Annotated in this window: 63 protein-coding genes and 1 pseudogene (2 of these 64 running past the window's edge); 35 read left to right on the top strand and 29 right to left on the bottom strand. The window is 69.0% G+C overall.

Features of this window, described 5'->3' with window-relative positions; genetic code table 11:
• Both bamC and FN976_RS02920 read left to right on the top strand, forming a co-directional pair.
• Positions 1-824, top strand: the 3' portion of a protein-coding gene (gene bamC / locus FN976_RS02925) for an NlpB/DapX family lipoprotein (RefSeq protein ID WP_145890767.1). It extends 256 nt beyond the left edge of the window; 824 of the gene's 1,080 nt are visible here — the last part of the coding sequence; the start codon falls outside the window, past its left edge; its stop codon occupies positions 822-824.
• A gap of 43 nt (positions 825-867) precedes the next feature.
• Positions 868-1,644, top strand: a complete 777-nt coding sequence (locus FN976_RS02920) for an MBL fold metallo-hydrolase (protein ID WP_145890766.1) — start codon at positions 868-870, stop codon at positions 1,642-1,644.
• Between the two features lie 66 nt (positions 1,645-1,710).
• Here FN976_RS02920 and FN976_RS02915 read toward each other — a convergent pair whose 3' ends face one another.
• From FN976_RS02915 to FN976_RS02905, 3 genes are all read right to left on the bottom strand, one after another.
• Complete coding sequence (locus FN976_RS02915; RefSeq protein WP_145890764.1) at positions 1,711-2,001, bottom strand: hypothetical protein; 291 nt, start codon at positions 1,999-2,001, stop codon at positions 1,711-1,713.
• A 123-nt stretch (positions 2,002-2,124) separates the two neighbouring features.
• Positions 2,125-2,634 (bottom strand): hypothetical protein, encoded by a 510-nt coding sequence (locus tag FN976_RS02910; RefSeq protein WP_145890903.1) that lies wholly within the window; start codon positions 2,632-2,634, stop codon positions 2,125-2,127.
• Between the two features lie 5 nt (positions 2,635-2,639).
• The gene (locus tag FN976_RS02905) at positions 2,640-3,764 is read right to left on the bottom strand and encodes a JmjC domain-containing protein (protein WP_145890762.1); all 1,125 of its coding nucleotides are present in this window, start codon (positions 3,762-3,764) and stop codon (positions 2,640-2,642) included.
• A 22-nt stretch (positions 3,765-3,786) separates the two neighbouring features.
• On the opposite strand from FN976_RS02905, the gene FN976_RS02900 reads away from it, so the two are divergent.
• Positions 3,787-4,287, top strand: a complete 501-nt coding sequence (locus FN976_RS02900) for an FKBP-type peptidyl-prolyl cis-trans isomerase (protein WP_145890760.1) — start codon at positions 3,787-3,789, stop codon at positions 4,285-4,287.
• Between the two features lie 56 nt (positions 4,288-4,343).
• Here FN976_RS02900 and FN976_RS02895 read toward each other — a convergent pair whose 3' ends face one another.
• The 4 genes from FN976_RS02895 to FN976_RS02880 form a co-directional block, all read right to left on the bottom strand.
• Positions 4,344-4,832 carry an outer membrane lipoprotein gene (locus FN976_RS02895; protein WP_145890759.1) on the bottom strand — a complete coding sequence of 163 codons (489 nt, stop codon included), beginning with the start codon at positions 4,830-4,832 and terminating at the stop codon, positions 4,344-4,346.
• Positions 4,833-4,984: 152 nt separating this feature from the next.
• Positions 4,985-5,431: a dUTP diphosphatase gene (gene dut / locus FN976_RS02890; protein WP_145890757.1), complete on the bottom strand. Its 447-nt coding sequence runs from the start codon at positions 5,429-5,431 to the stop codon at positions 4,985-4,987.
• Complete coding sequence (gene coaBC, locus FN976_RS02885) at positions 5,428-6,639, bottom strand: bifunctional phosphopantothenoylcysteine decarboxylase/phosphopantothenate--cysteine ligase CoaBC (RefSeq protein WP_145890755.1); 1,212 nt, start codon at positions 6,637-6,639, stop codon at positions 5,428-5,430. Before coaBC ends, dut begins: the two co-directional genes overlap by 4 nt.
• Positions 6,636-7,709 (bottom strand): acyltransferase family protein, encoded by a 1,074-nt coding sequence (locus FN976_RS02880; RefSeq protein ID WP_145890753.1) that lies wholly within the window; start codon positions 7,707-7,709, stop codon positions 6,636-6,638. The genes coaBC and FN976_RS02880 overlap by 4 nt, the downstream gene beginning before the upstream one ends.
• A 112-nt stretch (positions 7,710-7,821) precedes the next feature.
• Here FN976_RS02880 and pyrG point away from each other — a divergent pair, with 112 nt between their 5' ends.
• Genes pyrG through FN976_RS02845 form a run of 7 tightly spaced genes read left to right on the top strand, consistent with a single transcriptional unit; the run spans position 7,822 to position 13,570 of the window.
• Complete coding sequence (pyrG, locus tag FN976_RS02875) at positions 7,822-9,507, top strand: CTP synthase (protein ID WP_145890751.1); 1,686 nt, start codon at positions 7,822-7,824, stop codon at positions 9,505-9,507.
• On the top strand, positions 9,507-10,361 hold the full coding sequence (gene kdsA, locus FN976_RS02870) for a 3-deoxy-8-phosphooctulonate synthase (protein WP_145890749.1): 855 nt from the start codon (positions 9,507-9,509) through the stop codon (positions 10,359-10,361). Before pyrG ends, kdsA begins: the two co-directional genes overlap by 1 nt.
• On the top strand, positions 10,354-10,644 hold the full coding sequence (locus FN976_RS02865) for a DUF1330 domain-containing protein (protein ID WP_145890748.1): 291 nt from the start codon (positions 10,354-10,356) through the stop codon (positions 10,642-10,644). The genes kdsA and FN976_RS02865 overlap by 8 nt, the downstream gene beginning before the upstream one ends.
• A gap of 33 nt (positions 10,645-10,677) precedes the next feature.
• Complete coding sequence (gene eno, locus FN976_RS02860; protein WP_145890746.1) at positions 10,678-11,961, top strand: phosphopyruvate hydratase; 1,284 nt, start codon at positions 10,678-10,680, stop codon at positions 11,959-11,961.
• A 16-nt stretch (positions 11,962-11,977) separates the two neighbouring features.
• Complete coding sequence (locus FN976_RS02855; protein WP_145890744.1) at positions 11,978-12,253, top strand: septum formation initiator family protein; 276 nt, start codon at positions 11,978-11,980, stop codon at positions 12,251-12,253.
• A 55-nt stretch (positions 12,254-12,308) separates the two neighbouring features.
• Positions 12,309-12,914 carry a nicotinamide riboside transporter PnuC gene (gene pnuC, locus FN976_RS02850; RefSeq protein WP_145890742.1) on the top strand — a complete coding sequence of 202 codons (606 nt, stop codon included), beginning with the start codon at positions 12,309-12,311 and terminating at the stop codon, positions 12,912-12,914.
• Positions 12,911-13,570, top strand: coding sequence for an AAA family ATPase (locus FN976_RS02845; protein ID WP_145890740.1), 660 nt, complete (start codon positions 12,911-12,913; stop codon positions 13,568-13,570). Before pnuC ends, FN976_RS02845 begins: the two co-directional genes overlap by 4 nt.
• Here FN976_RS02845 and hslO read toward each other — a convergent pair.
• A complete protein-coding gene (gene hslO / locus FN976_RS02840) occupies positions 13,551-14,501 on the bottom strand; it encodes an Hsp33 family molecular chaperone HslO (RefSeq protein ID WP_145890738.1) in 951 nt (316 codons plus the stop codon). The genes FN976_RS02845 and hslO overlap by 20 nt on opposite strands.
• Complete coding sequence (locus FN976_RS02835; RefSeq protein ID WP_145890736.1) at positions 14,501-15,025, bottom strand: gamma carbonic anhydrase family protein; 525 nt, start codon at positions 15,023-15,025, stop codon at positions 14,501-14,503. The genes hslO and FN976_RS02835 overlap by 1 nt, the downstream gene beginning before the upstream one ends.
• A gap of 49 nt (positions 15,026-15,074) precedes the next feature.
• Here FN976_RS02835 and FN976_RS02830 point away from each other — a divergent pair, with 49 nt between their 5' ends.
• Complete coding sequence (locus FN976_RS02830; RefSeq protein WP_145890734.1) at positions 15,075-15,851, top strand: ferritin-like domain-containing protein; 777 nt, start codon at positions 15,075-15,077, stop codon at positions 15,849-15,851.
• Here the strand turns inward: FN976_RS02830 and FN976_RS02825 are convergent, their stop codons facing one another.
• Complete coding sequence (locus FN976_RS02825; RefSeq protein WP_145890732.1) at positions 15,852-16,823, bottom strand: Bug family tripartite tricarboxylate transporter substrate binding protein; 972 nt, start codon at positions 16,821-16,823, stop codon at positions 15,852-15,854.
• A 149-nt stretch (positions 16,824-16,972) separates the two neighbouring features.
• On the opposite strand from FN976_RS02825, the gene FN976_RS02820 reads away from it, so the two are divergent.
• The 5 genes and pseudogenes from FN976_RS02820 (at position 16,973) to FN976_RS02805 (ending at position 20,165) form a co-directional block, all read left to right on the top strand.
• Entirely contained in the window at positions 16,973-17,365 is a 393-nt protein-coding gene (locus FN976_RS02820; RefSeq protein WP_145890730.1) for a carboxypeptidase regulatory-like domain-containing protein, read from the top strand.
• Between the two features lie 44 nt (positions 17,366-17,409).
• A pseudogene (locus FN976_RS02815) lies at positions 17,410-18,510 on the top strand (saccharopine dehydrogenase NADP-binding domain-containing protein); the annotation flags it as partial.
• Positions 18,511-18,522: 12 nt separating this feature from the next.
• Positions 18,523-19,059, top strand: a complete 537-nt coding sequence (locus tag FN976_RS29115; protein ID WP_222432767.1) for a DUF4166 domain-containing protein — start codon at positions 18,523-18,525, stop codon at positions 19,057-19,059.
• The gene (locus tag FN976_RS02810; RefSeq protein ID WP_145890727.1) at positions 19,056-19,445 is read left to right on the top strand and encodes a thiol-disulfide oxidoreductase DCC family protein; all 390 of its coding nucleotides are present in this window, start codon (positions 19,056-19,058) and stop codon (positions 19,443-19,445) included. The genes FN976_RS29115 and FN976_RS02810 overlap by 4 nt, the downstream gene beginning before the upstream one ends.
• Positions 19,446-19,496: 51 nt before the next feature.
• Complete coding sequence (locus FN976_RS02805; RefSeq protein ID WP_145890725.1) at positions 19,497-20,165, top strand: GntR family transcriptional regulator; 669 nt, start codon at positions 19,497-19,499, stop codon at positions 20,163-20,165.
• On the opposite strand, the gene FN976_RS02800 is transcribed toward FN976_RS02805, so the two are convergent.
• The 5 genes from FN976_RS02800 to FN976_RS02785 all read right to left on the bottom strand — a co-directional run bounded on the left by FN976_RS02800 (position 20,162) and on the right by FN976_RS02785 (position 24,697).
• A complete protein-coding gene (locus FN976_RS02800) occupies positions 20,162-20,887 on the bottom strand; it encodes a trypsin-like serine peptidase (protein ID WP_255440066.1) in 726 nt (241 codons plus the stop codon). The genes FN976_RS02805 and FN976_RS02800 overlap by 4 nt on opposite strands.
• A 92-nt stretch (positions 20,888-20,979) precedes the next feature.
• Entirely contained in the window at positions 20,980-21,348 is a 369-nt protein-coding gene (locus FN976_RS02795) for a hypothetical protein (RefSeq protein ID WP_145890723.1), read from the bottom strand.
• Between the two features lie 107 nt (positions 21,349-21,455).
• The gene (locus tag FN976_RS02790) at positions 21,456-23,126 is read right to left on the bottom strand and encodes an NAD(P)/FAD-dependent oxidoreductase (RefSeq protein ID WP_145890721.1); all 1,671 of its coding nucleotides are present in this window, start codon (positions 23,124-23,126) and stop codon (positions 21,456-21,458) included.
• A 71-nt stretch (positions 23,127-23,197) separates the two neighbouring features.
• Positions 23,198-23,365 carry a hypothetical protein gene (locus FN976_RS28770; RefSeq protein ID WP_186510733.1) on the bottom strand — a complete coding sequence of 56 codons (168 nt, stop codon included), beginning with the start codon at positions 23,363-23,365 and terminating at the stop codon, positions 23,198-23,200.
• A 48-nt stretch (positions 23,366-23,413) separates the two neighbouring features.
• A complete protein-coding gene (locus tag FN976_RS02785; protein ID WP_145890719.1) occupies positions 23,414-24,697 on the bottom strand; it encodes a TIGR03862 family flavoprotein in 1,284 nt (427 codons plus the stop codon).
• Between the two features lie 97 nt (positions 24,698-24,794).
• Here FN976_RS02785 and FN976_RS02780 point away from each other — a divergent pair, with 97 nt between their 5' ends.
• From FN976_RS02780 to FN976_RS02765, 5 genes are all read left to right on the top strand, one after another.
• Positions 24,795-24,983 (top strand): hypothetical protein, encoded by a 189-nt coding sequence (locus FN976_RS02780; RefSeq protein ID WP_186510732.1) that lies wholly within the window; start codon positions 24,795-24,797, stop codon positions 24,981-24,983.
• Positions 24,984-25,183: 200 nt separating this feature from the next.
• Complete coding sequence (cspE, locus tag FN976_RS02775) at positions 25,184-25,405, top strand: transcription antiterminator/RNA stability regulator CspE (RefSeq protein WP_145890716.1); 222 nt, start codon at positions 25,184-25,186, stop codon at positions 25,403-25,405.
• A gap of 59 nt (positions 25,406-25,464) precedes the next feature.
• Positions 25,465-25,617, top strand: a complete 153-nt coding sequence (locus FN976_RS28765) for a hypothetical protein (protein WP_186510731.1) — start codon at positions 25,465-25,467, stop codon at positions 25,615-25,617.
• A gap of 54 nt (positions 25,618-25,671) precedes the next feature.
• Positions 25,672-25,914, top strand: a complete 243-nt coding sequence (locus FN976_RS02770; RefSeq protein WP_145890714.1) for a hypothetical protein — start codon at positions 25,672-25,674, stop codon at positions 25,912-25,914.
• 120 nt (positions 25,915-26,034) lie between these two features.
• Positions 26,035-26,436, top strand: coding sequence for a response regulator (locus FN976_RS02765; RefSeq protein WP_145890712.1), 402 nt, complete (start codon positions 26,035-26,037; stop codon positions 26,434-26,436).
• 15 nt (positions 26,437-26,451) lie between these two features.
• Here FN976_RS02765 and FN976_RS02760 read toward each other — a convergent pair whose 3' ends face one another.
• From FN976_RS02760 to FN976_RS02745, 4 genes are read right to left on the bottom strand one after another with little or no spacing between them, the layout of a single operon-like run.
• On the bottom strand, positions 26,452-27,423 hold the full coding sequence (locus tag FN976_RS02760) for a Bug family tripartite tricarboxylate transporter substrate binding protein (RefSeq protein ID WP_145890710.1): 972 nt from the start codon (positions 27,421-27,423) through the stop codon (positions 26,452-26,454).
• Between the two features lie 13 nt (positions 27,424-27,436).
• The gene (locus FN976_RS02755) at positions 27,437-28,396 is read right to left on the bottom strand and encodes a Bug family tripartite tricarboxylate transporter substrate binding protein (protein ID WP_255440062.1); all 960 of its coding nucleotides are present in this window, start codon (positions 28,394-28,396) and stop codon (positions 27,437-27,439) included.
• A gap of 30 nt (positions 28,397-28,426) precedes the next feature.
• Positions 28,427-29,311: a site-specific tyrosine recombinase XerD gene (xerD, locus tag FN976_RS02750; protein WP_145890708.1), complete on the bottom strand. Its 885-nt coding sequence runs from the start codon at positions 29,309-29,311 to the stop codon at positions 28,427-28,429.
• Between the two features lie 2 nt (positions 29,312-29,313).
• Positions 29,314-30,285: a tripartite tricarboxylate transporter substrate binding protein BugE gene (locus FN976_RS02745; RefSeq protein WP_145890706.1), complete on the bottom strand. Its 972-nt coding sequence runs from the start codon at positions 30,283-30,285 to the stop codon at positions 29,314-29,316.
• Positions 30,286-30,414: 129 nt separating this feature from the next.
• Here FN976_RS02745 and FN976_RS02740 point away from each other — a divergent pair, with 129 nt between their 5' ends.
• Positions 30,415-31,320: an AEC family transporter gene (locus FN976_RS02740; RefSeq protein WP_255440060.1), complete on the top strand. Its 906-nt coding sequence runs from the start codon at positions 30,415-30,417 to the stop codon at positions 31,318-31,320.
• Here FN976_RS02740 and queG read toward each other — a convergent pair.
• The gene (gene queG / locus FN976_RS02735; RefSeq protein ID WP_255440085.1) at positions 31,273-32,388 is read right to left on the bottom strand and encodes a tRNA epoxyqueuosine(34) reductase QueG; all 1,116 of its coding nucleotides are present in this window, start codon (positions 32,386-32,388) and stop codon (positions 31,273-31,275) included. The two genes, FN976_RS02740 and queG, sit on opposite strands and share 48 nt — an antisense overlap.
• Here queG and tsaE point away from each other — a divergent pair.
• From tsaE to FN976_RS02720, 3 genes are all read left to right on the top strand, one after another.
• Positions 32,371-32,862 (top strand): tRNA (adenosine(37)-N6)-threonylcarbamoyltransferase complex ATPase subunit type 1 TsaE, encoded by a 492-nt coding sequence (tsaE, locus tag FN976_RS02730; protein WP_432417843.1) that lies wholly within the window; start codon positions 32,371-32,373, stop codon positions 32,860-32,862. The genes queG and tsaE overlap by 18 nt on opposite strands.
• A complete protein-coding gene (locus tag FN976_RS02725; RefSeq protein ID WP_145890698.1) occupies positions 32,859-34,199 on the top strand; it encodes an N-acetylmuramoyl-L-alanine amidase in 1,341 nt (446 codons plus the stop codon). Before tsaE ends, FN976_RS02725 begins: the two co-directional genes overlap by 4 nt.
• 176 nt (positions 34,200-34,375) lie before the next feature.
• A complete protein-coding gene (locus FN976_RS02720; RefSeq protein WP_145890696.1) occupies positions 34,376-34,585 on the top strand; it encodes a glycine zipper 2TM domain-containing protein in 210 nt (69 codons plus the stop codon).
• Between the two features lie 50 nt (positions 34,586-34,635).
• Here the strand turns inward: FN976_RS02720 and FN976_RS02715 are convergent, their stop codons facing one another.
• A complete protein-coding gene (locus FN976_RS02715) occupies positions 34,636-35,112 on the bottom strand; it encodes an aromatic-ring-hydroxylating dioxygenase subunit beta (RefSeq protein WP_145890694.1) in 477 nt (158 codons plus the stop codon).
• A complete protein-coding gene (locus tag FN976_RS02710) occupies positions 35,109-36,419 on the bottom strand; it encodes an aromatic ring-hydroxylating dioxygenase subunit alpha (RefSeq protein WP_145890692.1) in 1,311 nt (436 codons plus the stop codon). Before FN976_RS02710 ends, FN976_RS02715 begins: the two co-directional genes overlap by 4 nt.
• Before the next feature lie 112 nt (positions 36,420-36,531).
• On the opposite strand from FN976_RS02710, the gene FN976_RS02705 reads away from it, so the two are divergent.
• Together FN976_RS02705 and FN976_RS02700 are read left to right on the top strand one after the other, a co-directional pair.
• A complete protein-coding gene (locus FN976_RS02705; RefSeq protein WP_145890690.1) occupies positions 36,532-37,896 on the top strand; it encodes an alpha/beta hydrolase in 1,365 nt (454 codons plus the stop codon).
• Positions 37,896-38,267, top strand: a complete 372-nt coding sequence (locus FN976_RS02700; RefSeq protein ID WP_145890688.1) for a DUF5329 family protein — start codon at positions 37,896-37,898, stop codon at positions 38,265-38,267. The genes FN976_RS02705 and FN976_RS02700 overlap by 1 nt, the downstream gene beginning before the upstream one ends.
• A gap of 3 nt (positions 38,268-38,270) precedes the next feature.
• Here FN976_RS02700 and FN976_RS02695 read toward each other — a convergent pair whose 3' ends face one another.
• Positions 38,271-38,921 carry a VTT domain-containing protein gene (locus FN976_RS02695; protein ID WP_145890686.1) on the bottom strand — a complete coding sequence of 217 codons (651 nt, stop codon included), beginning with the start codon at positions 38,919-38,921 and terminating at the stop codon, positions 38,271-38,273.
• A gap of 48 nt (positions 38,922-38,969) precedes the next feature.
• Here FN976_RS02695 and mutL point away from each other — a divergent pair, with 48 nt between their 5' ends.
• Complete coding sequence (gene mutL, locus FN976_RS02690) at positions 38,970-40,751, top strand: DNA mismatch repair endonuclease MutL (protein WP_145890684.1); 1,782 nt, start codon at positions 38,970-38,972, stop codon at positions 40,749-40,751.
• A 78-nt stretch (positions 40,752-40,829) separates the two neighbouring features.
• A complete protein-coding gene (locus FN976_RS02685) occupies positions 40,830-41,672 on the top strand; it encodes an alpha/beta hydrolase (RefSeq protein WP_145890682.1) in 843 nt (280 codons plus the stop codon).
• On the opposite strand, the gene aroD is transcribed toward FN976_RS02685, so the two are convergent.
• The 3 genes from aroD to FN976_RS02670 form a co-directional block, all read right to left on the bottom strand.
• Complete coding sequence (gene aroD, locus FN976_RS02680; RefSeq protein ID WP_145890680.1) at positions 41,669-42,445, bottom strand: type I 3-dehydroquinate dehydratase; 777 nt, start codon at positions 42,443-42,445, stop codon at positions 41,669-41,671. The two genes, FN976_RS02685 and aroD, sit on opposite strands and share 4 nt — an antisense overlap.
• 65 nt (positions 42,446-42,510) lie before the next feature.
• Positions 42,511-42,666: a hypothetical protein gene (locus tag FN976_RS02675; RefSeq protein WP_186510730.1), complete on the bottom strand. Its 156-nt coding sequence runs from the start codon at positions 42,664-42,666 to the stop codon at positions 42,511-42,513.
• Positions 42,667-42,807: 141 nt separating this feature from the next.
• On the bottom strand, positions 42,808-43,191 hold the full coding sequence (locus FN976_RS02670; protein ID WP_145890676.1) for a response regulator: 384 nt from the start codon (positions 43,189-43,191) through the stop codon (positions 42,808-42,810).
• Positions 43,192-43,318: 127 nt separating this feature from the next.
• On the opposite strand from FN976_RS02670, the gene miaA reads away from it, so the two are divergent.
• The gene (gene miaA / locus FN976_RS02665; RefSeq protein WP_145890674.1) at positions 43,319-44,257 is read left to right on the top strand and encodes a tRNA (adenosine(37)-N6)-dimethylallyltransferase MiaA; all 939 of its coding nucleotides are present in this window, start codon (positions 43,319-43,321) and stop codon (positions 44,255-44,257) included.
• Entirely contained in the window at positions 44,254-44,898 is a 645-nt protein-coding gene (locus FN976_RS02660; protein ID WP_432417839.1) for an ABC transporter ATP-binding protein, read from the top strand. The genes miaA and FN976_RS02660 overlap by 4 nt, the downstream gene beginning before the upstream one ends.
• A gap of 5 nt (positions 44,899-44,903) precedes the next feature.
• Here the strand turns inward: FN976_RS02660 and FN976_RS02655 are convergent, their stop codons facing one another.
• Complete coding sequence (locus FN976_RS02655) at positions 44,904-45,155, bottom strand: hypothetical protein (RefSeq protein WP_145890672.1); 252 nt, start codon at positions 45,153-45,155, stop codon at positions 44,904-44,906.
• A 198-nt stretch (positions 45,156-45,353) separates the two neighbouring features.
• On the opposite strand from FN976_RS02655, the gene FN976_RS02650 reads away from it, so the two are divergent.
• On the top strand, positions 45,354-45,830 hold the full coding sequence (locus tag FN976_RS02650; protein WP_145890670.1) for a hemerythrin domain-containing protein: 477 nt from the start codon (positions 45,354-45,356) through the stop codon (positions 45,828-45,830).
• Here the strand turns inward: FN976_RS02650 and FN976_RS02645 are convergent.
• The gene (locus tag FN976_RS02645) at positions 45,827-46,573 is read right to left on the bottom strand and encodes a GNAT family N-acetyltransferase (RefSeq protein WP_255440055.1); all 747 of its coding nucleotides are present in this window, start codon (positions 46,571-46,573) and stop codon (positions 45,827-45,829) included. The two genes, FN976_RS02650 and FN976_RS02645, sit on opposite strands and share 4 nt — an antisense overlap.
• Before the next feature lie 35 nt (positions 46,574-46,608).
• On the opposite strand from FN976_RS02645, the gene FN976_RS02640 reads away from it, so the two are divergent.
• Genes FN976_RS02640 through FN976_RS02630 form a run of 3 tightly spaced genes read left to right on the top strand, consistent with a single transcriptional unit; the run spans position 46,609 to position 52,004 of the window.
• Positions 46,609-49,125 (top strand): ABC transporter permease, encoded by a 2,517-nt coding sequence (locus FN976_RS02640; RefSeq protein ID WP_145890668.1) that lies wholly within the window; start codon positions 46,609-46,611, stop codon positions 49,123-49,125.
• Positions 49,119-50,183 (top strand): lipocalin-like domain-containing protein, encoded by a 1,065-nt coding sequence (locus FN976_RS02635; protein ID WP_432417842.1) that lies wholly within the window; start codon positions 49,119-49,121, stop codon positions 50,181-50,183. Before FN976_RS02640 ends, FN976_RS02635 begins: the two co-directional genes overlap by 7 nt.
• 57 nt (positions 50,184-50,240) lie before the next feature.
• Positions 50,241-52,004: an ABC transporter transmembrane domain-containing protein gene (locus FN976_RS02630; protein ID WP_145890665.1), complete on the top strand. Its 1,764-nt coding sequence runs from the start codon at positions 50,241-50,243 to the stop codon at positions 52,002-52,004.
• Positions 52,005-52,133: 129 nt separating this feature from the next.
• Here the strand turns inward: FN976_RS02630 and FN976_RS02625 are convergent, their stop codons facing one another.
• Positions 52,134-52,169, bottom strand: partial view of a DEAD/DEAH box helicase gene (locus tag FN976_RS02625; protein ID WP_255440054.1) — the 3' end only. It continues 1,485 nt past the right edge of the window; the window shows 36 of its 1,521 coding nt (coding positions 1,486-1,521); its start codon lies beyond the right edge, outside the window — the gene reads right to left on this strand; the stop codon is at positions 52,134-52,136.

Raw genomic sequence — 52,169 nt, 5'->3', positions numbered from 1 at the left:
TCGAACGCGCCGGCAACCAGCGTTGGCTGGTGATCAACCGCCCGGCCGACCAGCTCTGGGGCCCGGTGCGCGACTTCTGGCAGGAAAGCGGCTTCCTGCTCGCCATGGACCAGCCCAACCTGGGCATCATGGAAACCGACTGGGCCGAGAACCGCGCCAAGATCCCGGAGGACATCATCCGCCGGACGCTCGGCAAGCTGATCGACTCCGTCTATTCCACTTCTGAGCGGGATCGCTTCCGCACGCGCATGGAGCGGTCCGCCAGCGGCGCCACCGAAATCTACGTCAGCCACCGCGGGATGGTGGAGGTCTACAGCAACACGTCGAAAGACCAGACGGTGTGGCAGCCGCGACCGACCGACCCGGAACTCGAAGCCGAATTCCTGCGCCGCCTGATGGTGCGCCTGGGCGCCCCGCAAGAGCAGGCCCGCGTCGCGGGCACGACGGCCGGAGCCAAGCCGACGTCGCGCGTGGCCAGCGTCAACAGCCAGCCGGTGGTGCTGGTCGACGAGGGCTTCGACCGTGCCTGGCGCCGCGTCGGCCTCGCGCTCGACCGGACCGGCTTCACCGTCGAGGACCGTGACCGCAGCCAGGGCACCTACTTCGTGCGCTACGTGGCGCCCAACCCCGACAAGAAGGAGCCCGGCTTCTTCGGCAAGCTGTTCAGCCGCGCCGAGAAGGCCGAGCCGCCGCTGAAGTACCGCATCAACCTCAAGTCGCAGGGCGAGAGCACGACGGTCTCGGTGCTCAATGCGAACGGCGCCCCCGAAACGTCGGCGGATGCGCAGCGCATCGTGCAAGTCATCGCGGACGATTTGAAATAGGAGAAACGGACGATAACGAGGCGCTGCGCGCCTCGTCCTTCGGATGTTGAAATTCAAGTCTTTAGGTAGCGGGAGTTCGGGCAACGCCACCGTCATCCAGGCCCGTTGCGGCACGCAGATGGCGCACCTGCTTGTCGACTGCGGCCTGGGCATCAAGGAGCTCGACAAGCGGCTGGCAGCCGCCGGCATGCTGGCCGACCAGGTCGATGCCATCTTCATCACGCACGAGCACGGCGACCACATCGGCTGCGCCCGCCAGCTTGCCGTGCGCGAGCGCATCCCGGTGTGGATGAGCACGGGCACCTACGACGCCATCGGGCGGCCCGATTTCGAGGGCCTGTTGCGCCTCGCGTGCGATGGCGAGGAAATCGATGTCGGCCCATTGCGCGTCCGCCCCTTCACCGTGCCGCACGATGCGCGGGAGCCTTTGCAGCTCAGCTGTACCGATGGCGATGCGCGCCTGGGCGTGCTGACCGACCTGGGGCACGTTTCCCCGCACGTCCAGCAGCACCTGGAGGGCTGCGGCACGCTGGTGCTCGAATGCAACCATGACGAGCAGATGCTGCTGGCGTCGACGTACCCGCCCTTCCTGAAGCGCCGCGTCGGCGGGGGCTGGGGGCACCTGGCCAACAGCGCCTCCGCCGCGCTGGCACGCTCCCTGCTGCCTGGCGGCCTGAAGCAGGTGGTGGCAGCGCACCTGAGCGAGCAGAACAACACGCCCGCCCTGGCGCGGCAGGCCCTGGCCGATGCGCTGGCCTGGCCGGCGGAGGAGATCCACGTGGCGAGCGGGCCGCAGGGCAGTGAGTGGCTGGTGGCCTGAAGAGGGCCACGGCCGAGGCATGAAAAAAGCCGCCCGGAGGCGGCTTTTTCATTGGCAGGGGGCGAATTACTTCGTGCCGCCGCCAGGCGCGGAGTTGTTCTGGGCGGACGCGGCACCAGCGGCGGCCGAGGCGGCACCCGTCGCGGCACCAGCGGCGGCCGAAGCGGCACCGGCAGCAGCGGAGGCGGCATCGGCGGCCGGGGCGGCAGCGGGAGCAGCAGCCGGGGCGGGCGCGGGAGCCGGGGCCGGCGCAGCGGCGGGAGCCGGGGCAGGCGCCGGAGCCGGCGTTTCGGTCTTGCCACAAGCGGCCAGCGCGGCGGCTGCAACCAGCGTGGCCAGAACGAGCGTGTTCTTCATTTCAGTTTCCTTGAGTGGGGGGGACGAGCTATTTCAGAATCGAGCCGAATGAGAAACCCCATCCCAGCTCAGCCTCCGATTATATGCGGCATCCATGTTTCGTCGGGGATCCCCGCTGGCCGTTCAGAGGCCGAGCTTCGTCGCGGGGAACGACGGCGTGGCCTTGCGCAGCCACTCGTTGAGCAGCTCGCGCGCCAGCACCCGCCGGTCGGGTTCGCCGCCGCAGAAGCCGGCGCTGTTGTCGATGTCTCGGCGCTCCAGTGCCCACGCAGGGCTCCAGATCGCGCTGGGGAGTTCCAGCGGATCGGCCGATGGCACCGCCATCGCCGTGATGATGTGCGACCAGGTGGTTCGCCATTGGACGAAACGCGCGTGCTTGCGCAGCACCTCGTCGTAGTTCTTCGCCAGCAGGGTGATCTTGCGGCCGCTGCTGGACCACGCCTGCAGGGACTCCGTGACGGCCCGTTCGCCCAACGGCCAATCCTCGAAGGTCGGATCCGACAGGATGATCTCGCGCCAGCCTTCGCGGCCGGCGCAGGCCAGTGCATCCCGCACGAGCTGGCGGAAGTCTTCCCGGCCCTCGAAGCGCCGCGACGGCATGCCGGTGGGCTCCGCGCTCATCTGTTCGGTCATCTCGGTCATCGCTTCTCTCCTTCGGCATGGGCCCAGCCGGCTTCGCACCACTGGGCCAGCAATTCCTGCGCGCCTTCGCTGGCGCCCCGCAGCTCCGCAGCCTCCAGCTTGCGCCGGTCGGCCAGGCGTTGCAACAGCCGCGCGTCGCGCCCGCCCGCCCGCCAGCTGTCGCCATTGACGAAGACATGCGCCTGGTCGTACAGCATGCGCGTGCGCGCGTCGAGTGTGACACCGCCGCCGCGCCGCGCCTGGCCGGCTTCGAACCAGACATCCGGCTTGGGCTCGGTGAGATATTCCCCCAGCGCGCGGTCCAGGGCGCGCGGATCCTTCAGCGCCGCGGCCAGCGCGTCCTGCGCGAACGCGCGCAACGCCGGCGGCAGCTCGCCCGGTGCTGCCGTGGCCTCCTGGCCCGCGTCGCGGTACAGCTGGTCGCCGAGCTCGCCAGCCTCGTCGGCGATGCGTTGCAGCAGCTCGCGGGCGAGTTCGCCGCGGGCCGGCGCGCGGAACCCGATCGAATAGGTCTGGCATTCGCCCACCGCCGTGCCGTCGTGGGCGTAGCGCGGCGGAAGGTAGAGCATGTCGCCTGGCTCGAGCACGTATTCCTGCTCGGGCTCGAAGTTCGCCAGCACCTTGAGCGGCACGTCGTCACGCAGCGTCAGGTCACGCTGGCGGCCGATGCGCCAGCGGCGCCGCCCCTGCGCCTGCAGCAGGAACACGTCGTAGCTGTCGAAATGCGGCCCGACGCCGCCGCCGTCGCTGGCCCAGCTGATCATGAGGTCGTCCAGCCGGACCGCGGGAATGAAGTCGAAGGCGCGCAGGAGCGTGTGCGCCGTCGGCTCATGGAGGTCGACGCCCTGCACCAGCAGCGTCCAGTCCGGCCGCGACACGGGCGGCAACGCACGCCGGCCGAACGGCCCCCGCCGCAGCCGCCAGGACCGGCCTTCGCGGGCCACCAGGCGCGACTCCACGTCGTCGCGTGCGGCGAGCGCGAACAATGCCTGCCGCGTGAGCAGGGGCTGCAGCCCAGGGACGGCCTGGCGCACCAGCAAAGGCTTCTTCTGCCAGTGCCGCCGCATGAAGTGGTCCGGTGACAGGCCGCCCAGCAGCGGAAGGGGTCGTGTGGTGTCCATCGTGATCTGGGACAATTCTCCTATGGAAATCACACCCCGCTGCGTGGTCGCGCTGACCTGGACGCTGAAGGACACGCTGGGCGAGGAACTCGACCAGCTGGACGAACCCGTGGAATTCTTCGTCGGCGGCAAGGACCTGCTCGCCAAGATCGAGGAGGCGCTGCAGGGCCATGCGGCGGGCGACCGCGTCGACCTGCATCTCGAACCCGAGGACGCCTTCGGCGACTACGACGAACAACTGGTGTTCCTGGAACCGCGCAGCGTGTTCCCGGCGGAGTTGACCGAAGGCCTGACGTTCGAAGGCCTGCCGCCCGGCGCGACCAGCCAGGATGCGCCCGGGGACAAGATCTATGTGGTCACGGAAATCTATCCCGAGCACGTGGTGCTCGATGGCAATCACCCGCTCGCCGGCATCGCGCTGCGCCTGCACCTGAAGGTGGAAGGCGTGCGCGAGCCGACGGAGGAAGAGGCCGAACGGCAGTCAGCCGGAACAGGCTTCTTCAGAGTCGAAGGACGCGCGTAGCGGGCCGGCGCCAAGCCGGCCCCGTAGCGCGTTATCGTCTGTGACCTTATCGTCCGTTACGCGCGGTAGATCACGCCGCCATCGATGCGGACACGGTCACCCACCTGCAGATCACCCGTGGCCGGCACTTCATACGTGCGGGTCACGCCCTGGTCGGACTGCATGGTGATGCGGTAGCCAGGGGCCGTCGTCACGCCCTGGTTGTTGCGCGCGATGTTGTTGCCGACGGCCGCGCCGGCCACGCCACCCAGCACCGTCGCGGCCGTGCGGCCCGTGCCGCCGCCGATCAGGCTGCCCAGCGCGGCGCCCGCCACGCCACCGACCACGGCACCCAGGATGCCGGAGCTGCGCGGCGCGGTGGTCCCCACCGGCAGGTACTCGATGTTCACGATGCGGCCATACTCGACGCCGGCCACGGGATAGGTGGAGTTCGGGTAGCTGGGATAGGTCTGCGAGACAGGCATCGTCGGGTTCGCGCAGGCGGCGAGCATGGACACCATGACGGCACCCGTGACGAGGGCGGGCAGGCGGGAAATCTGGCGCATGGAAATTCTCCTTTGAATGGTTAGGACACATGCCTGCGCACCGCAGGCCCTGTGGTTGCCATTGAAGCCATTCCGGGCCGCGTTCGCACGCAGTCAAATGCCCTACTCGTTGTAGGAGTGTGTTGCAGAGGCAGCCGGACGCTGCCTTCGTTTCAGTGCTTGCCGGTGGAGCCGTAGCCGCCCGCGCCGCGCTCGCTCGCTGGGAATTCATCGACCACGCGGAACTCCGCCTGCTGCACCGGCACGATGACCAGTTGAGCCAGCCGCTCCATCGGCTGGATGGTGAAAGCGGTGGGACTGCGGTTCCATGCACTCACCATCAATTGCCCCTGGTAGTCGCTGTCGATCAGGCCCACCAGGTTGCCCAGCACGATGCCGTGCTTGTGGCCCAGGCCCGAGCGCGGCAGGATCAGGGCGGCGTAGCCCGGGTCTTTCAGCCAGATGGCGATGCCAGTCGGCACCAGCTGCCAGGCGTTGGGCTCCAGCACCAGCGGCGCCTCGATGCACGCGCGCAGGTCGAGCCCCGCGCTGCCGGACGTGGCATACGCGGGAAGCTGGTCGACCATGCGCGGGTCGAGGATCTTGACGTCGATCTTCATGGGAGTCGTTGTGCGATTTCGTGGATCAGTTGGCGGGCCAGCGTGAGCTTGGAGGCGCGCGGCAGCTCCCGCACCCCCTGCGCGTCCACCAGCAGCATCTGGTTGTCGTCCTGGCCGAAGGTGAGCGGGCCGATGTTGCCCACCAGCAGCGGGATGCCCTTGCGCTCGCGCTTGGCCTTGGCATGGGTGACCAGGTCATGGCTCTCGGCGGCGAAGCCGACGCAGAACAATGCGCCCTGGCGGGCCCGTTCGCTCTGCGCCACGGTGAGCAGGATGTCGGGATTCTCCGTGAAGGAAACGGTCGGGGCCCTGCCGCTGCCGTCCTTCTTGATCTTCTGGTCCGCCTGGGTGTCGGGCCGCCAGTCGGCGACCGCGGCGGTCGCGACGAAGATGTCGGCCGCGGGCACGGCCGCCAGTGTGGCGTCCAGCATCTGGCGGGCGGACTTCACGTCGACGCGGGCCACGCCACGCGGCGTGCCCAGGCTCACCGGCCCCGCCACCAGCGTCACGTCGGCGCCGGCTTCACGCGCCGCGCGCGCGATGGCGAACCCCATCTTGCCCGACGAATGGTTGGTGATGCCGCGGATCGGGTCCAGCGCCTCGAAGGTCGGGCCAGCCGTCACGACCACCCGCTTGCCGGCCAGCGCCTTGGGCTGGAAAAACGCGATCAGGTCTTCCAGCAACTGCTGCGGCTCGAGCATGCGGCCGTCGCCCGTCTCGCCGCAGGCCTGGTCGCCCGTGCCCACGCCCAGCAGCGTGGCGCCATCCGCGGCCAGCTGCGCCATGTTGCGCTGCGTGGCGGGGTGAGCCCACATCTCGCGGTTCATGGCGGGCGCGATCAGCAGCGGCACCTTGTGGATCGGCCGAGCCAGGCACAGCAGGCTCAACAGCTCGTCCGAGCGGCCCTGCACCAGCCGCGCGATGAAATCGGCGCTGCAGGGCGCGATCAGGATGGCATCGGCCTCGCGGGACAGGTTGATGTGCGGCATGTTGTTGGCTTCGCGGCCATCCCACTGCGAGGTGTAGACGCTGCGCCCCGACAAGGCCTGCATGGTCACGGCGGTGATGAACTGCTCCGCCGCTTCGGTCATCACGACCTGGACCGTCGCCCCCTCTTTCACCAACCCGCGGCACAACTCCGCCGACTTGTAGCAGGCGATGCCGCCGGTGAGCCCGAGGACGATGTGCTTGCCGGCCAGGTCGTTCATGGCGGGATGGTAGCGCGAGTCGCCAGGCTGTTCCCCGTTCGGCGCGTGCTGCCGTTCAACCGGAACAGGCGGTGGCCCCAGCGCACCAGGGGCATTTCCACGTGCCGGTTCACGATGATGCAGAGCCACACCATCGCCAGCACGAACGCCAGGAAGCCGATCTCCCGGCCGAGGCCGCCGATGCGCGCCAGCCACGCGCCGATGTCGGCGAAGACGAAGACCGAGATGAAGGCCAGGTGCGTCAGGTACAGGGTGTACGACGCCTCCCCCGCCGCGACCAGGGCGCGTCCCGCCACGAAACGCCCCCTGGCCTCCAGGCGCAGAGCGAGGGCAACGATGAACAGTGCGCCCAGACCGAAACTGGGAACACGCATCAGGGTGCTGGTGATGGCGAACCGCACGCCCAGCCAGATGAAGAAGGCCGCGAGGGCCAGCAGCAGCACCTCGTGTCCGTAGCGCGCCACCGCGCGCCTCCAGAAGAAAAGCTGGCAACCCATCAGGAATTCGATGTTGAAGGGGCTCACCAGAAACGCCAGGAAAGTGCCCTCCTGGTACGGAGCGATGACCGTATAGGCGATCTGCAGCGTCAGCGCGGCCGTGACGATGCGCGGGACCCAGGTGGCCCGCACGAACAGCAGCAGTGAAGTCGCCGCGTAGAACAGCAACTCGTAGCTCAGGGACCACGAGACGAAGATGATCAGCCGGTCCGGCGTGATGCTGGTGAGGAAGATCGAATCCAGGACGCTCACCTGCGCCAACCGTCCCGGTTCGGCGAGCAACAACTGGACGTACCCGAGCAGCAGGCATGGCCAGTACCAGAAATAGATCCTGACCAGGCGCCGGCCAAGGAACTTCCATGGCACGCGTTCGTGCTCCGGGCCGTCCGTGATCAGGTGCATCATGATGAAGCCGCTGATGACGAAGAACAGGTCGACGCCGGCATAGCCGAAGTCCATGAAGCCCTTCAGGACGGGATTCGTGCCGCCGATATTGGCGTAGTGCTCCCGCACGTGGTGCAGGAAGACCAGCAGCGCGCCGGCCGCGCGCAGCAGTTGGATGTTTCGGTACATGCGAGCCAGGACGAGCCGGCGGATTCCAGGTTGAGGGTGCGAACCGCGCCGACGGCGCGCGCCTATAATCTTGCTTTACCACCTCCAAGGAAGCAACGCTTCCCACCCTGACATGACCAAATTCGTCTTCGTCACCGGCGGTGTGGTGTCCTCCCTCGGCAAGGGAATCGCCTCAGCCTCCCTCGCAGCGATCCTGGAGTCGCGGGGCCTCAAAGTCACTCTCATCAAGCTGGATCCGTACCTCAACGTCGATCCCGGCACGATGTCGCCCTTCCAGCACGGGGAAGTCTTCGTCACCGACGACGGCGCGGAGACCGATCTCGACCTCGGCCACTACGAGCGCTTCGTCACCACGCGCATGCGCAAGGCGAACAACTTCACGACGGGCCAGATCTACAAGAGCGTGCTCGAGAAGGAACGCCGCGGCGACTACCTCGGCAAGACGGTGCAGGTGATCCCGCACGTCACCAACGAGATCCAGGAATTCATTCGCCGCGGAGCGGGCCTGGGCGCTCCCAACGAATCGGATGTGGCCATCGTGGAGATCGGCGGGACGGTGGGCGACATCGAGTCGTTGCCCTTCCTCGAAGCCGTCCGGCAGATGAGCCTGAAGATGGGCCCCAACAACTCGGCGTTCGTCCACCTCACCTACGTCCCCTGGATCGCCGCGGCGGGCGAGCTGAAGACCAAACCGACCCAACACACCGCCAAGCAGCTGCGCGAGATCGGCATCTCGGCGGACGCCCTGCTCTGCCGCGCCGACCGCCGCGTGCCCGACGACGAAGCCGAGAAGATCAGCCTGTTCACCAACGTGCCGCGCTGGGGCGTGATCAGCATGTGGGACGTCGACTCCATCTACAAGGTGCCGCGCATGCTGCACGAGCAGGGCCTGGACGGCCTGATCTGCGACAAGCTGCGGCTGAACACGCCGCCCGCGAACCTGCGCCGCTGGGACGACCTGGTGCACGAGGTGGAGCATCCGCGCGGCGAGGTGAACATCGCGATGGTCGGCAAGTACGTCGACCTGTCGGACAGCTACAAGTCGCTGAACGAGGCGCTGCGCCACGCCGGCCTGAAGAACCATGTGCGCGTGAAGATCGACTATGTCGACTCCGAGACGATCACGCCCGAAACGGTGTCCATGCTGGGCCGGTTCGACGCCATCCTGGTGCCGGGCGGCTTCGGCAAGCGCGGCATCGAAGGCAAGATCGCCGCCGCCCGCTTCGCGCGCGAGAACAAGCTGCCCTACCTGGGCATCTGCCTGGGCATGCAGGTCGCCACGATCGAGGTCGCCCGCGACATCGCCGGGCTGGCTGGCGCGAACAGCACCGAATTCGATCCCGACACGCCGCACCCCGTCATCGCCCTCATCACCGAGTGGCAGGACAAGGACGGCAGCATCCAGACCCGCAGCGAAACCTCCGACCTGGGCGGCACCATGCGGCTGGGCGCGCAGAGTTCCGATGTCGCCAAGGGCACCCTGGCGCACAAGATCTACGGCGACGTGGTCAACGAGCGGCACCGCCACCGCTATGAGGCCAACGTCAACTACCTCGGCCAGTTGCGGGACGCCGGCCTCGTCATCTCCGCGCTGACGCAGCGTGAGCAGCTGACCGAGATCGTCGAGCTGCCGCAGGACGTGCACCCGTGGTTCATGGGCGTGCAGTTCCACCCTGAGTTCAAGTCGACGCCGTGGGACGGCCACCCGTTGTTCAACTCGTTCATCCAGGCCGCGTGCGATCACCAGGCGGGCGCACAGAAGTCCGCCGGGGGCAAGTCGCTGAAGGCGGTGGCCTGATGAAACTGTGCGGGTTCGAAGCGGGGCTGAACCAGCCCTTCTTCCTGATCGCCGGGCCCTGCGTCGTCGAATCCGAGCAACTGCAATTCGACGTGGCGGGCCAGTTGAAGGAGATGACCGCCGCGCTCGGCATCCCCTTCATCTTCAAGAGCAGCTACGACAAGGCGAACCGCTCGTCCGGCACCAGCTTCCGCGGGCCGGGCATGGAACGCGGCCTGGAGATCCTCGGCAAGGTGAAGAAGGAACTGAAGGTTCCCATCATCACCGACGTGCACACCGAAGCCGAGATTCCGAGGGTCGCCGAGGTGGTGGACGTGCTGCAGACGCCGGCCTTCCTGTGCCGCCAGACCGACTTCATCCGCGCCGTCGCGCAGTCGGGCAAGCCGGTCAACATCAAGAAGGGCCAGTTCCTCGCGCCCGGCGACATGAAGAACGTGATCCAGAAGGCCCGCGATGCCGCGCGCGAGAAGGGCTTGCCGGAAGACAGCTTCCTGGCCTGCGAACGCGGCGCCAGCTTCGGCTACAACAACCTGGTGAGCGACATGCGCTCGCTCGCCATCATGCGCGACACCGGCGCGCCGGTGGTGTTCGACGCCACCCACTCCGTGCAGTTACCGGGCGGCCAGGGCACCAGCTCCGGCGGCCAGCGCGAGTTCGTGCCGGTGCTGGCCCGCGCGGCCATCGCCGTCGGCGTGGCCGGCGTGTTCATGGAAACACACCCCGATCCGGCCAAGGCCCTGTCGGATGGCCCGAACGCCGTGCCGCTCAAGCACATGAAGGCCCTGCTCGAAACGCTGGTGGCGCTGGACCGCGTCACCAAGAAGAACGGCTACCTGGAGAACGACTTTGCCTAGCGCCTACATCCTCGCGAACGTCCGCGTCACCAACCCCGAGCAGTACGAGGAGTACAAGAAGCTCTCCACCATCGCCATGAAGGCGCACGGCGCTGAAGTGTGCGTGCGCGGCGGGGCCACGGAGGTGCTCGAAGGTGACTGGACGCCGGACCGCGTGGTGCTGCTCAAGTTCCCGTCGGTGGAACAGGCCAAGGCGTTCAACGATTCACCCGAATACGCCGCGGCCCGGGCATCGCGGCAGGGCGCCGCGATCATGCGCATGGTCGTCATCGAAGGTGTCTGAGAACAAATATCAAGGAACGGAGAAGAAAACCCCATGAGCGCAATCGTTGACATCGTCGGCCGCGAGATCCTGGACTCGCGCGGCAACCCCACCGTCGAATGCGACGTGCTGCTGGAATCCGGCACCATGGGCCGCGCGGCCGTGCCGTCCGGCGCCTCCACCGGCAGCCGCGAAGCCATCGAGCTGCGTGACGGCGACCCCGAGCGCTACCTGGGCAAGGGCGTGCTGAAGGCCGTGGAGCACATCAACACCGAGATCTCCGAGTCGGTGCTGGGCCTCGATGCGTCCGAACAGAACTTCCTGGACAAGACCCTGATCGACCTGGACGGCACCGACAACAAGAGCCGCCTGGGCGCCAACTCCATGCTGGCGGTGTCGATGGCCGTGGCGCGCGCGGCCGCCGAGGAATCCGGCCTGCCGCTGTACCGCTACTTCGGCGGCATGAACGGCTGCCTGCTGCCGGTGCCGATGATGAACGTGGTGAACGGCGGCGCGCATGCCAACAACAACCTCGACCTGCAGGAGCTGATGATCATTCCCGTGGGGGCGCCGAGCTTCCGCGAAGCCCTGCGCTATGGCGCCGAAGTCTTCCATGCGCTGAAGAAGATCATCCACGACAAGAACATGAGCGTCGCGGTCGGTGACGAAGGCGGCTTCGCGCCGAACGTCGAGAACCATGAGGCCGCGATCCAGATGATCCTGCAGGCGATCGAGAAGGCCGGCTACAAGCCCGGCGAGCAGATCGCCCTGGGCCTCGACTGCGCCTCGAGCGAGTTCTACAAGGACGGCATCTACGACCTGACGGCCGAAGGCCAGCGCATGAATGCCGCCGACTGGATCGGCACGCTCGAGAGCTGGGTCGGCAAGTACCCCATCATCAGCATCGAGGACGGCATGGCCGAAGGCGACTGGGACGGCTGGAAGCTGCTGACCGAACGCCTGGGCAGGAAGGTGCAGCTGGTCGGCGACGACCTGTTCGTCACCAACACCAAGATCCTGAAGGAAGGCATCGACAAGGGCATCGCCAACTCGATCCTGATCAAGATCAACCAGATCGGCACGCTGACCGAAACCTTCGCGGCCATCGAGATGGCCAAGCGCGCGAACTACACCTCGGTCATCAGCCACCGTTCGGGCGAGACGGAGGACTCCACCATTTCCGACATCGCCGTGGGCACCAACGCCGGCCAGATCAAGACCGGCTCGCTCTCGCGGTCCGACCGCATGGCGAAGTACAACCAGCTGCTGCGCATCGAGGAAGACCTCGGCGACGTCGCGCAGTACCCCGGCCGCGGCGCGTTCTACAACCTGCGCTGAAGGTCTCCCCACACCGATGCCGCCCCGCCTGGTCGCCGCGCTGCTGATCGGCCTGCTGGCCGTGGTGCAGGCCCAGCTCTGGTTCGGGCGCGGCAGCGTCGGCAACGTGGCGGAACTCCAGCGCAAGCTCGACGATCAGAAGGCGCGCAACGCCATCGCGGTGCAGGCGAATGAACGCCTCGCCGCCGAAGTGCGGGACCTGCAGGAGGGGCTGGAGATGGTGGAGGAGAAGGCGCGGCTCGAATTGGGCATGGTCAAGCCGAACGAAGTGCTGGTCCAGGTCGCGAAGTAGGCAAAGGCTGTCATTGCGGGCTCCACCCGCAATCCATCTCCCTGCGCCACCATCCATGCCCGACATCCTCTTCGCCGAAGCCTTCCAGCTCTGGGGCTCGCCCACCACCTGGCTGGAGATCGCCGCCGTGGTGCTGGCGCTCGCGATGGTCGCCTGCAACATCCGCGAGATCCACTGGGGCTGGCCGCTGGCGATCGCGAGCTCCCTGCTGTACTTCGCACTCTTCTGGCGCAGCAAGCTGTATGGCGACGCGTCCCTGCAGATGTTCTTCGCGCTCATCGCACTGTGGGGCTGGTTCCAGTGGCTGCGCGGCAAGCGCCCCGATGGCTCGGCGCTGCGCGTGGCCCGGCTGACGCGCCCCGCTCTCGCCGCGGCACTGGCGGCCGGCGCCGTCCTGTGGCCGCTGATCGCCCTCTTCCTCGACAGCTACACCGACACCGACGTCGCCTGGTGGGACGCCTTCCCCACCGCATTCAGCGTGGTGGGCCAGATCCTCCTGGGCCGCAAGTACATCGAGAACTGGGCGGTCTGGATCGCCGTCAACATGGTCGCGGCGGGCCTGTTCGCTTTCAAGGGCTTGTGGCTCACCACCGGCCTCTACATCGTGTTCATTGCCCTGAGCCTCGCGGGTTGGCGCGCCTGGCGCGCGCGCCTCGCATGACGGCGCGCAAGATCGCGCTGCTGGGCGCCGAAAGCACCGGCAAGACGCAGCTGTCCCAGGACCTCGCCACGGCATTGGGGGCGCAAGGCCTGCGCGTGAACGTGGTGGCCGAGGTGCTGCGCGAATGGTGCACGCGCGAAGGGCGGACGCCGCGCCCCGAGGAGCAGCTGCCGATCGCGCGGGAGCAGGAGCGCCGGGTCGACACCGCCGCGGCCGGCGCCGACCTCGTCATCGCCGACACCACGTCGCTCATGGTGGCCATCTACAGCGCCATGCTGTTCGAGGACGGCACGCTGTACCGCTTCGCGCTGGAGCGCCAGCGCACGTACGACCTCACGCTGGTGATGGGGCTGGACTTGCCCTGGGTCCCCGATGGCCTGCAACGCGACGGGCCGCACGTGCGCGATCCGGTCGATGCCCTGGTACGCGCGGGCCTGCAGCGGGCGGGCGTCCCCTACCAGGTGGTCTATGGCACCGGCGACGCGCGGCTGGCCGGGGCGCTGTCGGCCGTGCACCGCGCCGGGCTGGCTGCGCCCACCGTGCCCGCGGTGCCGGCCATGGACGGTGGCCGGTCCTGGGCCTGGGTCTGCGACAAGTGCAGCGATCCGGAGTGCGAGCACCGGCTGTTCGGCCGGCTCATTGCACGGAAGAACTGACCGGCGGCTGGTCGGTGCTGGCGAGGAAGATGCGCGCGGCATCCACGGCGTCGAAGCGGTACTTCAAGCCGCAGAAATCGCAGCCGACCTCGATCTCCTTGCGCTCGGCCAAAATGCTGTCGGCCTCCTCGCGGCCGAGCCCCCGGATCATGCCGGCCACGCGCTCGCGGCTGCAGGTGCAGGCGAAGCGCGGGGTCTGCGGCTCGAAGCGCAGCAGCTTTTCCTCCCAGTAGAGGCGGCGCAGGATGGTCTCCACGTCGAGCTCCAGCAGTTCGCCCCGCGTCAAACTGGCCGTCAGCGTGGCGATCCTGTTGAAGTGCTCCAGCTGGTCCTCGAGGTCGCCCGCGGCTTTCGCCAGGTTGCCTTCGCCGTCGGCCGGCAGGCGCTGGATCAGGATGCCGGCGGCCACGTTCGCATCGGCCGCCAGCACGAGGCGCGTGTCGAGCTGCTCCGACTGGCGCATGTAGTGCTCCAGCACGTCGCTCATGCGCTGCTGCTTCTCGCCGCCGGCGCCGTTGAGCGGCACCACGCCCTGGTAGGCCTGCTGCCCCGGCGCCTTCTCCTTGGGGTCGAGCGTGATCGCGCAGCGGCCCCGCCCGTTGACGTTCACCAGGTCTGGCAGGCGCGCATTCGCGTCCACGTCGCCGATCACCTTGGCCGTCACCCGCAGGCTCAGGTCGTGCTGCACTTCGGCCACCGCCACCTTGACGGGCCCCTCTCCGAAGATCTGCATGATGAGCGCGCCGTTGAACTTGATGTTCGACTGCATCAGCGTGCCGGCAGCCGCCATCTCGCCGAGCATCTCCACCACCGGCCAGGGCCAGGCTTCCTCCTGGCGGCGTGCCTGCACTTCGCGCCAGGCATCCGTGAGCCGGACGATCATGCCACGCACCGGCAAGCCTTCGAACAGGAACTTGTGCAACTCGGACATCAGCTGATCTTCTTGAGCCCTTTGATATAGCGCTGGGCGTTCTGCACGTAGTGATCGGCGTTCAGCTTCAGCTTCGCGACGGCGGCATCGTCGAGCGTGCGCACCACTTTCGCGGGTGACCCGAAGATCAGCGAGTTGTCGGGGAACTCCTTGCCTTCCGTGACCACGCTGCCGGCGCCCACGATGCAGTTGCGGCCGATCTTCGCGTTGTTGAGCACCACCGCCTGGATGCCGATCAGCGAGTTGTCGCCGATGGTGCAGCCATGCAGCATGACCTGGTGCCCGATGGTCACGTTCTCGCCGATGGTGAGCGGCACGCCGGTGTCGGAGTGCAGCATCGAGAGATCCTGGATGTTGCTGTTGCGGCCGATGCGGATGGGTTCGTTGTCGCCCCGGACCACCACCCCGAACCAGATGCTGGCGCCCTCCGCCATTTCCACGTTGCCGATGACCTGCGCGCTGTCGGCGACCCAGGCCCCCGTTCCGAGTTGGGGAGACTTGCCGTCGAGTTCGTAGAGCGCCATGGGGATTCCGGGTGAAAATTGGAATTGTAGGGACCCCTGCGGAGACGCGATGAAGACGTTACGCCAAGACGCACTGGCGGTGGTGGCGCAGCCGGACCCCGCGGCCAAGGCACGGCTGGCCCGGGCGCTGCTGCCGGACGGGCCCTGTGGCGAGGACGAGCCGCTGGCGGAACCTCCCGGGCTGCCCGGGCGGCCGGAGCAGCCGGTGCTCGTGCCGCATACCGAACTAAAGCAGCGATCGATGAAGACCGTCGAAGGCCGCGCCACGCTCATCCATGCGCTGGCGCACATCGAGCTGAACGCCATCGACCTGGCGGCCGACGCCATCTGGCGGTTCCCGGGGATGCCGGCCTTGTTCTATCGCCAATGGGCCGTGGTGGCGCAGGAGGAAGCGCTCCACTTCCTGCTGCTGCGTGAGCACCTGCAATCGCTCGGCTACGACTACGGCAGCTTTCCGGCGCACAACGGTCTCTGGGAGATGGCTGAAAAAACGAAACACGACCTGCTCGCCCGGCTGGCGCTGGTGCCGCGCACGCTGGAGGCGCGCGGGCTGGATGCCGCGCCGCCCATGCGCATCAAGCTGGTGAACGCCGGTGACCTGCGCGCGGGCGAGATCCTCGAGGTGATCCTGCGCGATGAGGTGGGCCACGTGGCCGTGGGCAACCACTGGTACCGCCACGTCTGCGCGGAGCGTGGGCTGGATCCCGTGGCGACCTACCCCTTGCTGGCCACGCAGTACGGCGCACCGCGCCTGCGCGGGCCCTTCAACATGGAAGCACGGCGCGCGGCTGGGTTCGACGAAGACGAACTCGCCGCATTGGGCTGACTACTCCACCTTCGCACCGGAGAAGTTGACGATCTTCGCCCACTTCTCGGTTTCCGCGCGGTGCAGCGTCCAGAATTCCTCGGGCGTGCCGGGAATGGGCACGCCGCCCAGGTCGGCCAGCTTGGCGCGCATGGCGGGGTCCGCCAGCGCCGCGTTGAACTCGCGATTGAGCCGCGCGATGATGGCCGGCGGCGTGCCCTTGGGCGCGGCCACGCCGAACCAGGCGCTGGCTTCGTAGCCGGGCACCGCCTCGGCCACCGTCGGGATGTCCGGCAGCGCGGGGGAACGCTGCGCACTGGTGACGGCGAGCGCGCGCACCGAGCCGTTGCGGATGTGCCCGATGATGGACGGCATGTTGTCGAAGATCACGTCGACCTGGCCACCGATCAGGTCGGTGGTCGCCGGGCCCGCGCCCTTGTAGGGCACGTGCTTCATCTGCACCCCGGCCATGAACTTGAACATCTCGCCCGAAAGGTGGACGGACGTGCCGGAGCCCGACGACGCCATGTTGACCTTGTCCGGGTTCTTCTTGGCGTAGTCGATGAATTCCGCGAGCGTGCGCGCGGGGAAGTTCTTGGTGACCGTCATCACGTTGGGGACGCGGATGAAGCCGGCGATGGGCGCCATGTCGTTGAGGAAGTTGAACGACAGGTTGTTGTACAGCGACGCGTTGATCGCGTTGGCGGGATTGACCAGGAAGATGGTGTAGCCATCAGGGGCCGCCTTGATCGCGGCCTCCGTTCCGATGTTGTTGCCGCCGCCGGCCCGGTTCTCCACCAGCACCTGCTGCCCCACGCGCTGCGACAGCCATTGGCCCATGAGCCGGGCGACGAGGTCGGTGGAGCCGCCGGGCGGGTACGAAACGATCCAGCGGATGGGTTTGTTGGGGTATGCCGCATCGGTCTGGGCGGCAATGCCGAATGCACTGCACAGCAAGACGATGCCGGTGACGAACCTGGACAGCAAGCGCATGGAGTCTCCTGGTGAATGGGCGTGACAACCGCCCTGGCGGTCCAGCCTAAGCGCTGCCCCGCGGCATCGTCAACCGGTGACACCCTGTGGAAGGTCTCCTACAGCCGCGCAGCGGCGCGCGGGCTAGATTGAGTCAACCGGAGACGACGATGAGAAAGTTCCTATTCGCGCTGGCCGCGGTCCCTGCCATGGCGCTGGCGCAAGCCCCAACGGCAACTTCACCGGCGGCCTATCGCTGTGGCGGTGTCGGGCAGGATGAACAGCAGGCCATGAAGGCCCAGGCCGCCAGCCATGACGCCATGCTCACGTTCGCCGTGGACAACGGCGCCTACCTGGCGGACGTGGAGGTGCAGATCCGCGACGCGCGCGGTGCCACCGTGCTGCAGGCCCGCTGTGGCGGGCCCCTGATGCTGGTGGACCTGCCGCAGGCCGGCCATTACCTGATCACGGCCACGGCCAAGGGCCAGACCCTGCGGCGCTCGGCGCAGATCGGTGGCGGCGGCAAGCCGGAGCGGCTGGCGTTCATCTGGCCCGTCGGTTAGCTCGCTGGTCGAGAGCAGTTCCATGCGTGGACTAGACTCCATGCATGGCGTCTTGCCACGTGCTTCTTCTCGGCGGCTACGGCTTCTTCGGCAGGCGTCTCGCCAACCGGCTCTCACGCATTCCCGGCGTCCGGATCACCATCGCCGGGCGTGATGCACGCCAGGCCGCGGCGTTGGCGGCGCAACTTGTGCCGCCCGGCGAGCACACGGGCCTGGACGCCGCTGCTGCGGACTTCGGCGCAGGCCTCGTCGAGCTCCGTCCCACCGTCGTCGTCAACGCTTCCGGTCCGTTCCAGGGCCAGGACTACCGCATCCCGCGCGCATGCATCGCCGCGGGCGTGCACTACGTCGACATCGCCGACGGCGTGGCCTACGCCGCGGGCATCGCCGCGCTGGATGCCGAGGCGCGCGCGGCCGGTGTGGCCGTCATCAGCGGCGCCAGTTCGGTGCCGGCCCTGTCCTGCGCTGTGGTGGACGGGCTGGCGGCCGGCCTCGCGCGCGTGGACCACATCGACCTGGGCATCACGCCCGGCAACCGCACCGACCGCGGCCTCTCCACCGTGCTGGCGGCTCTCAGCTACTGCGGCCAGCCCATCTCGGCCGGCGGCGCGGCCGCGCCCGTGCACGGCTGGAGTGGCACCTGGTCACACACCTACCCCGCGCCAGTCGGCCGCCGGCTGCTGTCGCCCTGCGACGTGCCAGATCTCGCGCTGCTGCCCGGCCGCTACCCCGGCCGCTCCGTCGTTCGAATGGGGGCGGGCCTCGAGCTGGCGCTTCTGCAACGCGGGATGAACGCAATGGCGTGGCTGGCGCGCCGCGGGTGGGTGCGCGACTGGCGGCCGCACGCCGTGCTGCTGAAGCGCCTGTCCGACCTGTTGAAGCCGTTCGGCAGCGACGCCGGCGCGATGCACGTCACGGTGCAGGGGTGCGACCCGCAGGGGCGACCGGTGACGCGCAGCTGGCACCTGCTCGCGACCCATGGCGAAGGGCCTTTCGTCCCCACGCTGGCGGCCACGGCGCTCGTGCGCCGGCTGGCGCAGGGCATCCCCTGGCCGCCAGGCGCCACGCCGTGCGTCGGCCTGCTCACGCCGGACGAGATCCTGGCCGAGGCCGAGGGCCTGCGCATCACGGCGGCCACTGATCCAGAGCCGGCACCGATGTTCGAATCCCTCATGGGCGAGCGCTACCGCGGCCTGCACGAGGACGTGCGCGCCTTCCACGACTTGCGCGGGACGGTCACGCTGCACGGCGAGGTCCGCACCGAACCGGCCCAGACGCCCCTGGGCGCCCTGCTCGGGCTGGCGATGGGCACCCCGCGCGTGGCCAGCTCCGGTCCGCTGCGTTTCGAGCTTTGCGATGTCGACGGGGCGCAGCGCTGGACACGTCATTTCCCGCACCGCGCCATGACGTCGCGCATGTCCGTCAACCGCGGTGAACTGGTCGAGCGGCTGGGCCCGTCGCGCCTCACGTTCAAGCTGGATGAGCAGGCCGGCCGGCTGCACATGCGGCTGGCACGCATGCATTTCCTGGGCGTGCCCTGCCCCGCCTGGCTGATGCCGCGCATCGTCGCCGTGGAAGAAGGCGGCCAGGGCCGGCTGCATTTCGACGTGAGCGCCAGCGTGCCGGGGCTGGGGCGCGTGGTCGGCTACAAAGGCCATCTCGTCGTGGCAGGCGTCGCCGAGGCCGCCGCTTGATCATCGTCTTCGACGCCCAGTGCCTGCTGTGCAGCGGCTGGGTGCGCTTCCTGCTGGCGCGGCCGGCCGGCGGGCAGATCCGCTTCGCGTCCATCCAGGGCGCCACCGGCCGGCGCCTGCTCGCGCAAGCTGGCCTGAACCCGGACAACCTGCAGACGCTGCTGGTGATCGACGGGAATCGGTCCTGGCAGGAAACGGCTGCGATCCTGCGCGTGCTGGACGCACTGGGCTGGCCCTGGAAGCTGGCCTGGCTGGGCTGGATCGCCCCGGCGCCGCTGCGCGATGCGGCCTACCGCTGGTTCGCGCGCAACCGCTACCGGCTATTCGGCCGGAGCGAGGTCTGCATGCTGCCGCAGCCGCAGGACGCCGCACGCTTCCTCGACTAGGAACCGACGCGCGGCACCCCGCTAGCGGCGGCGCAGGTCTACGATGACAGGATGAGGACGCAAGAGGTCCAGCCCAGACTGGTGGTACTCGTCCAGGACGCCATCCTGGCGGACATCGCCGCGGGCAAGCTGCCGCCCGGGACCCGCATCGCCGAAGACCGGATCGCGCGCGACCTCGGCGTGGCGCCGCGGCCCGTGCACCAGGCGGTGCTCGTCCTGCGCCGCCTCGGCGTGCTGTGCGACGCGTCCGGCGAAGGCCTGGAAGTCGCGCCCATGAACGCCGACCACGTGCGCGACATGTTCGAAGTGCGGGCCGTGCTGGAAGGCCTGGCCTTCCGCCAGGCAGCGCTGCGCAACGCGAACCGTGCCGCCACGGAAGGGCCTTCGTACATCGCCGCCGGCCGCCGGGCGGAGGCCAGCGGCCAGGTGGCCGACATGATCGAGGCCGACATGGCGTTCCATGATTTCATTTACGCCCTGTCCGGCAACCAGCTGATCGCCCCCGCCGTCGAGGCGCACTGGACCGACCTGCAGCGGGTGATGGGTGACGCACTGATGCCCGGCTCGCATCCGGGCGACTTGTGGGACCAGCATGAGGCCATGCTGTGGGCCGTAGCGACCGGCGACGCGGACGACGCCGAGCGCCTGGCCCGTGCCCACGTCCAGTGCTCGGGCGAAGCCACGCTGGACCGCCTGCACGGCGCCCGACGGCATGCCTAGTCGGTCAACGTCTTCAGGATGTCCGCGTACCAGGCGCAGTTGAGCCCCAGCGATTCGTCGACCCCGCGCTCGCGGCTGCGCATGTCCATCTGCGCGGAATGGATGCCGAGCAGCTTCCAAGGCAGCGAGGCCGGGCCATCGGGGTCTTGCATGACGACCGGCGAGCCGCTCGCTCCGCGGTGGACGCGGGCATCGGTCAGGAAATAACCGCGCCCCTGGAAACGCACGCCGAACGCCGACGCCACTGTGGCCTGGCGCGCCACGGCCAGGTGGTGCACGGTGTCGTAGAACCCCAGCGGATAGCCGACCACCAACAGCGCGCTGCCCAGCCGCACCTCTTCGAGGGGGCCTTGCAGGTGCTCCAGGGTGAACGGCCGGATTTCCACGCCCTCGGGGAGGGCGTCCCGGTCCAGTTCGATGGAAGCGACGTCGATCTCGCCGCCCGAGTCGGTGGCCTGGCGCCAGACGCTGCGGCGGTCCTCGTAGAGCGGGATCTGGAACACCCTCGAGCGCGACAGGTCGACCGCGTCCACGTGCAACGTGACTTCGATGCGATCGGGATGATGGCCGCTCGGCGAATCCACCAGCACGTGCCGGCTGGTGATCAGGAACAGTCGCTCTTCCCGCTCGAAGAAGAAGCCGCTCGCCGCCGTCAGCACGCGGCTGCCGGCGAAGGTGGACAGGCGCGCGACCGCCAGCAGCAGGGGTTCGATCACCGCCATGGCGGGGCCCGGCGGCGTGGCGGCACGCGGTGGTGTGAAGGTAAGGCGAAGATGGCGATGCCGGGTTTATACCCCGCGCCACCTGCATCCACTCAAGGCACCTTGGTTTCGGTCTGGCGAATGACTCCGCCGCCTTCCACGCTGCCGCTGGTGGAACCGGCGCCGAGAATGCGCTGCACGCAGGCCTCGCGGTCGGCCGCCGGCTGCGCATTGCAACGCGCGGTGGCGTTGCCGGCCAAGTCGCCCGACGACTTGCTGCCCAATGCCCCGCGGCGCGCTTCGTCCCGGGCGGCGCCCGCTTCCTTCAGGCAGGTCGCCCGGTCCTGATGCGACTTGCCGCTCATGCAGTGGGCGCGCTCCTTCTGGTAAGCCTGCTCGGCGGCTGAAGGGCCGGCGGCCCAGGCGGCGGGCAGGACGGCCAGCGAAAAGGTGGCCAAGGCGATTCTGGTGAAGTGGTTCAAGGAGGGCTCCCGGGTTGATGGCCCAGCATCCACTGACCTTCCAACCTCAGCTGTGCGCGCAGCGCCTGCGTGGCCGTAGGCGCAAATCGCACGCGCCGGCGACGTTCTCAGCCCAACGCCACGCCCAGCATCGCCCGCGCGACCGATTCCGCCACCTCGATGCCGTCGACGCCGGCCGACATGATCCCGCCCGCATAGCCCGCGCCCTCGCCGGCCGGGTAGAGCCCGCGGACGTTCAGGCTCTGGTGCTGGCGGTCCCGGGTGATGCGCAGGGGCGACGAAGTGCGCGTCTCGACACCCGTCAGCACGGCATCCGGCATGGAAAAGCCGGGGATCTGCCGCTCGAATGCCGGCAAGGCTTCGCGGATGGCGTCCAGCGCGTACCCAGGCAGGCTCTCGCGGCCCGGTTGCGCGAGATCGGTCAGGTGGACGCCCGGCTTGTACGAAGGCTGCACGCCCCCGAAGGCACTGCTGCGCTGCCGCCGGATGAAGTCGCCCACCAGCTGCCCCGGCGCCACGTAGCCGCCCTCACCGAGTTCGTAGGCCCGCGACTCCCAGAAGCGCTGGAACACCATGCCGTCCAGCGGGTTCACCGGGCCTTCGCTGGCGCCGTCCTGCCGGTAGTCCTGCGGGGCGATGCCGACCACGATGCCGGCATTGGCGTTGCGCTCGTTGCGCGAATACTGGCTCATGCCGTTGGTCACGACGCGCAGCGGTTCCGACGTGGCGGCCACCACCGTGCCGCCCGGGCACATGCAGAAGCTGTAGACGCTGCGGCCGTTCTTCGCGTGATGCACCAGCTTGTAGTCGGCCGCGCCCAGGATGGGGTTGCCGGCATTCGGCCCGAAGCGCGCCCTGTCGATCACGCCTTGCGGGTGCTCGATGCGGAAGCCGACCGAGAACGGCTTGGCTTCCATGAACACCCCTCGGCCATGCAGCATGGTGAAGGTGTCGCGCGCGCTGTGGCCCAGGGCCAGCACCACGTGGTCGGCCCGCAGCTGCTCGCCGGAGGCGAGCGTGACACCGCGCATGTGCCCCATGTCGCCCGCCTGCTCGATCAGGACGTCGGTGACCTGCTGCTCGAAGCGGATCTCGCCGCCCAGCGCGACGATGTCGGCACGCATCTTCTCCACCATGCTGACCAGGCGGAACGTGCCGATGTGCGGCTTGCTGACGTAGAGGATTTCCTCCGGCGCACCCGCCTTGACGAACTCCGTGAGCACCTTGCGCGTGAGGTGGCGCGGGTCGCTGATCTGGCTCCACAGCTTGCCGTCGCTGAAGGTGCCGGCGCCACCCTCGCCGAACTGCACGTTCGACTCCGGGTTCAGCACGCCCTGGCGCCACAGGCCCCAGGTGTCCTTGGTGCGCTGGCGCACCTCCTTGCCGCGTTCCAGCACGATGGGCTTGAGGCCCATCTGCGCCAGCAGCAGCGCGGCGAAGAGGCCGCAGGGGCCGAAGCCCACCACCAGCGGGCGCGGCCGCTGGTGCGCGTGGAAGTCCGCGGGTGCGCGGACAGCGAAATGGTAGGAGGTGTCGGGCGCGGGCTTCAGGTGCGCGTCACCCGGGTGCGCGGCCAGGACCGCGGCTTCGTCCCGGACTTCGCAATCGATCGTGTAGATCAGGACGATGGCGGTCTTCTTGCGCGCGTCGTAGGCGCGGCGGAAGACGGTGAATCCGGTCAGGTCCGCATCGGCCACGCCGAGGCGCCGCACGACGGCGGGGCGCAGTGCGTCCTCCGCATGGTCCAGCGGCAGGCGCAGTTCGGTGATTCGCAGCATCGTCCGGGATTCTCCAGCGCCTGAATGCAAATCGCCGCCCGCAGGCGGCGTTCCGGCTGGCGCGGTGCGGGTCAGCCGCCCTTGCGGGGGCGCTTGCCCGGGTTCTTCTTGCTGCGCGTGTGCGAGCCGCGCTCCAGGCTGATCTTCTGGCCGTGGCCGGTCGTGGAAGTGGCCCCCTTGGGCGCGATGGGTTTCGGGGTGGCGCGGCGGTCCGCTTCGGTGACGATCTTGTTGCCCATGACGGCTCCGTTGGGTGGGTGATGTGGAAAGGAACCCTCGATTATCCCTCAGCCGGCGGCAGGACGCCCGGCCAGCCATTGCAGCGCGCCTTCCGCCGCCTGGCGGCCAGTTGCCAGGCAGGCCGTCAGCAGGTAGCCGCCGGTGGGCGCTTCCCAGTCGAGCATCTCCCCCGCGCAAAAGACGCCGGGGACCTCGCGCAGCATCAGGCCGTGTCCCAGCGCTTCGAAGGCGACGCCGCCGGCCGTGCTGATCGCCTCGGCGACCGGGCGGGGCCGGACCAGGGGCATCGGCAACGCCTTCAATGCACGCGCCAGTGCCGCCGCGTCGTTCAGCTCCTCGATCGTCAAGAGTTCGTGCAGCAGCGTGCTCTTCAGCCCCTGCACGCCCAGGCGGTTCTTCAGGTGGTTGGACAGGCTGCGCGTGCCGCGCGGCCGCTGGATCTCGGCCAGCACCTGCTGCGGCGTGTGCTGCGGCAACAGGTCCACCAGCCATTCGGCGTGCCCATGCACGGTGATGTGATCGCGCAGGGACGCGCTGAACGCATAGACCAGGCTGCCTTCGACACCTGTTTCGGTCAGCACGAATTCGCCTTGTTGGCGAAGCACCTGGCCGTGGCCGTCGGTGAAACTAGCGGCCACGGGCTTGACAGGCTGGCCGGCGAAGCGGGTGCGCAGGTGGTCGCTCCAGCCCACGCGCCCGGTGCCGGGAACCGCCACGTCGAAGCCGCAATTCGCGGGCTGCAGGGGCGCCACGGCAACCCCGCGTTCGCGCAGCCACGGCACCCATGCGCCGTCGGAGCCCAGCCGGGGCCAGCTGGCGCCACCGAGCGCGAGCACGGTCGCGGCGGCCGCATGGCTCACTTCACCGCCGGGCGTGCCGAACCGCAGCGCACCACTGTCATCCCAACCCAGCCAACGATGGCGCGGATGGAAAACGACGCCCGCCGCACGCAGGCGCTGCAGCCAGGCGCGCAGCAAGGGCGCGGCCTTCATGTCGGTCGGGAACACACGGCCGGAGCTGCCGACGAATGTGGCGATGCCGAGTCCCGCCGCCCACGCCCGCACGGCGGAAGCATCGAAGTTCCCGATGGCATCGTGCAGCTCGGCGCTGCGGCGCCCGTAGCGTGCGAGGAAGGGTGCGGCCGCCTCCGAGTGTGTCAGGTTCAGGCCACCGCGGCCCGCCAGCAGGAACTTGCGCCCGACGGAGGGCATGGCGTCGAAGACGTCGACGGCCACGCCTTCTTGCGCAAGCCGCTCCGCCGCCATCAACCCGGCGGGGCCCCCGCCGACGACGGCGATGGCGGGTGAAGGGGTCGGAGGGGCGGCTCTCATGATCTTTCGCGACCGCGATTGTCCATGCGGCGGGTACTTTCGGGCGCATACTGCAACCTGCCGGGGTTCCGGCAGGAGGGCGCCGATGAAGCAAGACGTGAAAACGAAGATCCGCTCGGGCGGGTTGCGCTACGAGACGAAGGCGGGTTCGTCCCCCGAATTCCCCGGCGCGCTGGGCGCGACCATGAGCTGCTTCCACTGCAGCAGGCACGTGCCCCGGTCGACGCTCGAATCGTTCCAGTTCGCGGGCTCGCGGCAATACCGCTGCCGCGGCGGGTGCTGCTGATTGGCCAGCCGGGCCGGCGTCACATCCCGCAATGCGGTATCATGCGCAGGCCTGACGTCACAAAGACCGTCACTCCGTAGGTCTCTCCTCCCTCTCCCGTTCGCCGGGAGTCGCTGTCGAATCCCCCAAACGATGATTTTCTTGGCGTTACGCGCCGCGCCGGCGTGTTGCCGCGCGGTTTTCATCTGAAAGGCATCGACATGACGACGCAAACCGGCACCGTGAAGTGGTTCAACGAAAGCAAGGGCTACGGCTTCATCACCCCTGATGACGGCGGCAAGGACCTGTTCGCCCACTTCCGCGAGATCCAGAGCACGGGCTACAAGACCCTGGCCGAGAACGACCGCGTGCAATTCACCGTGACGCAGGGTGCCAAGGGCCCGCAGGCGTCCACGATCAGCCCGATCGCCGCCCAGGCCTGACGGCCCGCGCCGGGGCCTCGCGCCCCGGCTCCCACGACCATCCAGACCAAGGAGACCGCATGCCGAAGCCGAACTATTCGTACGAGAAGCGACAGCGCGAACTGGAAAAGAAGCGGAAGAAGGAAGAGAAGGCCACCAGGAAGACCCTGCCGTCTTCGCCGCCCTCCGCCGAACCGTCTTCGCCCCCCGCCCCCGCCGGCCCACCGGACTGACCGCGGGCGCGCCACGGCGTGCAGCCTCCTACAACCAGAACAATAAAAGGCACCATGAATTTTCACGAACCAGCCATCACCGCAGGCAAGTACCTCATCTCGCCGCTCATCAAGGCCCTCGAAAACGGCTGGTACGCCTGCTCGGTGTCCATCCGCTCGGGCTCCGGCAGCAGCACGACCGATCGCGTCCTGCGTCTCACCCGCCTGTTCCGCGACCGCCTCGCTGCCGCCGACTACGCGCGCGCCGAAGGGCTGCAATGGATCGGCATCCCCCGCCCGGCGCCCCGGCTCGCCTGATCCACCGGCCGGCGGACGCTCCGTTTCGTCGGAGCGCTCCTACAGATTTGCACGGTTGCACCTACAGACGGACGAGCAACGCACATTTAATGTGATTCATTACTCCGCGAACCGCAGTACATGATCGTCGCCAGCCAAGTCATTCCTGTTTTCCTCATCGAAGACTCCCGCAACATGCAGTCGGCCCTGGCCGAGTTGTTCGATGTTGTCGGGGGGTTCGAAATCGTCGCCACCGCCGCCACCGAAACCGCCGCGACCGCCTGGTTGCAGCGCAGCCAATCCGATTGGGGGCTGGCGGTCGTCGACCTCATGCTCGATGAAGGCACCGGCTTCAACCTGCTGCAGCGCCTGAAGACGGCGCGGCCACGAGCCCACGTCGTCGTGCTGAGCGACTTCGTCACGCCCGCGGTCGAGACGCGCTGCCGCGCCATGGGCGCGGATGCGGTTTTCCGCAAGGTGGACGCGCAGCGCTTCAGCGCGTACCTGGAGCAATTGTCCAGCGGCGCGCTCGACCGGGAATAGCGCTCTCGGCGGCCTCTACTCCGCCTTGATTCCAGCCGCCTGCACGATGCGGGCATTGCTTTCGGACTCGGCCGCGATCTGCCGCGCGAATTCCGCCGCGCTGCCGCCCGTGGGCACGTTGTCGCTGGCCAGGAGCCGGCTTCGCACATCGCCTTGCGCCAGCAGCTTGTTGATCTCCGCATTGACGCGCTCCACCGCGGCCGTGGGCGTGCCGGCCGGCGCGAAAACGCCGAACAGCGACGTGAGGTTGGCGCTCGCGTGGCCGAGCTCGGCCAGCGTCGGCACCTGCGGCAAGGCTTCCAGCCGCGCCGGCGCGCCGACCGCGAGCGCACGCAACTTGCCGGCCTTCAGGTGCGCCATCACCGCCGGGCCCGCGTTCACGGAAAGCACCTCGAACTGACCGGACAGCGCATCGGTGATCTGCTGGCCGCCGCCCTTGTAGGGCACGTGCGTGATACGCACCTTGGCGCTCGCTTGCAACTGTTCCAGCATGATGTGCCCCAGCGACGCCGGCCCGGACGTTGCCCAGCGCACCGCGCCCGGCTTCGCCTGCGCCGCGGCCAGCAGCTCGCGGAAGTCCTTGGCGGTGGTGGCCGGCGTGGCCAGCAGCAGGACCGGCGAGAACATGACGCTGGCCACCGCCACGATGTCCTTCGCCGGATCGAACGGCGACTTGCCCAGGTGCGGATTCAACGCCAGCGGGCTGATCGCCGAGAAGCCCAGCGTGTGGCCATCGGGCGCCGCCTTCGCGACCGCATCCATGCCGATGGTGCCGCTGGCGCCGGCCTTGTTCTCCACCACGACCGGCTGGCCCAGCGGGCCGGCCAGGCGCTCGGCCAGCAGCCGCGCCACCGCGTCGCTCACGCCGCCGGGCGGATAGGCCACCACGATGCGCACCGGCCGGGTGGGCCAGGTGCCTTGGGCGTGCAGCGGCAGCGCCGCGCCCGCCAGTGCGGCCAGCGCCGCGCGTCGGTTCAACTGATGCATGAGGCCCACCGGGTCAATCGAGCTGCAACTTGCGTTCGCGGATGAGCTTCGCCCATTTCTCGTTGTCGCCTTTCACGAAAGCAGCGAACTCCGCCGGGCCCTGCGAATGCACCTCCGAGCCCGCGACCGCGAACTTCGCCTTCAAGTCAGGGTTCGCCAGCACCTTGGCGAGTTCGGCGGCGAGCCGGTCCACGACTTCCTTCGGCATGCCCGCAGGGCCAACCAGCCCCTGGAAGCCGACCGACTCCAGCGCCGGCAGGCCCTGCTCGCGCGCCGTGGGCACGTCGGGCAGCTGCGGATCGCGACGGGCGCCGGTGACCGCCAGCGCCTTCAGCTTGCCGCCCTTGATCTGCGGCAGCAGCACGGTACCGGCGTCGATCAGGACCTGCGTCTGGCCGCCGATCAGGTCCTGCACGGCCGGCGCGCTGCCCTTGTACGGGACATGTGTCATGTCGAGGCCCGTGGCCTGGTTCATCAGCTCGCCGTTCAGGTGGGTGGAAGTACCGTTGCCCGCCGACGCGTAGTTGACCTTGCCCGCGTTGGCCTTGGCCCAGGCGACGAACTCGCGCAGGTCCTTGGCCGGATGGTCCGGCCGCGTCACGACGATGTAGCTGCCCTGGCTGATCTGGCCGATGTACGTGAACTGCTTGACCGGGTCGTAGGGCAGCTTGGCCTGCAGGTACGGCGCGATGGCGAACGGGCCGGTGTTGGCCAGCAGCAGCGTGTAGCCGTCCGGCGCGGCACGGGTGAGTTCACCCGCCGCGAGCATGCCGCCAGCGCCCGGCTTGTACTCCATCACGACTTGCTGCTTCAGCGCCTCCTGCAACGGGTGCTGCACCGTGCGGGCGGTGAAATCGATGCCGCCGCCCGGCGGGAAGCCGACGATCAGGCGGATGGGTTTGGTGGGATAAGCCTGGGCCAGCGCGAGGCCGGCCGCGCCGGCCAGGGCCAGCATCACGACGAACTTCTTCAAAACATGTCTCCTTCGGGGAAAGAGATTATCTCAACCGCGCGGATGGTGCCTAGCATGCAGCGCCTTCAACCGCTCTCGGGCCACGTGGGTATAGATGGTGGTGGTGGAGATGTCCGCATGGCCCAGCAGCATCTGCACGGCGCGCAGGTCCGCGCCATGGTTCAGCAGGTGGGTCGCGAAGGCATGGCGCAGCGTGTGCGGCGACAGCGGCGCGGTGATGCCGGCGCGTGCCGCATGCTTCTTCACGATGAGCCAGAACATGGCGCGGGTCATGCTGTGGCCGCGCGAAGTCACGAACAGGTCGTCGGTCTGCTGGCCGGACAGGATCTGCGATCGCGCTTCGGCCAGATAACGGGCGATCCAGTCGCGCGCGACTTCACCGAAGGGGACGAGGCGCTCCTTGCTGCCCTTGCCCATGACACGCAGCACGCCTTCGTTCATGCCCACCGCGAAAGTCTTCAACCCGACGAGCTCACTCACCCGCAGGCCGCTGGCATACATCAGCTCCAGCATGGTGCGGTCGCGCAGGCCCAGGGGCACGTCGACATCGGGCGCACCGAGCAGCAGCTCCACCTGCGACTCGGTCAGTGTCTTCGGCACGCGCAGCGGCTGCTTGGCCGACTGCAGCTTGAGCGTCGGGTCGACGGTCAGCAGCCGCTCGCGCAGGGCCCAACGGAAGTAGCGCTTGAAAACGGTGAGCCGGCGGTTCGCCGACGTGGGCCGGCTGCCCGCGTGGCGCGCGGCGAAGTAGGCATGGAGGTCGGCCTCGCCTGCGCCCACCAGCGGCCGCTCGTGCGTGGCGGCCAGCCAGCGCTCGAGCAGCTCCAGGTCGCGCCGGTAGGCGGCCAGGGTGTTCCTGGCCAGCCCCTCCTCCAGCCACAGGGCGTCGATGAAGCTGTCGACGCTCTCGCTCAAAGCTAGTCGAGCTTCAGTTTGGCGGAGTCCACGACCTTCTTGTACACCTCGTACTCGGCCTTGATCTGCTGCGTGAACTGCTCGGGCGTGTTGCCGACGATGATGGAGCCGGTGTCCTCGATGCGCTTGCGCACGGCCGGATCTTCGAGCGCCTTCCTCGTGGCTCCATGGACCTTGTCGACGACCTCCTTCGGCAAGCCCTTGGGACCGAGGATCCCGTAGTAGGCCATGCGGTTCACCGGCTCCAGGCCCACTTCCTTGAAGGTCGGCACGTTCGGCAGTTCCTTCAGGCGCTGCGGCGCGGCCACCACGATGGCGATCAGGCGGCCGTCCTTGATGAAGGGCAGGGCCGAGGGGATGTTGTCGAAAATCATCGGCACCTGGCCCGCGACGGTGTCGTTGAGTGCGGGGCCCGCGCCGCGGTAGGGGATGTGCGTGACGAAGGTGCCGGACAGGCTCTTGTACAGCTCCATCTGCAGGTGGCCGATGCCGCCCGTGCCCGACGATGAATACGAATAACGGCCCGGATTCTTCTTCAGCACCTCGAGGAAGGTCTTGTAGTCCTTGGCGGGGAAGCTCGGATGCACCGCGATCAGGTTGGGCGTGGCCGCGATGTTGATGATCGGCGTGAAGTCGGTGGTCGGGTTGTATGGGATCTTGGTGTTGATGGCGGGGTTGGCCGCCGTCGTGGACACCGTCGCCATGCCCAGCGAATAGCCGTCCGGCGCCGAGCGCACGGTTTCCAGCGCGCCGATCACGCCGCCGCCGCCGGCCTTGTTCTCGATGACGACCGGCTGGCCCAATGCCTTGCCCAGCGGCTCCGACATGACGCGCGCGATGATGTCCGTGGTGCCGCCCGGTGCGAAGGGCACCTGCAGCTTGACCGGCTTGTTGGGAAAGCCCTGCGCGAAGGCGGGCGCGGCGGCAAGCGCCAGCACGCCCGAGGCGAGAGAGATCCAGGTGCGGCGTTTCATTGAGTTCTCCTTGAGGACATGGATGCGGAAGGGACCGCGCATCCTAAGTGCAGAAAATGCGCCCGCGTTTGTGGATTTCACATAAGGGTTAGCCCGAGTCGGGGCGGGCCGTCGGCTATTCTCCGGCGCGTGTACTTCGCCCAGCTGCTCTTCCCCGATTTCTCGCTGATCCTGTGCGGCTATCTCGTTTGCCGCTACACCGCGCTCGACCGCACGGTCTGGGAACAGGTCGAGAGCCTGGTCTACTACTTTCTCTTCCCGGTGCTGCTGTTCCAGTCGATCGTGCGCACGCCGCTCGATCTTGGTGCGGCTTCGAGCCTGATCGCCGCCGGCCTGCTGCTCGGGCTCTCCGGCATCGCCCTCGCCTACAGCCTGCCGTGGCTGCCATGGCTCGGGAAACAGATCGACCGGCGCGAGCATGCCGGCAGCGCGCAGGTGGCGTTCCGCTTCAATTCCTACATCGCGCTGGCCCTGGCCGAACGCCTGGCCGGGGCCCAGGGGCTGCTGATGATCGCCGTGCTCATCGGCGTGTGCGTTCCGCTGCTCAACGTCGGCGCCGTGTGGCCGATGGCCCGGCACGGCAACGTGGGCTTCGTGCGGGCGCTGGTGCGCAATCCGCTGATCATCGCCACGGCCCTGGGCATGACGGCCAATCTGGTGGGCTTCCGGGTCCCGGAATTCATGGACCCGACGCTCAACCGCATCGGTGCGGCGTCGCTCGCGCTGGGCCTGCTGGCCGCCGGCGCCGGCATGAAGTTCGCCACGCTCGCTCAGCAGAAGGCATTGACCACGGGCTTGCTGGTGATCCGTCACCTGTTGTTGCCGCTGGCGGGCTGGGGCTGGGCGATGGTGCTGCGGCTGGACGCCGCGCAGACCACCATCCTGCTGACCTTCTCTGCGCTGCCCACGGCCTCGAGCTGCTACGTGCTGGCCGCACGCATGGGCTACAACGGCGCCTATGTCGCCGGGCTCGTGACCCTGTCGACGCTACTGGGCGTGCTGAGCCTGCCGTTCGCTCTCGGGCTGTTGCGCTAGCGCCCACACCACGTGCTCCCGCACGAGCGTGCTGGGGTGCCCGGCGCGCGCCTGCAACGCCTGCCGCACGTCATAGCCACCACCCGCCCGCAAGGCATTGCCGAGTGCCACCGCGATGTTGCGCAACCAGCGTTCATGGCCGATGCGGCGGATGGGGCTTCCTTCCGTGCGACGCAGGAATTCCTCCTCGGTCCAGGCGAAGAGCTCCACCAGCGATGCGCCGGCCAGGCCGGGCCGCGCTTCGAAATCGGGCAGCGGCGAAGTGGCGGCGAACTTGTTCCAGGGGCAGGCGAGCTGGCAATCGTCGCAGCCGTAGATGCGGTTGCCCATCAGCGGCCGCAATTCAGCCGGGATGGGCCCGGCATGTTCGATGGTCAGGTACGAGATGCAGCGGCGCGCATCGAGCCGATAGGGGGCGACGATGGCCTGCGTGGGGCAGACCGCGATGCAGGCCGCGCAGGTACCGCAGTGGTCGGCGACGGTTTCCGTCACGGGCAGCGCCAGATCCACATAGATCTCGCCCAGGAAGAACATCGAGCCGCCCTCCCGGTTCAGCACCAGGGTATGCCTGCCCCGCCAGCCCTGGCCGCTGCGCGCCGCCAGTTCCACTTCGAGCACCGGTGCGGAATCCGTGAACACGCGATGGCCGAAGGGGCCGAGCGCCGCCGCCATGCGCTCGCTCAGGGCCTGCAGCCGCGCGCGCAGCACCTTGTGATAATCCCGGCCGCGCGCGTAAAGCGACACGATGGCTTCACCGGATCTTTGCAATCGCTCGAATTCGATGGCCTGCCAGCCTTCCGGCGTTGTGGCCGGGAGGTAATCCATCCGTGCGGTAATCACGCTCACGGTGCCCGGCACCAGTTCGGCGGGGCGGGCGCGGCGAACTCCGTGGCGTGCCATGTAGTCCATCTCGCCATGAAAGCCGTTAGCCAGCCAGGCAAGCAGGCCGGGCTCCGCCGACGAAAGATCGACGCCCGCGACCCCGATTTGGGAAAATCCAAGCTCGCGCGCCCAGTCGCGCACCTGGGCCAGCAGGAAAGGACCCTCCAACTGACCGCCATTGACCATCACCCGCCGATTGTAGGAGCGCCCGTCGTGCGGACGTGGCGCAGCGAGGCGGACACGCAGGAATTTGCCACGGCCCTGGCGGCCCGGCCCGGCATCGCCGATGCCTTCATCACCCTCCATGGCGAGCTGGGCGCGGGCAAGACGACGTTCGTGCGGCACCTGCTGCGCGCCATGGGCGTGGCGGGGCGCATCAAGAGTCCCACCTATGCCGTGGTCGAACCGCACGAGGCCGCCGGCGCCCGGCCGGTCTGGCATTTCGATTTTTACCGCTTCGACGACCCGCGCGAGTGGGAAGACGCCGGGTTCCGCGACGTGTTCGCCGGGCCCGGCCTGAAGCTGGCCGAATGGCCGGAGAAGGCGGGCGCCGCGCTGCCGCTGGCCGACCTGGCGATCCACCTGGAACCGCAGGCCGACGAGAGCCGGATCGTGACACTGCGGGCGCAGACGCCACGCGGCAGGGAGTTGCTCGCATGAAAAGCCGCCGCGACCTCCTGCGCGCGGGCGGCGTGGTCCTGCTGCTGGGCGCGCACCAGATCGCACGCGGGGCGACCATCCTGGCCGTGCGCCTGTGGCCCGCGCCGGACTACACGCGCGTCACCATCGAATCGGACGCCGTTCTCACCAGCAAGCAGGTGATCGCATTGCAACCGCCACGCCTGGCGGTGGACATCGAAGGCATCCAGCTCAATCCCGCGCTGCGCGAGCTGGTGGCGAAGCTGCGTTCGGACGACCCCTTCATCGCCGGCATCCGGGTGGGCCAATTCACACCGGACACGGTGCGGCTGGTGATCGACCTGAAGCAGGTGGCCGCGCCCCAGGTCTTCACGCTGCCACCGGTCGCCGCCTACCAGCACCGGCTGGTGGTCGATCTGTATCCCGTGAAAGCCGTCGATCCGCTGGAGGCTTTGATCGCCGAACGCATGAAGGAGGCGCGGCCGCCAGCGTTCGCGCCGGCGCCGGCTCCCGCGACCACCCCGGCCGACCCTTTGGGCGAGTTGATGGCGCAGCACGGCCAGCGCGCCCCGCGCCTTCCCGCGGAACCACCCGCGGCGGACCGGCCCGGCCGCCTGCCCCCGCCCCAGAAGACCGACCGCCTGATCATCGTGGCCCTGGACCCCGGGCATGGCGGTGAAGACCCCGGCGCCGTCGGCCCGGCCGGCACGCGCGAGAAAGACGTGGTGCTGAAGGTGGCGCACCTGCTGCGGGACCGCATCAACGCGACCACCGTCAACGGCAACCCGATGCGGGCGTACCTGACGCGTGACGCCGATTTCTTCGTGCCGCTGCACCAGCGAGTGCAGAAGGCCCGCCGCGTGCAGGCCGATCTGTTCGTGAGCATCCATGCCGATGCGTTCATCACGCCCACGGCGCGCGGCGCCAGCGTGTTCGCGCTGAGCCAGGGCGCCGCGTCGAGCGCCGCGGCGCGCTGGATGGCGGACAAGGAGAACAAGGCGGACCTGATCGGCGGCGTGAACGTCAAGACCGGCGACGCGCACGTGGCGCGCGCGATGCTGGACATGAGCACCACGGCGCAGATCAACGACAGCATGAAGCTCGGAAGCGCGCTGCTCGGGGAGATCGGCAACGTCGGCAAGCTGCACAAGGCGCATGTCGAACAGGCCGGCTTCGCCGTGCTGAAGGCACCGGACATCCCGAGCGTGCTGGTCGAAACCGCGTTCATCAGCAACCCGGAAGAAGAAGCGAAGCTGCGCAGCGACGCCTACCAGGAGCAGCTGGCGGACGCCCTCATGCGGGGCATCCAGCGCTACTTCGCCCGCAATCCGCCACTGGCGCGCAACCGCCCCGTTTGACGCCCGGTTTCTTGAGCCTCAGCCGCAACGCACCGGCCTGCAAACCCTGGTGCGTAGGGCCGACACCCCGCGTCAAGCACTTCCTACAGTCCCGCAGAACCCCCCTGCCTACAGTGTCCTTACAGGTGGGCCGCACCTTCTGCGGCCGGAACAATTCGACTTAGGAAGGTGAAATCATGAAGACGAAATTCTTTGCTGCGGTTGTCACGGCCGCTGCCCTGATGGGCCTGGGTGGCTGTGCCACGATGGACCGCACGACGGTCGGTACGGTGGGTGGTGCCGTGGTCGGCGGCCTCGCCGGCTCCGCCATCGGTGGCACCGGCGCCACGATCCTGGGCGCCGGCGCGGGCGCCTACATCGGCAACCAGGCCGCCAAGCGCTACTAAGCCCATCGTGCTGAAGGAAGAGGCCGTTCGCGGCCTCTTTTTTTGGCCCGTCAGATCGGATAGATCAACGAATTGAGGATCATCTCGCTGTCGTAGACGCACAGCCGGCTCGCCAGCTTCAGGCCCGCTCCGGTCCGCGCGAACTCGTCGATGTAGCGGCCCACGTTGTAGACCTCGCTGGCGTCGCCCGGCTTGGTGCGGAACACCGCATAGTGCGTCTGCGCGCGGATGCGTGCGCCGTCAGCGGGGAGCAACTGCGCGGGGCTCAGCACGTGCCGGGTGTAGTAAGGCCCGTGGTAGATCGTCTGCGTGATGCCGTAGACGCGGTCCTTCATCATGCCGCGGCTCTCCAGCGCCATCAGCGCCAGCGGCAGGCCGCGGTCGAAGTTCTCGCGCGCCTGCACCGTGTAGCACCCCTCTTCCAGGAAGAACGCCGGCCAGGCGTCGAACCGCCGCTCGTCCAGCGCCGCCGCATAGGCCGCATTGAGCTGGTCGATCTCCAGCTGCAACAGCAGGCTCTCGTTCATACCGCCATCACCTTCTTCCAGTAGGCGTACATGCTGCGAATCAGGGTCTCGGTGACCATGTGCTCGGTGCCGCCGGTGCCCGTTCCCCCCAGCTCGCACAGCGTGCTGCCCTCCTCGCCCCACTGCCGGAAGCCGTCCTGGCTGAACTCGATCACTTCGCCATCATCGGCGCTGACGAAACCGGCGGGCCCGAACAGGTTGGCCTGGCGCAGCCGGCGCCGCGTCATCTCGGGCGCATCGTCGGCGAAGCCGAAGTGCGTCCACACGAAATCGAACTCGCCTTCGCCGCGCGGGACGATGTGGCGGGTGGACAGCGAGTTCACCTGCTGCTGGATGATGAGGCTGGGGAACAGCGTGATCATCGTCACCGTGGGCATGATGTCCGTGCCGGGATTCGCGGGATCCGGCACCTTCCACCAGGCCTCGGGCACCACGTCGAGCAGGCGATCGTCGTGCAGCGCCATGTTGGCCTTGAACGAGGTCACGCCTTCGGTCACCGCCTTGTTGTCGCCGCCTTCGTTGCGCCGCGAGATCATCACCGCGTGCCGCCCATGCTGGTCCATCACCATGCGGCTTTTCTGGTCCGCGCGCCACAGCCCGAAGGTGACGAACCAGGTGTGCAGCAGCCCAGGGTGGTACGGGTCCTTGATGTTCTCCATCATCAGCTTCCAGTTGCCCGGGATGCGCTGGCGGTTGTAGCCCAGCAGGGTGAGCTGCCGGCCCTGGAAGATGCGGTTCAGCCAGGGCATGACCTCGGGGCCCAGGTAGTCTTCCAACGGCTCGGCGTCCTCGCTGAAGCTCGCGAACACGAGCCCGTGCAGCACCGCCACGCGCAGCTTCACCAGTCCATGGGCCGCGAGGTCGAAGTCCGGCGGCATGCCGCCGTTCACGCATTCCCCGTCCTTCACGCCGTCCTTGAACGGCAGGCCGGCGAGGTCGCCGTTGAGCTTGTAGGTCCACTGGTGGTAGGGGCACACGAAGCTGCGCGCGTTGCCGTGCGGCTGCTGGCAGAAGCGGACGCCGCGATGGGCGCAACGGTTTTCGACCACGCGGATGCCGACGTCGGTGCCGCGGTCCTTCGGGGCGATGCGGTCCCGGACCATGATGACCTGCCGCTCGCCGACCCAGCCAAGCTTGAAGTCGCCCACCTTCGGGATCTCGACCTCCAGGCCCACGTAGCACCAGTGAGCGCCATAGAAGATCTTGTCCAGCTCGCGGCGATAGAGCTGGGCATCGGTGTAAGCCCAGAAAGGCACCCGGCTGGAGCCGGGCCGGGCCCAGCGCGACAAGGTTTCCGGCGCATTCATGGCATGTCTCCTGCTGGCGGGGAATGATACGCGTACTTATCAATTCCGGCCATCCCGGCCATGCGTGGTATCCACGATGACAGCGCGGCAAGTGCTGCCTAGGATCAGGCGCATGCCTCTCCAACATATCCTGTCCGCCGCGGCGCTCGCCGTCCTGTTGTCCGCCTGCGCGACCGCGCCCGGCCAGCCCGCCATGCCCGAGGTGGCCAAGGCGCCTGCGCCCACCGAGCGCGCCTGCCCACCGGAGGTCCCCACGGGGGCCAAGTGCTACATCGGCGAAGACACGGTCGGGTCCTTCTACTGGATCGCAATCCCCGCCAACTGGAACCGCGGCGTCCTCGTGATGCATGCGCACGGGGGCCCCGCCGACACGGGCCCGGCAACCCTGCAGCGCAGCGAGGAGGACCTGAAGCGCTGGGCCGTCACCGTGAAAGCGGGCTACGCCTGGGCCGGCTCCAGCTACCGGCGCGGCGGCTACGGCGTCACCATGGCCGCCGAGGACACCGAGCGGCTGCGCCAGATCTTCGTGCGCCATTTCGGCGAACCGAAGCGCACGATCCTGCACGGCCAGAGCTACGGCGCTGGCGTCGCCTCGAAAGCGGCGGAACTGTATTCGACAGTGGATGGCCGCCGCGGCCCGTACGACGGCGTCCTGCTCACCAGCGGCGTGCTGGGCGGCGGCGCGCGCGCCTACGATTTCCGGCTCGACCTGCGCGTGATCTACCAATACGTCTGCAAGAACCACCCGCGGCCCGACGAGCCGCAATACCCGTTGTGGATGGGCTTGCCTGCCGACGCCAAGCTCACGCGCGCCGAACTCGCGGCGCGCATCGACGAATGCACCGGCGTGCGCAAGCCGGCGGCGCAACGCACGGAGCAACAGAAGGCCAACCTGTCGACCATCCTGTCGACGGTCCGCATCCCCGAGTCGTCCCTGGTCGGCAACATGAACTGGGCCACCTGGCTGATGCGCGACCTGACGCAGCTGCGCCTGGGCGGCCGCAACCCGTTCACCAACACCGGTGCGCTGTATCGCGGCTCGGCGAACGACACGGCGCTGAACTCGGGCGTGCTCCGCTATGCGCCGGACCGCCTCGCCGTGGAGGAACTGAATCGCGACAGCGCGCCCCAAGGCAAGGTGGCCATGCCCGTCCTGTCTTTCCACGCGAGCAACGACCCGACGGCTTTCGTCGAACTCCAGTCGCTCTACCGCGACATCATGCACAGGGGCGGCAGCGGCGACCGGCTGGTGCAGGTCTTCAGCGACGAGGCGGAGCACAGCTACGTCAGCGAACCGCAGTACCCGGCCCTGTTCACCGCCCTGCTCGACTGGGTGGAGCGCGGCGACAAGCCGACGCCGCGGAAGGTGCTGGCTCTGTGCAAGGGGTATGAGGCCGCTTATCGCGGGACGTGCCGGATCCAGCCGGACTACTCGCCGCCCGCGCTGGAGACGCGTGTGACGCCGCGGCCGCGCTGATGCTGCAGGTTCTCCGGGCATTGGCGATCGGCTTGTGGGCGCTCCAGGCCGCCGCGGCGCCGACGCCGGCGCCGGTGCGCGCCGAGATCGAGGCCCTGCTGGGAAAGCTTGAATCTTCCAGCTGCCAGTTCGAGCGCAATGGCTCCTGGCACAGTGCCTCGGAGGCCAGGAGCCATCTCCTGCGCAAACTCGAGGCCATCGAGCGCAGGGGCACGATCCAGGGCACCGAACAGTTCATCGAGCTGGCCGCCTCGAAGAGCAGTTCGTCGGGACAGCCCTACCGCGTCCGGTGCGGCAGCGGCGCCGCTGCCGGCAGCGGGCCGTGGCTGCACGAGCAGCTCCGCGTCATCCGCGCATCGTCCACCCGGTGACGGTCAGACCGAACTCACCGCCTTGCGCTTCGCGTTCCACGCGCCGAAGAGAACGACGACCCCGGGGATCAGGATCATCGCCCAGATGATCTTGTCGAGGTTTGCCTTGACCCAGGGGATGCTCCCCAGGAAGTAGCCGGCCGTGATGATGCCCACCACCCAGATCGCCCCGCCCACCAGGTTGAAGAGCGTGAACTTCACGCGGGTCATGTCGGCCACACCCGCCACGAAGGGGACGAACGTGCGCAGGAAAGGGAAGAAGCGCGCCAGGATGACCGTGATGCCGCCGTACTTCTCGTAGAACTCATGCGCGCGGTTGAAGGCATCGCGGTTGAAGTAGCGCGAGTTCTCCCACTGGAACACGCGTGGCCCGAACCAGCGGCCGATGGCGAAGTTGCACTGGTCGCCCAGCACGGCGGCCGCCCAAAGCAGCAGCACCGCGAGCGGATAGCTCATCAGCCCGAGCCCGCACAGCGCGCCCACCACGAACAGCAGCGAATCCCCGGGCAGGAAGGGCATGACGACCACGCCCGTCTCCACGAAGATGATGAGGAACAGCAGCGCGTACACCCAGTTGCCGTAGGTGGTGACGAAGTTTTCCAGGTGCCGGTCGACGTGCAGGATGAAGTCGACGAGGAACATGATGATTTCCATGGACGCGGATTATCCCTGCTGGAACCCGCCCCCTAGAATGCGCCAACCATGAACGCCGTGCTGTCCTCCCCGCCGCGCCGTCCCATCCGCGAGTTGCCGGACGAGCTGGTCAGCCAGATCGCCGCCGGCGAAGTGGTGGAACGGCCCGCTTCGGTGGTGCGCGAACTGGTGGACAACGCGCTCGACGCCGGCGCATCCCAGGTCACGGTGCGGCTGCAGGCCGGTGGCGTGCGGCTGATCTCGGTCGAGGACGACGGTGCGGGCATCGCGCGCGAAGAGCTGCCCCTGGCGCTCAAGCGCCATGCCACCAGCAAGATCGGCTCGCTGGCGGACCTGGAGTCCGTGGGCACCATGGGCTTTCGCGGCGAGGCCCTGGCCGCCATCGCTTCCGTGTCGGACCTCGGCGTCGTTTCGCGGGCCCATGGGCAGCCCGCCGCGTGGTTGCTGGACGCGTCCAGCGGCGAACTGCGGCCCGCGGCGCGCGCCACCGGCACCACGGTCGAAGTGAAAGAACTGTTCTTCAGCACGCCGGCGCGGCGGAAGTTCCTGAAGACCGATGCCACCGAATTCGCGCACTGCCTGGAAGCCGTGCGCCGGCACGCCCTGGCGCGCCCCGACGTCGGCTTCGCGGTCTGGCACGACGGCCGCTTGAGCGAGCAATGGCGCGCCGGCAGCGCCGAGCAACGGCTGGCCGACGTGCTCGGGGAGGACTTCCTGGCGCAGAGCGTCGCGGTGGAATACAGCGCCGGCCCGCTGCGCGTGCGCGGCCGCGCCGGCATCCCCGACGCGGCGCGGGCGCGGGCCGACTGGCAATACGCCTACGTGAACGGCCGCTGCGTGCGCGACAAGGTGCTCACGCACGCCGCGCGCAGCGCTTACGAAGACCTCCTGCACGGCCACCGCCAGCCGGTCTACGTGCTGCACGTGGAGATCGATCCGGCGCGGGTCGATGTGAACGTCCACCCCACCAAGATCGAAGTGCGGTTCCGCGACAGCCGCGAAGTCCACCAGGCCGTGCGGCATGCCGTCGAATACGCGCTGGCAGCGCCACGGTCCGCCGCGGCAGCGGCCGAGGCGGCGTCCCTGCAGCCCGCCTTCGAGGCGGCGCCCGCTTCGAATTGGTCGCAGCCTTCCATTCCCTTCCGGGCGCCCGCGGGCGGCGGTGTCGAGGAACTACGCGCCTTGTGGGCCCCACAGCCGGCCACCGCGGCGCAGGAGGTCCCCGTCCCGGTGCCGGAACCCGTGGCCTGGCCCCTGGGCCGCGCCATTGCCCAGCTGCAGGGCATCTACATCCTGGCGGAGAATGCCCAGGGCCTGGTCATCGTCGACATGCATGCGGCCCACGAGCGCATCGTCTACGAACGCCTGAAGAGCCAGATGGACGCGCAGGCCCTGCGCAGCCAGCCGCTGCTGATTCCCGCCACCTTCGCGGCCACGGCCCAGGAGGTTGCCACGGCGGAAGCCGGCGTGGAAACCTTGCAGGCCCTCGGCCTGGAGATCACGCCGTTCTCGCCCAAGACCCTGGCCGTGCGCGCCGTGCCCGCCAGCCTGGCGCAGGGCGATGCCGTCGAGCTGGCCCGCAGCGTGCTCGCCGAACTGGCCCAGCACGAGGGCAGCAGCGTGGTCGAGCGTTCCCGCAACGAGTTGCTGTCCACCATGGCCTGCCATGGTGCCGTCCGGGCCAACCGGCGCCTGACATTGGAGGAAATGAACGCCCTCCTGCGCCAGATGGAGGAAACCGAGCGTTCGGACCAGTGCAACCACGGCCGCCCCACCTGGCGGCAGCTGACCGTGCGCGAGCTGGACACCTTGTTCATGCGGGGGCGCTAGCCCAAGCCGGCCAGCGTTCATGCCCACTTCACGCAGCCGTGGGAAACTTTTGCGTCCGTTGCTGACTCAGCCTTTGCAATGAAACGCCGCCTCCTCTTTGCCTGTGCTGCCCTGGCCGCCTTCCTGACGGTCGGCTGCGCCACCCTCGACGAGCGCCAGCGCGCCTGGATCTTCCAGCCCAGCGACCGCGCCTGGGGCGGCAGCGCCGCGTACGCCCAGGACATGAAGGAGGTCTGGATTCCCTTCGAATCGAAGGTGACGGGCGAGCCGGTCAAGCTGCACGGCCTCTGGATTCCCGCCGAGAACCGCGCCGCCGACGGTCCGATCCTGCTGTACCTGCACGGCGCCCGCTGGAACGTCAGCGGCTCGGCGCCGCGCATCCGCCGCATGCAGGAGCTGGGCTTTTCGGTGCTGGCCATCGACTACCGCGGCTTCGGCAAGAGCAGCCCCGGCCTGCCTTCGGAGGACATGGCCTACGAGGACGCCAAGGCCGCCTGGGACTGGCTCGGCGTCCAGCACAAGGACCGCCCGCGGTACGTGTTCGGCCATTCGCTGGGTGGTGCCATCGCGATCGACCTGGCGTCCAAGGTCGACGACGAGCAGGGGGTGATCGTCGAAGGGACGTTCACCTCGATTCCGGACGTCGCCAGCACCATGAAGTTCGGCTGGCTGCCCGTCGGGCCGCTGATCACCCAGCGGTTCGAGTCGATCAAGAAGGTGGCCAAGCTGAACTCGCCACTCCTGGTGGTCCACGGCAGCAACGACAGCCTGATCAAGAGCGAACTGGGACGCAGGCTCTATGAGGCGGCGCCTGGCCGGAAGCATTTCCTGCTGGTGGAAGGCGGCTCGCACTTCAGCACCATGGCGGTGGGCCAATCGGCCTACCGCGAGGCCCTGGCCCAGTTCTTCAGCCTGCGCTAAGGGCTGCCCGCGCGCTGGAGCACGGTCAGGCCCGCGCGCACGTCTTCGATGGGCATCTGGCCCGGCGCGCTCGCCGCCGCGCCCATCGCGAAGGTGAGTGCGGAGCCGAAGACGCCGCCGCACAGCCGGCTGACGGCGCCCAACGGACCCATGGCCATGCTGATCACGGGGATCCCCAGGGTCTTGCTTGCCTGCAGCGTCGCGCCCAGCAGCCGGTGCACGTCCTCCACGCTCGAAGGCATCACGGCCACCTTGGCCACGTCGGCGTCGAGCGCCTTGGCCTGGGCGAAGCGGGCGGCGAGTTCCGGGTCGGGCGGCGTGGCGCCGAAATCGTGGAACGACAGGACGAGCGGCATGCCAGCCGCACGCGTGAACGCCCGCACCTGCGCCACATCCGCCGGAGCGTTGCCCATCTCGAAATCCATCAGGTCCACCAGTCCCGAAGCGCAAACCGCGCGATAGAGTGCCACCACGCCCTCCTCCTCGAGAGCGATGGCCTGCCCGCCTTCACGCACCGAGCGGCGGGTGAACAGCAGGGGGATGCCGCGCGCGGCTTCGCGCAGCTGCGCGCCGAGCCGCAGCACGCGCCCGGTGTCGGCGATGGCATCGTAGAAGTCGACACGCCACTCGAGCAGGTCCGGGGAATGGGCGGCGACCAAGGCGGCTTCCGCCAGCAGTGCGGCGTCCGTCCTGGCGACGAGGGGCGCACAGACGGCAGGCAGGCGGCCCCCCGCGAGCGGCCGGCCGTTCACGACGATTCCCGATGAAGGCATGCGATCTCCCGCGCGGGTGCTCGCGCGCTGCGGGATTGTATGCAGGCTAGCCCGCGTTATGCAGGCTAGCCCGCGTGCTCGTCGCGCGAAACCTGGTCCGCCGACGGGTGCCCGGCTTGTCCTTGCTGCTGGCCGGATGATGGCTCGTCGCGCTGCGCACTGCCATGCCGGGCGGCGAGCTTCTTCAGCTCGCGGTCCAGCAGATTCTTGCGAACGGCCATGGGCACCGATTCCGTCGCCCACGATCCCTTGCCGTCTTCATCCGGCCCACGGCCAGATTCATTGGAGTTCATCCACGAATGGTCCCATTGCCGTACCTGGTGGGGTGTAGGAATGGTCGGAAGTTGCTGTAGTTCAGCCGGTCAGGGGCCCGAATTCTCCCGGGCGGTGAGGTCCGCGCACCAGGCAATGAATTCCTGCGGTTCGTTCTTGTCGAAGACCGCGTCGGCGCCGAGCGCCAGGCAGTGCGCGCGCACCCCCGGGCTCGCATAGCTGCTGAAGACGGCGACCTTGCCGGCCAGCGGATCCTCCTTGCAGCGGCGGATCACCTCCAGGCCCGCTCCCTGGTCCAGGACGAGGTCGATCACGGCCAGGTCCCATTGGCCCTTGTGGTCCTCGAGCCAGAGCTTGGCTTCGGCCTCGGTGCTGACGGTCGCCACCACGACACCGCCGATGGAGTTGAAAAGATCGCGCAGCAACCCGTGCATGCGCAGCATGTCTTCCACGAGGAATACCCGCAGTTCCACAGCGCCTCCCAGGCAAAACAGCTCTGCGCGGATTGTCCGCCGCAGCGCGCCGCGACGGGTGCCATTGCAACCAATTGCTCACCCCTTGCCCCGGTTCGCTTCCGCGTGCTCTGCTACCCTCGGCCGCATGCCGCGCCCTGCCGCCCCCGTCACCATCGCGCTGGCCGGCCCCACGGCCAGCGGCAAGAGCGCAGCGGCCCTGGCCCTGGCGCAGGCGCTGCAGGCCGAGATCATCAGCGTCGACTCCGCTCTGGTGTACCGCGGGATGGACGTCGGCACGGCCAAGCCGACCGCGGCCGAACGCGCCACCGTGCCCCACCACCTGCTGGACATTCGCGACCCGCGCGACGCTTACAGCGCCGCCGAGTTCGCGGCCGACGCCCGGCGCCTGACGGCGGAGATCGTCGCGCGGGGGCGCAGCGTGCTGCTGGTCGGCGGCACGATGCTGTACTTCAAGGCGCTGTTCGACGGGCTGGCCGCCATGCCCCCGGCGGATCCGGAACTGCGCGCCGCCATCGAGGCGGAAGCGGCGGCGGCCGGCTGGCCCGCCCTGCACCGCCGATTGGCCGAGGTGGACGCGGTCACCGCCGCGCGGCTGGCGCCCAACGATGCACAGCGCATCCAGCGCGCATTGGAGGTGTTCCGGGCGACCGGCCGACCGCTGTCCAGCTTCCATGCCGATCAGGACCGGTGCGCAGGCTGGAGGCCGACCCGGTTCTTCTCCCTGGAGCCCGCCGACCGCGGCTGGCTGCACGCGCGGATCGCACAGCGTTTCGACGCCATGCTGGCCGCCGGCTTCCTGGACGAGGTGCGGGCGCTGCGCGCACGCGGCGACCTGCACGCCGACCTGCCCAGCATGCGGTGCGTGGGCTACCGGCAGGCCTGGGAAGCTCTGGAAAGGAACACCCCCACCGAGGTGTTGCGCGAACAAGGCATCGCGGCGACCCGCCAGCTGGCCAAGCGGCAACTGACCTGGCTGCGTGGCATGCCGCAGCGCGAGGTGATCGCGTGTGACGCGCCCGACGCCCAGGCCCGGCTGTTGCGCGCCGCGGAGATCGCCACGTGATCGTTTCCGTGCGCGGCCTCACCAAGCGCTACGGCGAGGTTCCGGTCTTCCGCGACGTTTCACTCGACGTGGCGGCCGGGGAGTTCGTCGCGATCGTGGGTGAATCGGGCGTCGGCAAGTCCACCCTGCTCAACTGCATGGCGGGGCTCGACCAGTGGGATGCCGGTTCCGTGACGGTGGCCGGCAACAACCTGGCCGATCTGGACGACGATGCGCGCGCCTTGCTGCGCAGGGAGAAGCTCGGCTTCGTGTTCCAGGCCTTCCACGTGCTGCCGCACCTGGACGTCGCCCAGAACGTCGGGTTGCCGCTGCTGCTCCTGAAGCGTCCGGACCCGGGCCGCGTGGCCCAAGTCCTGGCCGAGGTCGGCCTCGATGGACTGGCGGCGCGGCTGCCGCAGGAATTGAGCGGCGGCCAGTTGCAGCGGGTGGCCATCGCGCGCGCCCTGGTCCACCGGCCGCGCCTGCTGCTGGCCGACGAGCCGACAGGCAACCTCGACCCAGGCACGGCCACGCGCGTGCTCGACGTGCTGCACGACCAGGCCCGCGCGAGCGGCGCCGCGCTGGTCCTCGTCACGCACTCGGCCGCCGCCGCCGGGCGCGCGGACCGCATCCTGCAACTGCGCGAGGACGGCGTGGCGTAGCTCTTTCAGGCCGACCGTTTGGCCTGCTCCAGCAGCTCCGTGACCTCCTCGAGTTCCTCCGATGCCTGCCGGACCTTGCGCTCGACTTCGGCGTTCTGGTCCATCGCCCAGGCAATGTCCCCCTGCTCCTTCACGTCCTCCGGGATGTCGCGCTCCAGCGCGCCTTGCGCGAGGCCCAATTCCGCGCTGGCGAGTTCGAGTTCGCGCTGGACGTGCTCGGCCTTGTCGCGCGCAGTGTCGATCGGGGAAGAAATCATGGGTCGCTCCGTGATGGGACGGCGGCCAGCTTAACGGGCGGCCCCGAGCCTCTGCAGTCAGGCAACCGCCCGCAACGCGGGGCGCGGAATCCGCCGCCGCGATGTCGGCATCCGCCGCATGAGCCAGCCGAATTGCACCTACATGCCATGGGAAGCGCCTGCCGGGATCATCGATGCATCACAACCCAAGGAGAAACCATGGCAGCCCGCGCTGAAAAAGACGCTTGCGACCTGTTGGACGCCGATCACAAGGCCGTCAAGAAGATGTTCAAGGAATACGAGGAACTGATGGGCTCGCGCGCCCGCAGTACCGCGCAGAAGAAGAAAGAGCTGGCCCAGCAGATCTGCCATGAGCTGACGGTGCACGCCCAGATCGAGGAGGAAATCTTCTACCCCGCCCTGCGCGAAGTGCTCAAGGACACGGACATGCTGGCGGAAGCCGAGGTGGAGCACCAGTCCGCCAAGGACCTGATCGCGCAGATCGAGGGCATGGGCGAGCCGGACGAGATGTTCGATGCCAAGGTCAAGGTGCTGGGCGAGTACATCGACCACCACGTGAAGGAAGAGCGCAACGAGATCTTCACCAAGGCCCGCGCGGCCAGGAAGCTCGACCTGATCGCCATGCGCGACGAACTCGCGGCCCGCAAGGAAGAACTGATGGGGGCGATGGCTTAAACCTGGGGCCGTTGCCAGTAGGTGTAGCTCCACGCCGACGTGAAGCCGCGCCTGCGGTAGAGCGCCTGGGCCGCGGTGTTCTCCGCCTCCACCTGCAGGAAAAGGCGCGAGATGCCGCGTGACCGCGCCTGCGCCTCCAGGGCCGCGAGGATCGCCTGCGCGAACCCCCGGCCCCGCCAGGCCGGCGCGGTGCGCATGCCGTGGATGCCGCACCAGCCGTGGCTGAAGCACGCGGAGCCGACGGCCACCGTCTGGCCGTCCACCACCGCCCGCGCGAAAACCGCTGCCCGCGCACGGCGCAGGATCGCGACGCGGCTGGCGCCGTCGACCGGATCGAACCCCTCCCCGAGAAAGACGCCGGCCCAGGCGTCATCCGGTGTCATGTTGACGTGGACATGGGCATGGGATGCCGGTGCCGCGGCACCCGAAGCGGCGGCCACCTGGACCAGCGTCGGCTTGGCGGGCGCGAAACCGTCCGCGCGCAAGTGCGTGCGAACCGGTTCGAAGGCGCCGCCGTCCGGGATCCGCAGGACGGGCTTGAACCCGGCCCGTGCATAGCGGGCTTCGATCTCCGGGATGACCTCGAGGTCGGGCGCGTCGTGGCCCAGGGGCACCGCGCTGTGCGCGCGTCCCACTGTCCCCTTGTCGAGCCCCAGGAGCCACCCCGGCAATTCTTCCGTGCGCTCCGGGGGCACTGCCGCCAGGGTGGCCCGCTCGATCGCCTCGATGTCGTTCATCGCCATCCGGCCATTCTGCCTGGGAGCGGCACAATGGCCGCATGCTCGCCTTGCTGGCCACCTTCTCGCTGCGGGAGCTGCGCCACCATCCCTGGCGCAACGCCACCGCGGTGCTGGCCGTCATGCTGGGGGTGGCGCTGGCGTTTTCGGTCCACCTGATCAACGCCTCGGCGCTGAGCGAGTTCTCGATCGCCGCCCGTTCCGCGGGGGGCCAGCCAGATCTGGAACTGCGCGCCGTCCAGGGCGGATTCGACGAATCCTTGTACGCGCGCGCCGCGGCGCATCCGGCCGTCGCGCTGGCCAGCCCCGTGCTCGAACTGCAGACCGTGGCGGAAACCGCCGATGGCCGGCGCCGGACGGTTCGCGTCATCGGCCTCGATGCCCTCGTCGCCGGGGCCATCGCGCCCAGCCTGATGCCGGTCCCGGCGGATCCGAATGACCGCCTGGCGGTGCTGGCGCCGGGCGTCGTGTTCATGAATCCGGCGGCCCGGGAAGCCTGGCCGGGCGCGCAGCTGCGGCTGCAGGTCGGCATGCGCATGCAGGTCTTGCGCGTCGCCGGCACGGTCACGGCAGGCGGTGGTCCGCTGGCCGTGATGGACATCGCGGCCGCGCAGGACTTGTTCGGCCGCCTGGGGCAGATCAGCCGCATCGACCTGCGCCTGCGCCCGGGCGCCGATGCCACCGCGCTCCTGCGCGAGCTGCAGCTGCCGCCGGGTGTGCAGGCGGCCTCTCCCGACAGCACCACGCAGCGGGTGGACCAGCTGTCACGGGCCTACCGGGTGAATCTCACCGTGCTGGCGCTCGTGGCCCTGTTCACGGGGGCCTTCCTGGTGTTCTCGGTGCTGGCGCTGAGCGTGGCGCGGCGCGCGCGCCAGTTCGCCCTGCTCGGGGTCCTGGGCCTCACGGCGCGGCAGCGGCTCGCGCTGGTGCTGGCCGAATCCGCCTTGCTGGGCGTCGTGGGCAGTGCCCTGGGCGTGGCGCTCGGGGCCGGCCTGGCAGCCCTGGCCTTGCGCCTGCTGGGCGGGGACCTGGGCGGCGGCTACTTCCCCGGGGTCGAGCCGCGGCTGCAATGGAGCACGGCCGCTGCGCTCGCCTACGGCGCGCTCGGCATCGCCGCCGCGGCCGCCGGGGGCTGGCTGCCGGCGCGCGACGCGGCGCGCCTGCCTCTGGCGCAAACGCTGAAAGGACTGGGCGGGGCGATGCAGGCGGGTGGACGTCCGGCGTTTGGCCTCCTCGCCATCGCCGCCGGCGCCGCCCTGGTCTTGCTGCCGCCCATCGCGGGCATCCCGTTGGGCGCCTATGTGTCGGTGGGCCTGCTGCTGCTGGGCGGCATCACGGCGCTGCCGTTCGCCGTCAGCCTGCTCTATGACCGCCTGGCGCCGTTCGTGGCCAGGCGGCTGCTGCCCTTGCTGGCGGTGGAGCGCGCGCGCCGCGTGCGCGAGAGCGCGGCGGTCGCCGTGAGCGGCGTCGTCGCGGCCCTCGGCCTGGCTGTGGCGTTGACCGTGATGGTGGCGAGCTTCCGGCATTCGGTCGACGACTGGCTCGACGTGCTGCTCCCGGCGGATCTTTACCTGCGCACATCGACCAGCACCGCGGCGGGAGAAGCCGCCTTCCTCACGCCCGCGTTCCTCCAGGCCGTGGCCGGCGTGCCGGGCGTGCGACGGGTGACGAGCCAGCGGGTGCGTGCGCTGGCCCTGGATCCCGCGCGCCCCAGCGTCACGCTGCTGGCCCGCACGGTCGAGGACGCGGCCAGGACGCTGCCGCTGGTGGGGCCGCCCCTGCCCGTGCCAGCCGGCCAGGTGGGCATCTACGTGAGCGAGGCCATGGTGGATCTGTACGGGGCCCGTCCTGGCGCTGCGCTGCCTCTGCTGGTACCCGCGCTCGGCCCCTCGACCTGGTTCGTCGCGGGCATCTGGCGCGACTACGCGCGGCAGTCCGGCGCCATCGTCATCGACAGGGCGGACTACGTGCGGCTGACGGGCGACGAGCGCGTGAATGACGCGCAGCTCTGGCTGGCGCCTGGCGCGAGCGCTGAGGTTGTGCTGCAGCGCCTGCGTGAACTGGCGCAGCGCGAAGCCGGCAGCGCGGACCGCATCGAACTGGCCTCGGCCACCGAGATCCGGGCCTTGTCGCTGCGCATCTTCGACCGCAGTTTCGCGGTCACCTACTGGTTGCAGGCCGTCGCCATCGGCATCGGCCTGTTCGGCGTCGCCGCGAGTTTCAGCGCGCAGGTGCTGGCCCGGCGCAAGGAGTTCGGGCTGCTCGCGCACCTCGGGCTGACGCGCCGCCAGATCCTGGCCGTCGTCGCCGGCGAAGGCGCCGCCTGGACGCTGATCGGCGCCGCGGCCGGCCTCGCGCTCGGCCTCGCCGTGGCGGTGGTGCTGGTGCACGTCGTCAACCCGCAAAGCTTCCACTGGACCATGGACCTGCTCGTTCCGTGGACGCGCCTGCTCGTCCTCGCGGCCGGCGTGATCCTGGCGGGCACCGTGACGGCATGGCTGGCGGGCCGAGCCGCTGCGGGGCGCGATGCCGTGCTGGCCGTGAAGGAAGACTGGTGATCGCGCGGCGCCCGTTCATCGGCGCCCTGGGCGCCCTCCCGGCCCTGTTGTGGAACGGCGAAGCCGCGGCACTGCCGGAGCGGCGCCTCGCCTTCCCGCGCGACCACGGCGCCCACCCCGAGCTGCGCACCGAGTGGTGGTACATCACGGGGCATGCCTCCGCGGGCGAGCGCCGCTTCGGCTTCCAGGTGACCTTCTTCCGCTCGCGCGTCGACGCCACCAAGGACCTGGGCTCCGCCTTCGCCGCGAAACAGCTGCTGTTCGCGCATGCCGCGCTCACCGACGTGCAGGGGCGCAAGCTCTGGCACGACCAGCGGATCGCGCGCCAGGGCTTCAGCATCGCGGAGGCCGCGCTCGACGACGCCGTGCTGCGCCTGCGCGACTGGTCGCTGGAGCGCAGGGGCGACACCTGGCACGCGAGCCTGCCGGCGGCCGGTTTCCGCATCGAAGTCGACTGCACACCGACGCAGCCCGTACTGCTGCAGGGACGCAGCGGCCTGTCCCGCAAGGGCCCGCAGCCGGAACAGGCGAGCTACTACTACAGCCTGCCGCAACTGGCGGCGCGGGCCCGCATCCGCCTGCAAGGAAGCGAAGTCGCAGCCACGGGGCGTGCCTGGCTGGACCACGAGTGGAGCGAGGCGCTGATGCACCCCGAGGCCGTGGGCTGGGACTGGATCGGCATGAACCTGGACGACGGCAGCGCGCTGACCGCCTTCCGGCTGCGGCGCAAGGACGGGACCGGGCTGTGGGACGGCGGCTCATTCCGCAGCGCCAAGGGCGACCTCTACATCGCGAGCCAGGGCGAGACCGAGTTCAAGGCGCAACGGCGCTGGACCAGCCCGCTGTCGGGCGCCACCTATCCGGTGGAATGGATCGTGCGCACCCCCGCCGACTTCTACACGGTGCGCGCCGTGATCGACAACCAGGAACTGGACAGCCGCGCGTCGACCGGCGCCATCTATTGGGAAGGCCTGGCCGACCTCATCGACAGCAACGGACGGCCGGTGGGACGCGGCTACCTCGAGATGACCGGCTACGCGCAGCGCCTGCGCATTTGAGCCGGGGCTTGCGCTGGCTCAGTTCTTCTCGCGAACAGCGTGACTACACTGCGTCGCATGCCTGCCCCGCCGCCATCGCCCAAGTCCATCTCGGGCCTGCTGCCCTTTCTCGTGCCCTATCGCGGGCGCATCGCCGCCGCCTGCCTGTTCCTGCTGCTCGCCGCGGTGGCAACGCTGGCCTTCCCCATCGCCGTGCGCGGCCTGGTCGACGGTGGGCTGGGCGCGCAGCCGGGAGAACGGCTGCTGGCGGTGCGCGAGTACTTCCTGGCCCTGTTCGGCGTCGCCGTCGCGCTGGGCCTGTTCAGTGCCGCGCGCTTCTACATGGTCAGCTGGCTGGGCGAACGCGTGACGGCGGACCTGCGCAATGCGGTCTATGCGCACGTGCTGCAACAGAGCCCGGAATTCTTCGAGACCACGCAGACCGGCGAAGTGCTCTCCCGCCTGACCACCGACACGACGCTGGTGCAGACCGTGGTCGGTTCGTCTTTCTCGCTCGGCCTGCGCAACCTCGTGATGGGCCTGGGGGCCCTGGGCATGCTGGTGTTCACGCACCCGTACGTGATGACGCAGGTCCTGCTGGTGGTCCTGCTGGTGGTGCTGCCTGCGATGTGGTTCGGCCGGCGCGTGCGGCGCCTCTCACGCGCCAGCCAGGACCGGGTGGCGGACTCGAGCGCGATCGCCGCGGAGGTGCTGAATGCGATTCCCGTGGTGCAAAGCTACGCCGCCGAAGGGCGCGAGGCGGCGCGCTTCGACAACGCGACCGAGAACGCTTTCCAGACCGGCATCCGGCGCACGCGCGCCCGGGCCGCCCTGGTGGCTTTCGTCATCATCGCCAACGCGGGGCTGATGCTGTGGGGGCTGTACCAGGGCACGCAGGCGGTGCTGGGCGGTCGCATGACCGCAGGGGAACTCGGGCAGGCCGCCCTGTATGTGGCGATCTTCGCCGGCGCGGTGGCCGTGCTGGGCGAGGTCTACGGCGACCTGCTGCGCGCCGCCGGCGCGACGGAACGGCTGATGGAACTGCTCGCCGCGCGCTCGCCCGTGACTTCGCCCGCGCAGCCCGTCGTGGCACCGCCGGTGGGCGAAGGAAGCACCGTGGTGTTCTCCGGCGTGCGCTTCCACTACCCGTCGCGTCCGGCGACGCCTGCGCTGGCCGAGTTCGACCTGGCGATCCAGGCGGGCGAAACGGTGGCTCTCGTGGGACCCAGCGGCGCCGGCAAGACGACGGTGTTCCAGCTGCTCTTGCGCTTCTACGATCCCGGCGCGGGCGGCATCACCCTCGATGGAGTGCCCACGAACACCTGGGCCCTGGGTGACCTGCGTGGGCGCATCGGGCTGGTGCCGCAGGAAGCGGTGATCTTCTCGGCCTCGGCGATGGACAACATCCGCTATGGCCGGCCCGGTGCCAGCGATGACGAAGTGATGGCCGCCGCGCGCGGCGCCTTCGCCGACGATTTCCTGCGCGCGTTGCCCGAAGGCTATGACACCTTCCTCGGCGAACGCGGCGTGCGGCTCTCGGGCGGCCAGCGCCAGCGCATTGCCATCGCGCGAGCCATGCTGAAGAACCCGCCCCTGTTGCTGCTGGACGAAGCGACCAGCGCCCTGGACGCCGAAAGCGAGCGGATGGTGCAGGCGGCGCTGGAGTCCGCGATGCGCGGGCGGACCACGCTGGTGATCGCGCACCGGCTGGCGACGGTGCAGCAGGCGGATCGCATCGTGGTGCTGGACCATGGCCGCATCGTCGAACAGGGACGCCACGACGAGCTGATGGCCGCGGGCGGCGTCTATGCGCGGCTGGCGGCGTTGCAATTCATGGATTGAGGATCGCAAGCTGGGGTTCGCCTGCGGGCTCACCGCCAGCCTACGTCCCAGACGCACAAAAACCGCCCGAAGGCGGCTTTTCGTAGGCTGGGGTGAGCGCGAAGCCGAACCCCAGCTAGTGCTTGCGTGTCAGTTCGCCGGACGCGGGCGCCGAGCGCCGCCATC

This window comes from Caenimonas sedimenti (genome assembly GCF_007833165.1).
Lineage (GTDB): Bacteria > Pseudomonadota > Gammaproteobacteria > Burkholderiales > Burkholderiaceae_C > Ramlibacter > Ramlibacter sedimenti.
Note: the sequence above shows the minus strand (reverse complement) of the source record. Positions and strands in the feature narration are given on the sequence as shown.

Excerpts from the sequence above, each read along its gene's own strand:
- mutL (WP_145890684.1), top strand. The coding sequence starts at position 38,970 with ATGAACGCCGTGCTGTCCTCCCCGCCGCGCCGTCCCATCCGCGAGTTG.
- dut (WP_145890757.1), bottom strand. The coding sequence starts at position 5,431 with ATGAAGATCGACGTCAAGATCCTCGACCCGCGCATGGTCGACCAGCTT.
- FN976_RS02650 (WP_145890670.1), top strand. The coding sequence starts at position 45,354 with ATGGCAGCCCGCGCTGAAAAAGACGCTTGCGACCTGTTGGACGCCGAT.
- FN976_RS02895 (WP_145890759.1), bottom strand. The coding sequence starts at position 4,832 with ATGCGCCAGATTTCCCGCCTGCCCGCCCTCGTCACGGGTGCCGTCATG.
- FN976_RS02845 (WP_145890740.1), top strand. The coding sequence starts at position 12,911 with ATGACGGCGCGCAAGATCGCGCTGCTGGGCGCCGAAAGCACCGGCAAG.
- pyrG (WP_145890751.1), top strand. The coding sequence starts at position 7,822 with ATGACCAAATTCGTCTTCGTCACCGGCGGTGTGGTGTCCTCCCTCGGC.
- FN976_RS02855 (WP_145890744.1), top strand. The coding sequence starts at position 11,978 with ATGCCGCCCCGCCTGGTCGCCGCGCTGCTGATCGGCCTGCTGGCCGTG.
- FN976_RS02705 (WP_145890690.1), top strand. The coding sequence starts at position 36,532 with ATGCCTCTCCAACATATCCTGTCCGCCGCGGCGCTCGCCGTCCTGTTG.
- FN976_RS02905 (WP_145890762.1), bottom strand. The coding sequence starts at position 3,764 with ATGGACACCACACGACCCCTTCCGCTGCTGGGCGGCCTGTCACCGGAC.
- cspE (WP_145890716.1), top strand. The coding sequence starts at position 25,184 with ATGACGACGCAAACCGGCACCGTGAAGTGGTTCAACGAAAGCAAGGGC.
- FN976_RS29115 (WP_222432767.1), top strand. The coding sequence starts at position 18,523 with ATGTTCGAATCCCTCATGGGCGAGCGCTACCGCGGCCTGCACGAGGAC.
- FN976_RS02725 (WP_145890698.1), top strand. The coding sequence starts at position 32,859 with ATGAAAAGCCGCCGCGACCTCCTGCGCGCGGGCGGCGTGGTCCTGCTG.
- FN976_RS02835 (WP_145890736.1), bottom strand. The coding sequence starts at position 15,025 with ATGGCGCTCTACGAACTCGACGGCAAGTCTCCCCAACTCGGAACGGGG.
- hslO (WP_145890738.1), bottom strand. The coding sequence starts at position 14,501 with ATGTCCGAGTTGCACAAGTTCCTGTTCGAAGGCTTGCCGGTGCGTGGC.
- FN976_RS02765 (WP_145890712.1), top strand. The coding sequence starts at position 26,035 with ATGATCGTCGCCAGCCAAGTCATTCCTGTTTTCCTCATCGAAGACTCC.
- FN976_RS02655 (WP_145890672.1), bottom strand. The coding sequence starts at position 45,155 with ATGATTTCTTCCCCGATCGACACTGCGCGCGACAAGGCCGAGCACGTC.
- FN976_RS02720 (WP_145890696.1), top strand. The coding sequence starts at position 34,376 with ATGAAGACGAAATTCTTTGCTGCGGTTGTCACGGCCGCTGCCCTGATG.
- FN976_RS02915 (WP_145890764.1), bottom strand. The coding sequence starts at position 2,001 with ATGAAGAACACGCTCGTTCTGGCCACGCTGGTTGCAGCCGCCGCGCTG.
- FN976_RS02825 (WP_145890732.1), bottom strand. The coding sequence starts at position 16,823 with ATGCGCTTGCTGTCCAGGTTCGTCACCGGCATCGTCTTGCTGTGCAGT.
- FN976_RS02805 (WP_145890725.1), top strand. The coding sequence starts at position 19,497 with ATGAGGACGCAAGAGGTCCAGCCCAGACTGGTGGTACTCGTCCAGGAC.
- FN976_RS28770 (WP_186510733.1), bottom strand. The coding sequence starts at position 23,365 with ATGGGCAACAAGATCGTCACCGAAGCGGACCGCCGCGCCACCCCGAAA.
- FN976_RS02785 (WP_145890719.1), bottom strand. The coding sequence starts at position 24,697 with ATGAGAGCCGCCCCTCCGACCCCTTCACCCGCCATCGCCGTCGTCGGC.
- FN976_RS02910 (WP_145890903.1), bottom strand. The coding sequence starts at position 2,634 with ATGACCGAACAGATGAGCGCGGAGCCCACCGGCATGCCGTCGCGGCGC.
- FN976_RS02880 (WP_145890753.1), bottom strand. The coding sequence starts at position 7,709 with ATGTACCGAAACATCCAACTGCTGCGCGCGGCCGGCGCGCTGCTGGTC.
- kdsA (WP_145890749.1), top strand. The coding sequence starts at position 9,507 with ATGAAACTGTGCGGGTTCGAAGCGGGGCTGAACCAGCCCTTCTTCCTG.
- FN976_RS02675 (WP_186510730.1), bottom strand. The coding sequence starts at position 42,666 with ATGGCCGTTCGCAAGAATCTGCTGGACCGCGAGCTGAAGAAGCTCGCC.
- FN976_RS02900 (WP_145890760.1), top strand. The coding sequence starts at position 3,787 with ATGGAAATCACACCCCGCTGCGTGGTCGCGCTGACCTGGACGCTGAAG.
- FN976_RS28765 (WP_186510731.1), top strand. The coding sequence starts at position 25,465 with ATGCCGAAGCCGAACTATTCGTACGAGAAGCGACAGCGCGAACTGGAA.
- FN976_RS02640 (WP_145890668.1), top strand. The coding sequence starts at position 46,609 with ATGCTCGCCTTGCTGGCCACCTTCTCGCTGCGGGAGCTGCGCCACCAT.
- FN976_RS02645 (WP_255440055.1), bottom strand. The coding sequence starts at position 46,573 with ATGGCGATGAACGACATCGAGGCGATCGAGCGGGCCACCCTGGCGGCA.
- coaBC (WP_145890755.1), bottom strand. The coding sequence starts at position 6,639 with ATGAACGACCTGGCCGGCAAGCACATCGTCCTCGGGCTCACCGGCGGC.
- FN976_RS02695 (WP_145890686.1), bottom strand. The coding sequence starts at position 38,921 with ATGGAAATCATCATGTTCCTCGTCGACTTCATCCTGCACGTCGACCGG.
- FN976_RS02790 (WP_145890721.1), bottom strand. The coding sequence starts at position 23,126 with ATGCTGCGAATCACCGAACTGCGCCTGCCGCTGGACCATGCGGAGGAC.
- eno (WP_145890746.1), top strand. The coding sequence starts at position 10,678 with ATGAGCGCAATCGTTGACATCGTCGGCCGCGAGATCCTGGACTCGCGC.
- FN976_RS02710 (WP_145890692.1), bottom strand. The coding sequence starts at position 36,419 with ATGAATGCGCCGGAAACCTTGTCGCGCTGGGCCCGGCCCGGCTCCAGC.
- FN976_RS02745 (WP_145890706.1), bottom strand. The coding sequence starts at position 30,285 with ATGAAACGCCGCACCTGGATCTCTCTCGCCTCGGGCGTGCTGGCGCTT.
- FN976_RS02830 (WP_145890734.1), top strand. The coding sequence starts at position 15,075 with ATGAAGACGTTACGCCAAGACGCACTGGCGGTGGTGGCGCAGCCGGAC.
- aroD (WP_145890680.1), bottom strand. The coding sequence starts at position 42,445 with ATGCCTTCATCGGGAATCGTCGTGAACGGCCGGCCGCTCGCGGGGGGC.
- pnuC (WP_145890742.1), top strand. The coding sequence starts at position 12,309 with ATGCCCGACATCCTCTTCGCCGAAGCCTTCCAGCTCTGGGGCTCGCCC.
- queG (WP_255440085.1), bottom strand. The coding sequence starts at position 32,388 with ATGGTCAATGGCGGTCAGTTGGAGGGTCCTTTCCTGCTGGCCCAGGTG.
- FN976_RS02760 (WP_145890710.1), bottom strand. The coding sequence starts at position 27,423 with ATGCATCAGTTGAACCGACGCGCGGCGCTGGCCGCACTGGCGGGCGCG.
- FN976_RS02800 (WP_255440066.1), bottom strand. The coding sequence starts at position 20,887 with ATGGCGGTGATCGAACCCCTGCTGCTGGCGGTCGCGCGCCTGTCCACC.
- FN976_RS02820 (WP_145890730.1), top strand. The coding sequence starts at position 16,973 with ATGAGAAAGTTCCTATTCGCGCTGGCCGCGGTCCCTGCCATGGCGCTG.
- FN976_RS02630 (WP_145890665.1), top strand. The coding sequence starts at position 50,241 with ATGCCTGCCCCGCCGCCATCGCCCAAGTCCATCTCGGGCCTGCTGCCC.
- FN976_RS02700 (WP_145890688.1), top strand. The coding sequence starts at position 37,896 with ATGCTGCAGGTTCTCCGGGCATTGGCGATCGGCTTGTGGGCGCTCCAG.
- miaA (WP_145890674.1), top strand. The coding sequence starts at position 43,319 with ATGCCGCGCCCTGCCGCCCCCGTCACCATCGCGCTGGCCGGCCCCACG.
- FN976_RS02920 (WP_145890766.1), top strand. The coding sequence starts at position 868 with ATGTTGAAATTCAAGTCTTTAGGTAGCGGGAGTTCGGGCAACGCCACC.
- FN976_RS02770 (WP_145890714.1), top strand. The coding sequence starts at position 25,672 with ATGAATTTTCACGAACCAGCCATCACCGCAGGCAAGTACCTCATCTCG.
- FN976_RS02685 (WP_145890682.1), top strand. The coding sequence starts at position 40,830 with ATGAAACGCCGCCTCCTCTTTGCCTGTGCTGCCCTGGCCGCCTTCCTG.
- FN976_RS02715 (WP_145890694.1), bottom strand. The coding sequence starts at position 35,112 with ATGAACGAGAGCCTGCTGTTGCAGCTGGAGATCGACCAGCTCAATGCG.